53 protein-coding genes (2 of these 53 cut by a window edge) are annotated in these 54,486 nt (G+C 43.4%); 30 read left to right on the top strand and 23 right to left on the bottom strand.

Annotated features, from left to right (window positions below; genetic code table 11):
- Positions 1-93 carry the 5' portion of a DUF1488 family protein gene (locus AC2CZC_RS06540; protein ID WP_484584243.1) on the bottom strand. The gene continues 147 nt to the left of window position 1, outside the view, so 93 of the gene's 240 nt are visible here — the first part of the coding sequence; the start codon lies at positions 91-93; its stop codon lies off the left edge, out of view.
- Positions 94-95: 2 nt separating this feature from the next.
- Complete coding sequence (aroE, locus tag AC2CZC_RS06535; protein ID WP_484584242.1) at positions 96-905, bottom strand: shikimate dehydrogenase; 810 nt, start codon at positions 903-905, stop codon at positions 96-98.
- 26 nt (positions 906-931) lie between these two features.
- On the opposite strand from aroE, the gene AC2CZC_RS06530 reads away from it, so the two are divergent.
- Together AC2CZC_RS06530 and AC2CZC_RS06525 are read left to right on the top strand one after the other, a co-directional pair.
- A complete protein-coding gene (locus tag AC2CZC_RS06530) occupies positions 932-1,393 on the top strand; it encodes a group II truncated hemoglobin (RefSeq protein WP_484584241.1) in 462 nt (153 codons plus the stop codon).
- Between the two features lie 103 nt (positions 1,394-1,496).
- On the top strand, positions 1,497-3,104 hold the full coding sequence (locus AC2CZC_RS06525; protein ID WP_484584240.1) for a methyl-accepting chemotaxis protein: 1,608 nt from the start codon (positions 1,497-1,499) through the stop codon (positions 3,102-3,104).
- A 46-nt stretch (positions 3,105-3,150) separates the two neighbouring features.
- Here the strand turns inward: AC2CZC_RS06525 and hemF are convergent, their stop codons facing one another.
- The 6 genes from hemF to AC2CZC_RS06495 all read right to left on the bottom strand — a co-directional run bounded on the left by hemF (position 3,151) and on the right by AC2CZC_RS06495 (position 8,086).
- Complete coding sequence (gene hemF, locus AC2CZC_RS06520; protein ID WP_063360133.1) at positions 3,151-4,077, bottom strand: oxygen-dependent coproporphyrinogen oxidase; 927 nt, start codon at positions 4,075-4,077, stop codon at positions 3,151-3,153.
- Between the two features lie 4 nt (positions 4,078-4,081).
- Positions 4,082-4,657, bottom strand: a complete 576-nt coding sequence (gene tsaC, locus AC2CZC_RS06515) for an L-threonylcarbamoyladenylate synthase type 1 TsaC (protein WP_484584239.1) — start codon at positions 4,655-4,657, stop codon at positions 4,082-4,084.
- The gene (locus AC2CZC_RS06510; protein WP_063360170.1) at positions 4,644-5,222 is read right to left on the bottom strand and encodes a DNA topoisomerase family protein; all 579 of its coding nucleotides are present in this window, start codon (positions 5,220-5,222) and stop codon (positions 4,644-4,646) included. The genes tsaC and AC2CZC_RS06510 overlap by 14 nt, the downstream gene beginning before the upstream one ends.
- A gap of 170 nt (positions 5,223-5,392) precedes the next feature.
- Positions 5,393-5,866: a DUF494 family protein gene (locus AC2CZC_RS06505; RefSeq protein WP_063360135.1), complete on the bottom strand. Its 474-nt coding sequence runs from the start codon at positions 5,864-5,866 to the stop codon at positions 5,393-5,395.
- Between the two features lie 2 nt (positions 5,867-5,868).
- Positions 5,869-6,948 carry a DNA-processing protein DprA gene (gene dprA / locus AC2CZC_RS06500; protein ID WP_063360136.1) on the bottom strand — a complete coding sequence of 360 codons (1,080 nt, stop codon included), beginning with the start codon at positions 6,946-6,948 and terminating at the stop codon, positions 5,869-5,871.
- Positions 6,949-6,973: 25 nt separating this feature from the next.
- Positions 6,974-8,086, bottom strand: a complete 1,113-nt coding sequence (locus AC2CZC_RS06495; protein WP_063360137.1) for a LysM peptidoglycan-binding domain-containing protein — start codon at positions 8,084-8,086, stop codon at positions 6,974-6,976.
- Between the two features lie 116 nt (positions 8,087-8,202).
- Between AC2CZC_RS06495 and def the strand changes: the two genes are divergently transcribed.
- The 4 genes from def to trkA are packed head-to-tail and all read left to right on the top strand — an operon-like array spanning position 8,203 to position 12,366.
- Complete coding sequence (gene def / locus AC2CZC_RS06490; RefSeq protein WP_063360138.1) at positions 8,203-8,712, top strand: peptide deformylase; 510 nt, start codon at positions 8,203-8,205, stop codon at positions 8,710-8,712.
- Positions 8,713-8,743: 31 nt separating this feature from the next.
- Positions 8,744-9,688, top strand: coding sequence for a methionyl-tRNA formyltransferase (gene fmt, locus AC2CZC_RS06485; RefSeq protein ID WP_063360139.1), 945 nt, complete (start codon positions 8,744-8,746; stop codon positions 9,686-9,688).
- Positions 9,688-10,971, top strand: coding sequence for a 16S rRNA (cytosine(967)-C(5))-methyltransferase RsmB (gene rsmB, locus AC2CZC_RS06480; protein ID WP_063360140.1), 1,284 nt, complete (start codon positions 9,688-9,690; stop codon positions 10,969-10,971). The genes fmt and rsmB overlap by 1 nt, the downstream gene beginning before the upstream one ends.
- Positions 10,972-10,989: 18 nt before the next feature.
- The gene (gene trkA, locus AC2CZC_RS06475; protein ID WP_063360141.1) at positions 10,990-12,366 is read left to right on the top strand and encodes a Trk system potassium transporter TrkA; all 1,377 of its coding nucleotides are present in this window, start codon (positions 10,990-10,992) and stop codon (positions 12,364-12,366) included.
- A gap of 47 nt (positions 12,367-12,413) precedes the next feature.
- Here trkA and AC2CZC_RS06470 read toward each other — a convergent pair whose 3' ends face one another.
- The 5 genes from AC2CZC_RS06470 to AC2CZC_RS06450 form a co-directional block, all read right to left on the bottom strand.
- On the bottom strand, positions 12,414-13,091 hold the full coding sequence (locus AC2CZC_RS06470) for a flagellar brake domain-containing protein (RefSeq protein WP_063360171.1): 678 nt from the start codon (positions 13,089-13,091) through the stop codon (positions 12,414-12,416).
- A 244-nt stretch (positions 13,092-13,335) separates the two neighbouring features.
- Complete coding sequence (locus tag AC2CZC_RS06465) at positions 13,336-14,787, bottom strand: TrkH family potassium uptake protein (RefSeq protein ID WP_039611128.1); 1,452 nt, start codon at positions 14,785-14,787, stop codon at positions 13,336-13,338.
- Positions 14,788-14,870: 83 nt separating this feature from the next.
- Positions 14,871-15,485 carry a YigZ family protein gene (locus tag AC2CZC_RS06460; protein ID WP_063360142.1) on the bottom strand — a complete coding sequence of 205 codons (615 nt, stop codon included), beginning with the start codon at positions 15,483-15,485 and terminating at the stop codon, positions 14,871-14,873.
- Positions 15,486-15,572: 87 nt separating this feature from the next.
- On the bottom strand, positions 15,573-16,895 hold the full coding sequence (gene pepQ, locus AC2CZC_RS06455; protein WP_484584238.1) for a Xaa-Pro dipeptidase: 1,323 nt from the start codon (positions 16,893-16,895) through the stop codon (positions 15,573-15,575).
- A 105-nt stretch (positions 16,896-17,000) separates the two neighbouring features.
- Positions 17,001-18,869: a transglycosylase SLT domain-containing protein gene (locus AC2CZC_RS06450; RefSeq protein ID WP_484584854.1), complete on the bottom strand. Its 1,869-nt coding sequence runs from the start codon at positions 18,867-18,869 to the stop codon at positions 17,001-17,003.
- Between the two features lie 380 nt (positions 18,870-19,249).
- Here AC2CZC_RS06450 and fadB point away from each other — a divergent pair, with 380 nt between their 5' ends.
- The 4 genes from fadB (at position 19,250) to AC2CZC_RS06430 (ending at position 23,371) form a co-directional block, all read left to right on the top strand.
- A complete protein-coding gene (fadB, locus tag AC2CZC_RS06445) occupies positions 19,250-21,412 on the top strand; it encodes a fatty acid oxidation complex subunit alpha FadB (RefSeq protein ID WP_484584237.1) in 2,163 nt (720 codons plus the stop codon).
- Position 21,413: 1 nt separating this feature from the next.
- Positions 21,414-22,580 (top strand): acetyl-CoA C-acyltransferase FadA, encoded by a 1,167-nt coding sequence (fadA, locus tag AC2CZC_RS06440; protein WP_484584236.1) that lies wholly within the window; start codon positions 21,414-21,416, stop codon positions 22,578-22,580.
- A 182-nt stretch (positions 22,581-22,762) separates the two neighbouring features.
- A complete protein-coding gene (gene tusA / locus AC2CZC_RS06435; RefSeq protein WP_063360147.1) occupies positions 22,763-23,002 on the top strand; it encodes a sulfurtransferase TusA in 240 nt (79 codons plus the stop codon).
- A 225-nt stretch (positions 23,003-23,227) separates the two neighbouring features.
- On the top strand, positions 23,228-23,371 hold the full coding sequence (locus tag AC2CZC_RS06430) for a hypothetical protein (RefSeq protein ID WP_484584235.1): 144 nt from the start codon (positions 23,228-23,230) through the stop codon (positions 23,369-23,371).
- Positions 23,372-23,506: 135 nt separating this feature from the next.
- On the opposite strand, the gene AC2CZC_RS06425 is transcribed toward AC2CZC_RS06430, so the two are convergent.
- From AC2CZC_RS06425 to dnaA, 7 genes are all read right to left on the bottom strand, one after another.
- Positions 23,507-23,959 (bottom strand): early set domain-containing protein, encoded by a 453-nt coding sequence (locus tag AC2CZC_RS06425; protein ID WP_484584234.1) that lies wholly within the window; start codon positions 23,957-23,959, stop codon positions 23,507-23,509.
- A 65-nt stretch (positions 23,960-24,024) separates the two neighbouring features.
- Positions 24,025-26,094, bottom strand: coding sequence for a glycine--tRNA ligase subunit beta (gene glyS, locus AC2CZC_RS06420; RefSeq protein WP_484584233.1), 2,070 nt, complete (start codon positions 26,092-26,094; stop codon positions 24,025-24,027).
- Between the two features lie 2 nt (positions 26,095-26,096).
- A complete protein-coding gene (gene glyQ / locus AC2CZC_RS06415; RefSeq protein ID WP_039611136.1) occupies positions 26,097-26,996 on the bottom strand; it encodes a glycine--tRNA ligase subunit alpha in 900 nt (299 codons plus the stop codon).
- A 184-nt stretch (positions 26,997-27,180) separates the two neighbouring features.
- The gene (gene gyrB / locus AC2CZC_RS06410; RefSeq protein ID WP_063360150.1) at positions 27,181-29,598 is read right to left on the bottom strand and encodes a DNA topoisomerase (ATP-hydrolyzing) subunit B; all 2,418 of its coding nucleotides are present in this window, start codon (positions 29,596-29,598) and stop codon (positions 27,181-27,183) included.
- Between the two features lie 12 nt (positions 29,599-29,610).
- Positions 29,611-30,699 carry a DNA replication/repair protein RecF gene (gene recF / locus AC2CZC_RS06405; protein WP_063360151.1) on the bottom strand — a complete coding sequence of 363 codons (1,089 nt, stop codon included), beginning with the start codon at positions 30,697-30,699 and terminating at the stop codon, positions 29,611-29,613.
- 10 nt (positions 30,700-30,709) lie between these two features.
- Positions 30,710-31,813 carry a DNA polymerase III subunit beta gene (gene dnaN, locus AC2CZC_RS06400; RefSeq protein WP_063360152.1) on the bottom strand — a complete coding sequence of 368 codons (1,104 nt, stop codon included), beginning with the start codon at positions 31,811-31,813 and terminating at the stop codon, positions 30,710-30,712.
- Positions 31,814-31,823: 10 nt separating this feature from the next.
- Entirely contained in the window at positions 31,824-33,233 is a 1,410-nt protein-coding gene (gene dnaA / locus AC2CZC_RS06395; RefSeq protein ID WP_484584232.1) for a chromosomal replication initiator protein DnaA, read from the bottom strand.
- 695 nt (positions 33,234-33,928) lie between these two features.
- On the opposite strand from dnaA, the gene rpmH reads away from it, so the two are divergent.
- The 7 genes from rpmH to AC2CZC_RS06360 all read left to right on the top strand — a co-directional run bounded on the left by rpmH (position 33,929) and on the right by AC2CZC_RS06360 (position 39,009).
- Positions 33,929-34,063, top strand: coding sequence for a 50S ribosomal protein L34 (gene rpmH, locus AC2CZC_RS06390; protein WP_005492430.1), 135 nt, complete (start codon positions 33,929-33,931; stop codon positions 34,061-34,063).
- Positions 34,064-34,069: 6 nt separating this feature from the next.
- Positions 34,070-34,483, top strand: a complete 414-nt coding sequence (gene rnpA / locus AC2CZC_RS06385) for a ribonuclease P protein component (RefSeq protein WP_046357211.1) — start codon at positions 34,070-34,072, stop codon at positions 34,481-34,483.
- A 188-nt stretch (positions 34,484-34,671) separates the two neighbouring features.
- On the top strand, positions 34,672-34,896 hold the full coding sequence (gene yidD / locus AC2CZC_RS06380) for a membrane protein insertion efficiency factor YidD (RefSeq protein WP_284022792.1): 225 nt from the start codon (positions 34,672-34,674) through the stop codon (positions 34,894-34,896).
- Positions 34,897-34,904: 8 nt separating this feature from the next.
- Positions 34,905-36,536, top strand: a complete 1,632-nt coding sequence (gene yidC, locus AC2CZC_RS06375) for a membrane protein insertase YidC (RefSeq protein ID WP_484584231.1) — start codon at positions 34,905-34,907, stop codon at positions 36,534-36,536.
- Between the two features lie 595 nt (positions 36,537-37,131).
- Positions 37,132-37,800, top strand: coding sequence for a cytochrome c biogenesis protein CcdA (locus AC2CZC_RS06370; protein WP_484584230.1), 669 nt, complete (start codon positions 37,132-37,134; stop codon positions 37,798-37,800).
- Positions 37,801-37,819: 19 nt separating this feature from the next.
- Positions 37,820-38,278 (top strand): TlpA family protein disulfide reductase, encoded by a 459-nt coding sequence (locus AC2CZC_RS06365; protein WP_484584229.1) that lies wholly within the window; start codon positions 37,820-37,822, stop codon positions 38,276-38,278.
- Positions 38,278-39,009 (top strand): TlpA family protein disulfide reductase, encoded by a 732-nt coding sequence (locus tag AC2CZC_RS06360; protein ID WP_484584228.1) that lies wholly within the window; start codon positions 38,278-38,280, stop codon positions 39,007-39,009. The genes AC2CZC_RS06365 and AC2CZC_RS06360 overlap by 1 nt, the downstream gene beginning before the upstream one ends.
- Before the next feature lie 9 nt (positions 39,010-39,018).
- Here AC2CZC_RS06360 and AC2CZC_RS06355 read toward each other — a convergent pair whose 3' ends face one another.
- Positions 39,019-41,190 (bottom strand): winged helix-turn-helix domain-containing protein, encoded by a 2,172-nt coding sequence (locus AC2CZC_RS06355; RefSeq protein WP_484584227.1) that lies wholly within the window; start codon positions 41,188-41,190, stop codon positions 39,019-39,021.
- 125 nt (positions 41,191-41,315) lie between these two features.
- Between AC2CZC_RS06355 and mnmE the strand changes: the two genes are divergently transcribed.
- Positions 41,316-42,680: a tRNA uridine-5-carboxymethylaminomethyl(34) synthesis GTPase MnmE gene (mnmE, locus tag AC2CZC_RS06350; protein ID WP_484584226.1), complete on the top strand. Its 1,365-nt coding sequence runs from the start codon at positions 41,316-41,318 to the stop codon at positions 42,678-42,680.
- Between the two features lie 18 nt (positions 42,681-42,698).
- Here mnmE and AC2CZC_RS06345 read toward each other — a convergent pair whose 3' ends face one another.
- Positions 42,699-43,103, bottom strand: coding sequence for an EamA family transporter (locus AC2CZC_RS06345; protein ID WP_484584225.1), 405 nt, complete (start codon positions 43,101-43,103; stop codon positions 42,699-42,701).
- Entirely contained in the window at positions 43,104-43,619 is a 516-nt protein-coding gene (locus tag AC2CZC_RS06340) for an EamA family transporter (protein WP_484584224.1), read from the bottom strand.
- A gap of 833 nt (positions 43,620-44,452) precedes the next feature.
- Between AC2CZC_RS06340 and mioC the strand changes: the two genes are divergently transcribed.
- From mioC to atpG, 12 genes are all read left to right on the top strand, one after another.
- Positions 44,453-44,899 carry an FMN-binding protein MioC gene (gene mioC / locus AC2CZC_RS06335; protein WP_484584223.1) on the top strand — a complete coding sequence of 149 codons (447 nt, stop codon included), beginning with the start codon at positions 44,453-44,455 and terminating at the stop codon, positions 44,897-44,899.
- Positions 44,900-45,314: 415 nt separating this feature from the next.
- Entirely contained in the window at positions 45,315-47,204 is a 1,890-nt protein-coding gene (gene mnmG, locus AC2CZC_RS06330; protein ID WP_284022801.1) for a tRNA uridine-5-carboxymethylaminomethyl(34) synthesis enzyme MnmG, read from the top strand.
- Between the two features lie 15 nt (positions 47,205-47,219).
- Positions 47,220-47,840, top strand: coding sequence for a 16S rRNA (guanine(527)-N(7))-methyltransferase RsmG (gene rsmG / locus AC2CZC_RS06325; protein WP_237138894.1), 621 nt, complete (start codon positions 47,220-47,222; stop codon positions 47,838-47,840).
- Between the two features lie 13 nt (positions 47,841-47,853).
- Positions 47,854-48,639 (top strand): ParA family protein, encoded by a 786-nt coding sequence (locus tag AC2CZC_RS06320; RefSeq protein WP_484584222.1) that lies wholly within the window; start codon positions 47,854-47,856, stop codon positions 48,637-48,639.
- A 15-nt stretch (positions 48,640-48,654) separates the two neighbouring features.
- Positions 48,655-49,599: a ParB/RepB/Spo0J family partition protein gene (locus AC2CZC_RS06315; protein ID WP_484584221.1), complete on the top strand. Its 945-nt coding sequence runs from the start codon at positions 48,655-48,657 to the stop codon at positions 49,597-49,599.
- Positions 49,600-49,737: 138 nt separating this feature from the next.
- Positions 49,738-50,118, top strand: coding sequence for an ATP synthase subunit I (locus AC2CZC_RS06310; RefSeq protein ID WP_063360164.1), 381 nt, complete (start codon positions 49,738-49,740; stop codon positions 50,116-50,118).
- 15 nt (positions 50,119-50,133) lie between these two features.
- Positions 50,134-50,994 carry a F0F1 ATP synthase subunit A gene (gene atpB, locus AC2CZC_RS06305; RefSeq protein ID WP_063360165.1) on the top strand — a complete coding sequence of 287 codons (861 nt, stop codon included), beginning with the start codon at positions 50,134-50,136 and terminating at the stop codon, positions 50,992-50,994.
- 66 nt (positions 50,995-51,060) lie between these two features.
- Positions 51,061-51,294, top strand: a complete 234-nt coding sequence (gene atpE / locus AC2CZC_RS06300; RefSeq protein WP_023400939.1) for a F0F1 ATP synthase subunit C — start codon at positions 51,061-51,063, stop codon at positions 51,292-51,294.
- A gap of 51 nt (positions 51,295-51,345) precedes the next feature.
- Positions 51,346-51,816 carry a F0F1 ATP synthase subunit B gene (atpF, locus tag AC2CZC_RS06295; protein ID WP_046357200.1) on the top strand — a complete coding sequence of 157 codons (471 nt, stop codon included), beginning with the start codon at positions 51,346-51,348 and terminating at the stop codon, positions 51,814-51,816.
- A 16-nt stretch (positions 51,817-51,832) separates the two neighbouring features.
- Positions 51,833-52,366: a F0F1 ATP synthase subunit delta gene (gene atpH / locus AC2CZC_RS06290; RefSeq protein WP_063360166.1), complete on the top strand. Its 534-nt coding sequence runs from the start codon at positions 51,833-51,835 to the stop codon at positions 52,364-52,366.
- 14 nt (positions 52,367-52,380) lie between these two features.
- Complete coding sequence (gene atpA, locus AC2CZC_RS06285; protein ID WP_023400936.1) at positions 52,381-53,922, top strand: F0F1 ATP synthase subunit alpha; 1,542 nt, start codon at positions 52,381-52,383, stop codon at positions 53,920-53,922.
- A 49-nt stretch (positions 53,923-53,971) separates the two neighbouring features.
- Positions 53,972-54,486 carry the 5' portion of a F0F1 ATP synthase subunit gamma gene (gene atpG / locus AC2CZC_RS06280; RefSeq protein WP_039611157.1) on the top strand. Its footprint extends 346 nt past the window's final position, so 515 of the gene's 861 nt are visible here — the first part of the coding sequence; its start codon is at positions 53,972-53,974; its stop codon lies beyond the right edge, outside the window.

The following is a 54,486-nucleotide window of genomic DNA, read 5'->3' as shown; positions in this document are numbered from 1 at the left end:
CACTATCATGCCAGAAACCATGGCAGTAAAGACTAATCGACTATGCGCAACGTCATAGTGAATATCATCATTAAATAAGACTGCTTGATTCATGATTATTTTACCTTTTCCAATACCGCTTCAACATTTGGAGATTTACCTCGCCACACAGTATACGCTTCAGCAGCTTGCCCAACTAACATACCAATACCATCAATTAGCTGACAATTTGAATTATGCGTCGCAATCCAGTTTAAAAAGCTCGTCTGCGTATCACTATAAAACATATCGTAGCCCCAGCTTGTCTGCGCCACGACATTACTTGCAATATTCGGTATGTCACCAGTGACGCTCGAGGATGTCGAGTTTATCACACCTGTGTAAGGTAAATGTGGGATTTCATTGAGTGCCACAGCTGTGACTTCACCGTAAGGGGCAAATAACGTCGCTAATTGTTGCGCTTTTGACACCGTACGATTTGCTACTACGATGTGTTTAACACCAGCCTGCAATAATGGATATATACACCCTCTTGCTGCACCACCAGCGCCCAATAGCAAAATGACAGCATCTTGTAATTGCACATGATGTCTCAGTAAATCCGATACTAGGCCAGCACCATCCGTATTATCACCTAATACTGTTCCATCATCTTGTCGCTTTAATGTATTAACAGCGCCAGCCAGTTTTGCCCGCTCAGTGAGCAGATCAGCATAATTAAACGCTTCTTCCTTAAACGGTAAAGTGACATTCGCTCCAAGTCCGCCATCTGCAAAGAACGCATTGATACTACTAACAAAGCCATCTACCGGCGCCAATATAGCGGTATAGTCAATCTGCTCATTAAGTTCAGATGCAAATTGCGAATGAATCTCTGGCGATTTAGAATGCTTTATCGGGTTACCAAAAACCGCGTATTTATCCATTTTTAGCCTAACAATAGTGATAGTGAATGAAGCAGTTAATTAAACGTATCTTTAATAAAGATGCAAGTGAAGATCCTAAGACATCGCAAAATCATCATGCACCTAACCCCGAACGCACACCCTATGAATTAATTGGTGGTGAAAAAGGGGCGCTCGCTTTGGCAAATCGCTTTTATGATGTTATGGAAAGCGATCCCTATGCAAAACCACTTTACGACATGCACCCACTGCCACTTGATAGGATCCGTCAGGTATTTTTTGAATTCTTGTCAGGTTGGTTGGGTGGTCCTGACTTATTTGTAGAAAAGCATGGTCATCCGCGTCTGAGAATGCGCCACATGCCTTTTACTATCAACCAAGACCTGCGTGACCAATGGATGTATTGCATGGATAAAGCACTAGATGCTGAGATTGATAACCCACTACTGCGTGAAGGCTTAAGAAAGTCGTTGGCACAATTAGCGACACATATGATTAACCAAGGCTAGCGTGCTATTTGTAATTTTGCATTAGCGAAGTCACTTTTGCGCTGAGTCAAATGGTACGGGTTTATTCACACGCATAATGAATGCTTAATTTCTATTAGGTGCGATGCGTGTGAAGTCTATTCAACATAAAATATATGCCCTGCTCGCCATTACTGGTGTATTGGTACTCATAGCCAGTATCTTGAGCAATAGTAGTCAACAAAAAAACCTCGCCGAGCAAACTGTCGAAACCAATATTCGATTACTGGCCGATAATTACTTCGACTCTATCAATACCATGATGCTCACCGGCACTATGTCTAATCGCCATATTCTCGGGGAAAAGCTTCGTAACCATGACAATATTGAAGATGCTCACATCGTCCGTGGTGATAAAGTCAATAAGCTTTACGGCCAAGGAAATGCCAACGAATCCCCACAAACGGATGCTGAACATGCGGTACTCAGAGGTGAAGAACTATTAGTCATCGAGCAACGCGGTGATAAGCGAGTTATGACTTACCTAAAACCTATGGTTGCCAGTGCTGATTACAAGGGCACAAATTGCTTAGGCTGCCATCAAGCGCAAGAAGGTGATGTGTTAGGCGCAGTCAAAATCAGCTACTCTCTGAGCGATATCGATAATACTGTCGATACCAATACCGTATTTAGTACCGCACTACTAAGTACCATCTTTGCCACTGCGTTCATCATTTTAGGTATCTTGTTCCGCAAACTATTTATTGTTCGTTTAAAAAGGCTTGGTAAAACCATGCGTCTTGCTACGTCCAATCAAGATTTAAGCTTACGCATTGAAGATGATATAGATGATGAGCTAGGCCGCCTTGCTACTAACTTCAATAAAATGATGGCAGCCTTTAAAGATAGTATTGCCGAGGTGTCCCGTTCATCAAAAATCTTGATCCATTCTGCAGAGCATATATACACCGCTGCAGAAACCACAGAAGAAGCCATACAAGCGCAAAAGCAAGGGACAGATTCGGTCGCTGCCGCAATCAATGAACTAGAGAGCTCATCCAGTGAAGTTAAAAATACTACCCATTTTGCCTCTGAAAAGTCTGACAGTAGCAATCACCTTGCAGAGCAAAGTATGTCGATTGCCCACACCACCGAGCAAAGTATCAATCAATTAGCCGATGATATTCGAGATGCGGCTAATCAAGTCAGCCAATTGCAAACACAAACTCTGGCTGTTGGCAAAGTGCTAGAGGTGATAAGCAGTATCGCTGAGCAAACGAATTTGCTGGCGCTCAACGCTGCTATAGAAGCCGCACGCGCAGGCGAAGCAGGTAGAGGGTTTGCCGTAGTTGCTGATGAAGTGAGAACGCTGGCAACTCGTACTCATGACTCTACTGATGAGATACGCCGCACCATAGATAAATTACAACAAGAAGCACAGCAAACCGTTAACGCAATGACGGCTTCCTGTGCAGAGGCTGATGATCGCGCACAGCAAGTGCAACAGGTTGCTCAGGCGTTAAAGGATATTTCATCTCAAATGCATGAGATCAATGCGCTCAATGTGCAAATTGCCGATGCCACTGAGCAACAAAACCAAGCTGCTGAAGAGATCAACCAAAGTGTCGTCGCCATTCGGGATAATGCCGAGCAATCTTTGGAAGATGCCCACGGTAGTAAACGAGTCAGTGAAGAGCTACTCGAGCTAGCCCGATCTTTGGATGAGCAGGTGCGAGGGTTCAAATTAGACTAACCATTAAAAAAGGAGCATCACGCTCCTTTTTTAAAACTCAACCAATTTATGAGAGCGCGTCTATATTCAACCAATCTTGTGGTTTTAAGAAATGCTCATATAACTTTGCTTCATTAGAGCCAGACTCCGGGGTGAAGTCATACTCCCATCTAGCTAATGGCGGCATCGACATCAAAATGGACTCCGTACGACCACCGCTTTGCAAACCAAATAATGTGCCTCTGTCCCATACTAAATTGAATTCAACATATCGGCCTCGACGATAAAGCTGAAACTCGCGCTCTTGCTCAGTCACTTGGGAAGCCTTCCTGCGCTCAATGATGGGGACATAAGCAGGTAAAAAGCCTTCGCCAACAGCTTGCATAAAGGCAAAGCTCTTATCAAAGCCCCACTCATTCAGATCATCAAAAAATAATCCACCTACACCCCGGGTCTCATCACGGTGTTTTAAGTAAAAATAATCATCACACCACTTTTTATACCGCGGATACACGTCATCACCAAATGGGTCACATAGGTCTTTTGCGACTTGGTGCCAGTGCTTAACGTCTTCCAAATGCGGATAAAACGGCGTTAGATCAAAGCCACCGCCAAACCACCAAATCGGCGCCTCGCCTTCTTTTTCAGCAATGAAAAAACGCACATTGGCGTGACTGGTTGGTATATGAGGGTTTTTTGGGTGAATAACCAAAGAGACGCCGCAGGCATGAAAACTTCGCCCCGCTAATTCTGGTCGATGCGCTGTTGCTGATGCAGGCATTGACGCGCCAAAAACATGAGAGTAATTGACTCCACCCTGCTCAATGACATCTCCGCCTCTAAGCACCCGTGTTCGACCGCCGCCGCCTTCTGCACGCTCCCACTTATCTTCCACAAATTTACCCCTGCCGTCAGCTTGCTCTAAGCCCGCACAGATAGCATCTTGCAACTGCAATAAGAATGCCTTGACCGTCTCTAAATTCACTTTGCTCACGCACTTAGCTCCTAAATACTTTGCCTGTCATGGCATCACGGATTTGGCTTGGTGCAGTGCGACCACCTAACTCACCCTCTTGATAAAAACCAACGCGTTCATTAAACATGGCTTTGGCTTCATCAATGGTCATTGCAGGCTCTTCACCACTGAAGTTAGCACTGGTCGATACGAGTGGCTTACCAAATGTCTTACAGAGTTGTTTCACAACAGGATGATCGGTCACTCGAACAGCGACGCTCGAATGCTCACCCGTCAGCCATTTTGGTGTCGTCGATTTGGCAGGTAGAACCCAGGTGACCGGTCCTGGCCATGCTGAAAAGATCTCTGCACGTCTATCCATTGGGATTTTTGCGTCATCGACATAGTCTAAACACTGGGCAAAATTGTCAGCAATCAGGATTAGGCCTTTTTCAATTGGGCGCTCTTTTAACGCCAAAAGTTTATGTACCGCACTTTCGCTATCCGGATCGCACCCCAAACCAAAAATGGCTTCAGTGGGGTAACAGATCAACTCACCTTGCTGCAATGCATCAATCGCAGATTGCGGCTTAGCTGTTTGATTTTCATTGTGACTCATAGGGATCCTCAATCATATGCTGACAAGCTTTTTGCGGACATTGTAACATAGCTTTTCCAGCCCGCTTTTTTTGCACCATCACAGGCCAATCGCACTGCTCACACTGATGTGCTACGGGATACTGATTCAAACTATATTTGCATTTAGGATAAGCATCGCACGCATAAAAAAACTTGCCGTACTTGTTCTGTCTTTTCTGTAGATGCCCTTTATGACATTTAGGGCACTGAGGAAGTGTATCTGCTTGCTCCTCTTCTTCATGCACAATGAAGTCACACTCTGGGTAACCGGTACACCCTATAAACATGCCATATCGACCATTTCTGATCACCAATGCTCGACCACATTCTGGGCAAGGTGCATCATCTAATACTTTGATTTCGTTGCTCTCATGATGAGCAAAGGCGCGCATATAATCGCATGTTGGGTAATTGGCACAGCCGAGAAATGCCCCATTTTTAGAGTGCTTGACCACCAGCTCTGAACCACATTTTGGGCAGATCTCATATTCTTTTTCTAATGCATGTTTATCTGCATTAAAAAGAGAGTGATCAATTTTACTCATTTGTTTACCTTCAGTGTGCATGCTTTGCGCTATTTTACTGCGTGTATCAATATAAGGACAATAGAATTACACATAAATTAGTCGAGATAAGCATATTCGAAAGAGTTAGAAAAACTGATGACATGAATTTGCTACGGCACTTTGATAGTTCAAATATGCCGCAGGCATTGTTAGTGTAGTAACCCTGATGGTTGCTCGAAGATTAAATCTTCCATTTGTGCATAGGCATGCTCTTTTCCAGGTACATTAAATAGCACCATTAAAATCACCCATTTCAAATCATCCAAACAAATAGATGATTTTTCGAGTGCCAGCATACGGTCAACGACCATTTCTCTGGTCGTGCTATCAATCACGCCTATTTGCTCAACAAACATTAAAAAACCTCGGCATTCTACATCAAGTACTCGACACTCTTCAGCCGTATAAATGCGTATCGCTGAGTCTGGTTTTGCGTTTAAGTAAGGAAATTCGTCACTGTGTTGAAGATCTGCTAGTTGCTCTAACCAATCCAAGGCTTTATATATTTCTGATTGATCAAAGCCTGCGCCAACTAACTCATCTGTTAACTGATTTTGCTCTACGAAGATATCCGCTTCGCTGTGAATATAGTTCTCAAATAAATACATCAGGATATCAAACATATTTAACCCCTCGCTAATTTGATGTAGCCGTTTAATACACGTTCTACTTTGTCTTCAAGCTCTAAGTCCAATAGTCTGGCAAGTACCTGCTCTACTGGCCACTGGGTCCTCTGTGCTAAGGTATCAACGTCAGTTACCTCATAACCGAGATTTTGCAAAACGAGGCAAGCCTCCTGTTTTTTCTCACTTTCTATAATATATAGACTGTTTTCGGGTAAAAAGCTCACCTCTTCAATAATATCACTGACATTTTCAGTCAGCTTTGCGCCCTGCTTTATTAAAAAGTGGCACCCCTCAGATAAACTGTGGCGAATGGAACCTGGAATAGCAAATACCTCTTTATTTTGCTCAATGGCATAACGCGCAGTGACCAGTGAACCACTTTTAATCTCAGCTTCAACCAATAACACGCCCAAAGAGAGTCCTGATATAATTCGATTGCGTCTTGGAAAATTAGTTCCATGAGGTTTAGTACCGGGCAAAAACTCACTGACTATCAAGCCTTGTTCAACAATGCGCCAATACAGCTCGTCGTGACGCTTTGGATAAATCACATCGGCACCTGTCCCCAACACCGCAATCGTCCCCCGCATACTTTGCAGAGCACCGCGATGTGCAGCGCCATCAATACCTCTTGCCATGCCTGAGGTGATAACAAAATTAGCGTCTCCCAGCTGTTTGGCAAAATCATAAGCGTTGTCCATCCCTAACCGAGATGCACTGCGACTGCCCACAATGGCAATTTGAGGTTGATGCAACAGCTCATTGTTGCCACGGCAAAATAACAACCAAGGTGGACTACAAATTTGTTTTAGCGACTCAGGATAATGGGTGTCAAAATAATGGATTATTTGAATTTTTGAAGATAAGCACTGTGCAAGGATACTATCCACTTTAGGCCAATCTATGGTGACCAGTTGCTGTGCTATGTGGTCACCCAGCCCTAACTGACAAAGTGCAGGTTTAGAAAAAGTAAAAAGCTCAGATAATTCAGCTTTTTGTTTTAACGCCAAGATGGTGCTCACACCGATGCCACGACATAGATATAAAGCCACAGCTTCTCTTAATGATAAATGTGTCATGCTCCCTCCTTGAGCAATGTTTAATTTAATTCGTTACGCTGTCTCCTATCTGAGCTGGTTGAGACGTTTTCATGACCATCGCGTAACTAATATTGTCATAGACTTTGAATAGCATCAGCTCACCCACTTTTTCACTGGGCATGTGCCATACAGTGCTATTCTCACTGTTTTCTTCACCAAACCAAGAGCCAACTTCCCCAATAAGCTTATCAAGACTGCTAGAGTCTTCTATGTATTTTGGCGTCCCATTACGCTCTACAACTGTCGGGGACTGGCGTAATATGTCCAATACGCTGCCTTCAACTAATTGCTGCTTACTCCCTACATTCAACACCACAACAGACATAGGGCCAAATTCACTGTGTTGATTGCTACTGGCGATAATGGTGCCATCAACCGCTTCTGTTGGCCTGCTCATTTTAAAAGTCGCTTTTAAATCTTGACCTTGCGGCAGTGGCATTAAAAAATCACCCGCCTTAACTTCCCTTTTAACCGCTTCAATTTTTACAGTGCTCGGCACCCCTTCAGAAATATTTCCCGCTTTTAAAGCACGTGCAGTCCCCACCAAGATGGTTTCATATGCCAGTGTTGCTAGACCATCCTTATAAGCACTGCCACGACGGTAAATACCATAATTTCCACCTCGAACGAGATTGCCTTTTACATACAGCAAATGACCTGTAATGCTCATTTTAAAATTTTTGCTGGCACCCAGTACAATGGGATACGTATCAATGTCAGCTTGATCAAGTGCTTGATCGTAACTTAAGTAAGGCTCTAATACCGAGAGAGGTAACGTCGGTATTGCGGTGCCTTTTTCTGCTATGATACGCACGTGTGGCGATAATTTTCTTACCCCTTTGTCAATTACTAATATCGGATTACCATGTTCATCCTTTCCAAGCGATAAAATATTACCGGGGTAAATCAAATGCGGATTATCAATTTGCGGGTTTTGCTGCCAAAGCTTTCGCCACTTCCAAGGGCTATTTAAATACAAACTCGAAATATCCCATAGTGTGTCACCCTTCTTAACCACATACCGTTTGGGCGCGTCAGATTTAACCGTCAAAGTATCGGCCATCGTAGGGAATACAGCTGAAGCTGCCAGTAATAAGGCTGCAATTTGAGATTTCATTCCGAATTCCTTGAGTTATTTTTAGATATTATCCACCAAAACCTGTTAAAGGGGAACGTGAATGGCTAAAATAAGAGCATACATTACCCCATTTATACAGACTGTAAAAGGTATCCATGGCAAAGTTAGAAGTGCTTACATTTCCAGACGAGCGTTTGCGTACAGTGGCAAAACCGGTGGAAGAAGTAAATGATGAAATCCGTAAAATCGTCAAAGACATGTTAGAAACCATGTATGAAGAAAACGGCGTTGGTTTAGCAGCAACACAAGTTGATATTCATCAACGTATTGTGGTGATCGACGTATCAGAAGAACGCAATGAACCATATGTTTTGATCAACCCTGAAATCATCGCCACAGAAGGGACTATGGTCTGCGAAGAAGGCTGTCTATCTGTACCCTACTCATATGCAAAAGTAGACCGAGCTGAGAAAGTGACCGTCAAGGCCCTCAATGAAAACGGTGAAGAGTACCAATTTGATGCGCAAGAACTGCTCTCAAACTGTATACAGCATGAGCTAGACCACCTTGCAGGCAAGCTTTTCATTGATTACCTGTCGCCACTTAAGCGCCAACGTATCAAGAAGAAAATTGAAAAAGAAGCGCGCCTAGCGGCTAAAGCGTAATCATACACATTTTTTATTGGACAGATTATTCGTGAATACCCCTTTACGTATCGTGTTTGCGGGCACGCCAGATTTTGCTGCACGCCATCTTCAAGCATTGCTCAACTCCCATCATGAAGTTGTTGCAGTGTACAGTACACCAGATAAACCAGCTGGTCGCGGAAAAAAACTAAAAGCCAGTGAAGTAAAAACACTCGCTCTAGAGAATAACCTGCCAGTTATCCAGCCCGCTTCTCTAAAAAACGACGAAGCAACGCAACAACTTGCTGAGTTAAATGCTGATGTCATGGTCGTGGTTGCCTATGGACTACTATTGCCAAAGGCCATATTAAATACGCCTAAACTTGGCTGTCTTAACGTACACGGCTCTATTTTGCCAAGATGGCGTGGTGCTGCCCCTATTCAACGCGCAATTTGGGCTGGGGATCAAGAAACCGGTGTGACCATCATGCAAATGGATGAAGGCTTAGATACCGGTGATATGCTACATATCGCCACGTGTCCAATCGATACGCAAGAAACCAGTGCAAGCCTATATGCAAAACTTGCAGAATTAGGTCCGTCCGCATTGGTAGAAACGCTAGATAAGCTCGCGGCGGGTAACATCACCCCAGAAGTTCAGGATGACGCCCTATCAAACTATGCACAAAAGCTCTCTAAGCAAGAGGCTGACATTGATTGGACCATGGAAGCTGCACAAATTGAGCGTAATATCCGCGCGTTTAACCCATGGCCGATGTGCTTTACGCAAATGCAGTCACAAACAGTGAAAATTTGGCAGGCCAATGTCGTCGAACAACAAGGTGAAGCCGGAACAGTTTTAAGCGCAGACAAGCAAGGTATTGTCGTTGCGTGTGGCACCCATGCCTTACAAATCACCCAACTTCAACCGCAGGGTAAAAAGCCAATGTCAGCGCAAGACTTTTTAAATGGTCGTGCTGAATGGGTAACACCTGGCAATAAGGTAGGTGCCTAATGGCAAATGTACGCGCACTCGCGGCACAAACACTATTTCAAGTCGTCGATAAAGGGCAGTCACTCACAGCGCAATTGCCTTATGCCAGCCAAAAGCTACCAGTCAAAGATCGCGCTTTACTGCAGCAAATGTGTTACGGCGTGCTGCGCTATTTGCCGAGCCTTGAAAACTATTGTCAGCAGTTACTTGATCAACCATTACGAGGCAAGCGTCGCGTTTTTCAGTTTTTGCTTTATGTCGGTATTTATCAACTTCAGCATATGCGCGTCCCCGCTCATGCAGCAGTAGCAGAAACCGTTAATGCACTTAAGTCATTAGGTGCGCCAGGCATGAAAGGCCTAGTCAACGCAGTACTGCGCAACTTTCAACGTCAGCAGGCAACTCTTGAGCAAAGTGCGAATGAGATCATGGTCTGTCAGTACAATCACCCAAGTTGGTTTATTAAAAAGATTCAGGCTGCTTACCCAGAGACTTGGTCTGACATTCTAGAAGCCAATCAGCTACAAGCCCCTATGTGGCTGCGTGTAAATCAGCGTCAAGCCGACACGGATACCTACGCTCAGCAACTAGATAAAGCAGACATTGACTATACTCTGGATGAATCGCACCCTGATGGTATTTTACTTGACCACCCAGTAGATGTGACAAAATTACCGGGCTTCTCAACGGGTGCAAGCTCTGTGCAAGATGCCGCGGCACAAATGGCAGCCCGCTTATTATCACCACAAGATGGAGATAATATCTTAGATGCATGCGCAGCACCGGGTGGAAAAACCTGTCATATATTAGAACTTGCAGATGCCCAAGTCACCGCATTAGATGCTGATGAGAAACGTTTAGAGCGCGTCACCGATAATCTTAATCGCTTGTCATTAACAGCACAGTGCGTGCATGGGCTTGCCGATGAACCTGATAACTGGTGGCAAGGCGAGCAATTTGATCGTATTCTGTTAGACGTACCTTGTTCTGCAACTGGCGTGATCCGCCGTCACCCTGATATCAAATGGTTAAGACGCGCAGCTGACATTGATGAACTGGCAGCGTTACAAGCCAAAATACTGGATAATATCTGGCCATTACTCAAGTCAGGCGGTACTTTAGTCTATGCGACCTGCTCTGTTTTGCCGGAAGAAAACCACCAGCAGATCAGTGCTTTCTTATCACGCACAGACGATGCACAGCACATTGCTTTGCATGCACAAGACAAGGTTGAACAGCCTGGCTTGCAATTATTGCCTGGCATCACGGATGGCTTCTATTACGCCAAGTTGCAAAAACTCTAAACGTTGTAAGTTTAAGCTATGAAAATCATTATTTTAGGCGCTGGACAAGTTGGCGGTACACTGGCAGAAAACCTCGTTGGTGAGCAAAACGAAATCACGGTCGTTGATATCGATGGTGAGCGTTTACGCGAACTGCAGGATAAATACGATCTGCAAGGCGTCAATGGACATAGTGCGCACCCTGAAGTGCTCAGGCAAGCGGGTGCCGAAGATGCCGATATGATCATTGCCGTGACCAGTTCCGATGAAGTAAACATGGTTGCATGCCAAGTCGCCTATAGTATTTTCAATACGCCTACGAAAATTGCTCGGATCCGTTCCGAGCAATATCTAGACTATCGCGAAAAACTATTTCACAACGATGATCTCCCCGTAGATCATTACATTGCACCGGAGCAATTGGTCACTAAGTATATTCGTCGATTAATTGATTACCCCGGCGCACTGCAAGTACTGCAATTTGCCGATGGCATGCTGTCACTGGTCGCGGTCAAAGCCTATTATGGTGGCTTGCTGGTTGGTTATGCACTGTCAGCATTGAAAGAGCATATTCCTAATGTTGATACTCGAGTCGCTGCAATTTACCGTCAAGGTAAAGCAATCAAACCACTGGGCACAACCGTGATAGAAGCGGATGATGAAGTCTTCTTTATCGCCGCCACTAAACACATCCGCGCAGTCATGAATGAGCTGCAAAAGCTGGAGCAATCGTATAAAAAAATCATGATCGCCGGTGGTGGTAATATCGGTGCAGGCCTTGCCCGCTCGTTAGAGAAAAATCACAGTGTTAAACTGATTGAACGCAATCACAGTCGCGCATCTCAACTTTCTGAAATGCTCGATAACACAGTTGTATTCTGTGGTGACGCCTCTGATCAAGAGCTACTATCTGAAGAACATATCGAACAAGTGGATGTGTTTATTGCCGTCACCAATGATGATGAAGCCAATATCATGGCTGCCATGTTGGCCAAGCGTATGGGCGCGCAAAAAACCATGGTACTTATCCAACGCAGTGCCTATGTTGATCTTGTACAGGGTGGTGAAATTGATATCGCAATATCACCTCAGCAAGCTACGATTTCAGCACTCCTCACGCATGTTCGTCGTGGTGATATCGTCAATGTTTACTCGCTTCGTAAGGGGGCTGCAGAAGCCATTGAAGCCGTCGCACACGGCGATGAAAACACCTCTAAAGTTGTAGGTCGAGCGATCCGTGATATTAGGTTGCCACACGGCACTACCATTGGTGCGATAGTGAGAGATTCAGAAGTACTCATTGCCCATGATCACACGGTGATTGAGTCAGGTGATCACGTGATCATGTTCTTAATCGATAAAAAACAAATTGGTGTCGTTGAAAAGTTATTCCAAGTCAGTGCGCTATTTGTATAACACACATCCGAGATGGCCAATGTGCGCCATCTCGTCATCACACAGAGCTATTCGTTACCCAGTACAGAAATATCAATTAAATAGTCTTTAAGTATCGCCTGCACTTGCTTATCTTGGCTTTCTAAGTGAATCCCCAATGATACAATCTCTTCTTGGTTTTCTTTCACCCGGCACACCTTACCAACAAGCGTCAGTTTTTTTGCATCTTTGCCTTCAATTAAAATTTCACAAGACAGTTCTTTTAACTCTTCTGGCAAATGCGTTTTCTGAACATCAAACATCAAACCCGCCAAAGAAATATCCTTGATGACACCCACTTCACTTTTACCTTCTACATTTAGCACCGCTGGTATCAAGGTAGGAATGCGCGTCTGAGCGCGTAATTTATAGGTTTGCACTTCGTTAGGATAATACAGGTAGATGAGCCTGGCTGGGTGTGTGGTCACTGATTTAATGGTTTCTTTAAATGCGATAATTTGTCCATCACCTTCCTCTGGTAAAGCACGTACAATCACCTCAGTGCCCTCTTTGACATAATCCATTGCCGCCCCCAAGCGCTGATGGCTAGGGTGGTTTAAAATAATAAATTGATTCTCAAGCGCACCAACAAACTCTGTTTTGATCCGCTTGCGATTGGCTGGCAGTACAATCTCCATATCGACAATACTTCCCGCTCGCATTTGTAAGACCTGCAAACGATTTTCTGCCAACTCTTGTATAGTCATGCTAAATACCTCTAACGCTTCCATTGTTTATTTTAGCAGTATGACGCCCCTATATGACGCCATCGCATAATTACTATGAATTATCGTCTAGATATAAAAAAACTTTAACTTTTACACGGGATTTCACACTTGATGATGGGTTTAAGCGCCCATCATCAGACTTTTGGAGGGAGTAAAAAGCGCAGTCCAAAAGCGCGTTGCCAAGGCATCCTTGCCTTGGGATAAATTCAATCTTCAGGAAAAACTAGCCTCGCCAGAACGTTGGCGTAAATAACACTAATAAAGTAAATATTTCTAAGCGGCCAAATACCATCGCTAGCGTTAAAATCCACTTAGCGGTATCGGTGATATCACCATAGTGCGCCGCCACATCTCCCAAGCCTGGACCTAGGTTATTGAGGCAAGCGGCAGTTGCAGAAAACGCCGTGATATTATCAAGCCCCGTGCCCAGTAGCGCGATCATGATGATCACAAACACCAAAGCATAGGCAGAGAAAAACCCCCATACCGCTTCAACTACCTTGTCTGGTAAAGCTTTTCTACCCAATTTAATCGAATAGATGGCTCTTGGGTGTACCAAGCGATTTAACTCTCGGATCCCCTGCAAGTACAATAAAAACACCCGAACTACCTTCATCCCACCACCAGTAGAGCCGGCACAACCGCCAATAAAGCTGGAAAAAATCAGTAAAATAGGCAAAAACAGTGGCCAAGCAGAAAAGCTATCGGTTGCAAAGCCCGCTGTCGTACTGATTGAAACGGCTTGGAATAAAGCATGGTCTAACGTCTCATCACCATCGCTATAAACTTGATTTGAAGACAATACCGCAAAACAGATCACCACCAGCGCCAGTTGAATAAACAAGAAGACTTTAAACTCCGGGTCGCGTAAATATGCTCGCACACTGCGACTTGCCACCGCCGCATAATGCAGCGAGAAATTAATCGCCGCAATAAGCAAGAACACCACACAGATAAAGTTAATCATCGGGCTATCAAAGTGACCAATCGACGCGTCATACGTAGAAAAACCGCCTATCGCAATGGTCGCAAACGCATGACAAATGGCATCAAACCAGCCCATCCCAGCAAACTTATACGCCAATGTACACGCTGCGGTCAGAGCCACATAAATGTACCAAAGGTGTTTTGCCGTATCGGCAATACGCGGCGTCATTTTCGAGTCTTTCACCGGCCCCGGTGTTTCTGCACGATATAACTGCATCCCACCAACGCCAAGCATAGGCAGCACCGCGACCGCAAGTACAATGATCCCCATGCCACCGAGCCACTGTAGCTGTTGACGATAAAACAGTACTGACTTTGGTAAATACTCTATTCCGGTTAAGACCGTGGCACCTGTGGTTGTTAATCCAGAAAACGCTTCAAATACCGCGTCGGCAAAAGAGAGGTTAGGTTCATCGAGAAATATAAGAGGTACGGATGCAAACGATCCCAGTACCAACCAAAATAACACCACAATCAAAAAGCCTTCTCGGGCTTTGAGTTCACCGCGTTCTTTTCGGTTTGGGTAATAGGCCATCAGACCAATTAAGACACTAAAGATAAAAGCCAAAACGAAAGGCACACCACCACCATCTTTGTAGATCAAAGATACCAGTGCTGGCGGCACCATAGTCAAACTAAACAGTGCGACGAGTTGGCCAAGAATTTTTATAATGGTACGAAATTGCATAACGCAGATCGCTTGTTGTTATGATTAAACTTGATTGTCTAATACACTCGGGCGTTAGTAAACCTCATAACCCGACAAAGCAATTACTTTTGTAGTTTCATTGTCACACTACCGTGGGTCAGATCAAATATTGACTGAATGGCCAGCTTGGCTTCTCGGGCATCAATCTCTATTTGCCAGCCAATATTTGCTGTAAACGTATGCTGGATATTCAGTACCTGATACTGGCTAGCTAAATGCTGTTCAATGACCCCTTGCAGCGCATAGTCGGACTCACCAATGAGTATTGCTGCAGGTACTTTCACTGCTGTCGTCAACACATTCAAGGCATTATTCAAAGTGCCGCCATAAGCTCGAACTAGACCACCTGTTCCGAGCTTAATCCCCCCGAAATAACGCGTCGTCACCGCGGTGATTTCACCAATACCAGAGCCCATTAAGACATTCAACATAGGTTTTCCAGCCGTACCATTAGGCTCACCATCATCAGAAAAACCTAAAACATGACTGCCTCCTGGAGCCCCAGCCACATGCGCCCAACAATTGTGACGCGCATCTGGGTATGCGTCATTAATACTGCGAATAAATGCTTTTGCATCGTCCACTGTAGGGGTATGCGCAACATGCACCAAAAACGTACTTTTTTTGATTTCTTCGTGATGTGAAATGGTTTCAGTTGGGATTTTATATTCTGACATAAAGTATTTTCTAGCAAAAAGGAGCCTTTCGACTCCTTTTATTAAACAAGCTGAGCCGTACTTACACCAGTACGACACACCAAAATATTAATCTAAGTTAAGATCGCGCGTCATATTCTCAAGACGGTCTTCGTGAACAATAATATTGTCTTCAATACGGATCCCGCCATATGGCTTAAACTCTTCCACCTTATCCCAATTGATATACTGTGCGTGTTCGCCTTTTGCTAAATCGCTAAGTAATGAATCAATGAAATATAAACCAGGCTCAATGGTAAATACTTGCCCAGCTTCAATGCGCCTTGTACAACGTAAGAACGGGTGTCCTTCAGGTGGTGCCTGATGTGTACCTTGCTCATCAGCCATAAAGCCACCCATGTCATGTACCTGCAAACCAATGTGGTGGCCCAATCCATGTGGGAAGAACGTCGATGAAATGCCCTTCTCGACAATCTCATCTGCACCTAAGTTCACCACTTTAAAGTCAGACAAAATTTGCGCCATACGACGATGGCAATCAATGTGTAGCTCACCGTACAATTTACCTGGCTCAAGCGCATTGCCAAGGGCTATTTGATGTTGGTTTAACGCATCTACCATCTCTGCAAATTGCCCTTGCTTAGCAAAGTCATAGGTACGCGTGATGTCTGAAGCATAGCCATTGAAGTTGGCGCCTGCATCAATTAAGAATGAGAGATGCTTGCTCGGAGCCTGACGTTCAAAATGCGTGTAGTGCAAAATCGCACAGTGCTGGTTAAGCGCCACGATATTGCCATACGGCGTATCATTTTCCATATGTGCAGTCGCATTCAAATACGCCTGCTGAATAGAAAACTCAGATCCACCCGCATAAAATTCATCTCTGGCAGCTTGGTGGCCAAGTACCGCAATGCGGTTAGCTTCGCGCAGACAGGTCAGCTCATATTGTGTCTTGTAGGCACGATGATAATGCAGATAGTTCATCACTGGCTCTGGATTCATTTGACCAAAACCAAGCGCTTGCGCGACCTCGAGGTATTCGCCGATATAAGCAAACTTCTCTTTGTCGTAAGGCAGTAGTTTTTCAACCTGCTCAGGGTGAACGAGCAACGTAATATCAAAATGCTCAGTCCAAAAATCACTTGGCTCATCAGGAACTTTATGCCAAAAATCTACAGGACGATAAAAAATCAATTTAGGCTTATCTACGCCATTGACCACTAACCAACAGTGTGGATTATCGATGACCGGTAACCAAGCTTTAAACTGCGGATTAACTTTAAATGGATAATACATATCATCCAAAAACTGGCGTTTAGCTTGACCGGAATGAATAACTAAGCCATCAAGGCCTTCGCGCTCAACGATGGTTTTAGTACGCGCCTGAAGCGTGGTGATATGCTCTGCATACAAATTTGCTAATGTGTCCACAGTGTACCCATATTAATTCTGTTCAATTATGTTTGAGTCTAACATAGCACCGTCTCAAAAACGATGCCATGCCAACTCCTTGAAATGACGTCACAGCACGACGCTTTAACGTTTGCCGCCTATACTCATATCCAAGATCCCTGCCAACACATTCCCCTCTCGACCAAGCTTGGTATGATAGACCTGTCGATACGCCATCACATTTTTCACATAGTCCCGAGTTTCTCGATATGGAATAAGCTCAATCCATAATTCAGCAGGCATGGCTTCATCCGGTACCCAGCGCTTCACTCTGTGATAGCCAGCGTTATAGGAAGCGGTCGCTAATATCTCATTGCCCTTAGTTTTACGCTTTAAGTACTCCAAATAGTCCGTCCCAAGACGAATATTAATAGACGGTGTCATCAACTGCTTCTTAGAGACACGCTTTTTCGCCACGTAACGGGCTGTGCTCGGCAGCATCTGCATCAAGCCATAAGCATCAGCAGAGGATCTCGCATCTGGTGCAAAGCTGCTTTCACGACGTGCCACCGCATAGCTCCAAGCAAGATCAACCCGATTTCGCTCACTATAACGCTCAAATAAACTGTCAAACGCCATCGGGAAGCGTAAATCGACATAGTTCCATGCTTTAATCTGCGCTAGGGTGTAAATGGTGCTGTCATACCAATCTAATTCTGCAGCCAATATCGATGCAGCAAGCTTTTCTTCAGTACTGGATGTGTTAGTTAAATAGTTCCATTCTCTACGAGCGTGGGTAAAACGCTCCAGCTCATACAGTGCTTTTGCCCTTTTAAAGCCGGGCGCTTGTGACACACTCGCTAACGTTTGCTCATTGACATCCAGTGACTGCGCATTCATTGACGGTGGTAAGTTCAGTCGCGCCGCTGCCAGAAAACCATAATAATCTCGCTTACTGGCCAGTGACTGCCACAGTGATGTCGCTTTGGCAGAATCTCCGCGCTTAAAGTAGCTGTAACCGAGCCAATAAGTTTGCCCATTACTCAAGTTATCCATACCTGTGAACAGTGCTGCGATCCCTTCCCAATCTTGTTCTTTGAGCATATTACTCATCAGCCATTGACGGAGCTTCACATCTTGTAATTCAGTAGGCACTTTATTTAACCAAAAACGCGCTTGCTCATGCCCTTTTGATGCCAAAGCCAATGCAAAGCGATAAGCCACGCTGTCTTTCTGCGCTTGGCTAAATTCAAACATGTCTTGCAGTTTATCCCATGCTCTAAGCGCCAACTTTGGGTCTCGCCAAATAAGTCTTCTAACGCCATACACCGCGATTTCACTTTCTTTTTGACTGCGTTGTTTATAACGATACAACCCTGCTGACGCGCTTGGGTTTCTGCGCACCGCCACATATAAATCTGCAAGATACGCTTCATTACTTGGCAACAAGGTTTTTAAGTACTTAATTAGCGAGGTTTGACCGCCCTGTGCTGCCTTGGTAGTGCGTTGCCAAATTAACGCTTGTGAGCGGTAACCTGCTTTTTGCCACTGTGAAAATAACTTATCGCAGGCTTTCGGTTGTGACTTGCCCACCACCCACAAAGGTTCAACTTGATCTAAAATGGCTTTTTTGGGCGCGCCTAAGTCCAATTGAAACTGCAAATATGTGCATTTTAACTCTGCATTATTTGTTGCCTGATAATGTTCAATGAATAACGCTTTCTTACCGCGCTTTTTTAAATAGTTCAGCCAGCTTTTGCGCACAGGCCAATCCAAGGGCGTGTGGTCATAGACAGATAAAAACTGACTAATTTCTGCTTGATATTTTAATCTGGGATGACGTTTATAAAATGTCATCTCGACGTAAGGCTTCAATGGATGATCAAGCTCATCCAGTGCGTGTTTAAATTTAGTGTAATTTCCTGACCAAGCGATTCGCTCAGCTTGTATAAAATCTTGATGGGGCTTTTGCGCATACCCTTGGGTACTTAACAAAGTGAAAAAAGCGCACATACCCGTACTAAAAAACCGAGAGATCCGTAATTTCATGGCGACCTATACTTTACATAAATGCGTTGTATATCCAGACCCAGCTAATTTAAAAACCGTGTTTAAAGACAAAAGCTGAGTACTTCCTTAATTAAACTGCGTCACGCAGTCTTGAGCAGCACCTATGCCCTACTCATAATCAAGTTATGCATGATTGAAGGTTTAAATAAACTGAATGCGTAAACCTTAAAACACCTTAGTCCAATCTATGCACTTAGCCACCTTAACATTCCAATTTATGCTTTACAGTAAATCTGCGGTAAATTTTTCATTGCAATTTTCATTTAAAGGCGCCACACTGAATGAAATGACAACTCATCGTACCAGTGTCACGGAGAACAAGTATGTTAATCAAAAGCGAGTCCTTTGTAGTTGATTTTTGCAAAGGCAATATTGCTGAGTTTAAGTTTTGTCTGCCCGGTTCGGTAAACAAACTTTCTCAACGAACCCTGCAAGACTGTGCCAAAGCACTAGCTGAACTCAGCGCACGTGATGATGTAAAAGGCCTAGTTTTTACCAGTGATAAAGACCACTTTATTGTTGGTGCCGATATCTTCGAATTCTTACCGACCTTTAATCGCCCTGAACAAGAACTCGTAAGTTGGATAAAAGATGCCACTGACGTATTCGATGCGATTGAAGATTTACCTTTCCCAACCTTATCAGCCATCAATGGCCTAGCACTGGGTGGCGGATGTGAGTGGGTACTTGCTACCGATTATCGTATTGCAACTCCTAATGCCAAAATCGGTTTACCTGAAGTCAAACTTGGGATCATGCCTGGTTTTGGTGGTACCGTGAGACTGCCTCGCGTGATTGGTGCAGATAATGCCATGACTTGGATCTCAACCGGTCAGGAAAATCGTGCGCCCGATGCCTTTAAAGTCGGCGCATTAGATGCCGTTGTTGCAGCGGATAAATTAATGGACGCCGCGATAAAAACACTAGAGCAAGCCATTGATGGTAAGCTCGATTGGCAAGCAAAGCGCCAACTTAAACTTGAGCCTCTAAAGATGAATCGTGTTGAGCAAGGCATGAGCTTTGCGATGGCAGAAGGCATGGTTATGGCAAAAACCAAAGGCCATTACCCTGCACCTGTGATGGCAGTCAAAACCATCAAAGCGGCAGCTAACCAGACTCGCACAGAGGCTATGGCAATCGAAAATGCCAACTTTGCAAAACTAGCCAAAACGGCTGAAGCAGCAGCGCAAACAGGTATTTTCCTAGCGGACCAGTACATTAAAGGCGTTGCCAAAAAACAAGCTAAGGCAAGCCAACTTGATATTAAGCAAGCGGCTGTACTCGGTGCTGGCATTATGGGTGGTGGCATTGCCTACCAGTCAGCCTATAAAGGCACGCCGATTGTCATGAAAGACATCAACCAAGCTGCGCTTGATTTAGGCATGGGCGAAGCGGCTGGCTTACTGGGTAAAAAAGTAAAACGCGGCCACATGAAAACAGAAAAAATGGTTGCCACGCTTGGGAAAATAAAACCAACACTTAACGAACGTGATTTAGAAAACTCAGACATCATTGTTGAAGCCGTTGTCGAAAACCCACAAATTAAAAAAGCGGTGCTAGCTGATTTAGAAAAGCAATTACCAAAAGGCACTGTGCTGACGTCAAACACCTCTACTATCCGTATTGACGAGTTAGCAACTGCGCTTGAAAACCCAGAGCATTTTTGTGGTATGCACTTCTTTAACCCAGTGCCTAAGATGCCACTTGTTGAAATCATTCGTGGTGAAAAAACCTCAGATGATACAGTTGCAGCTGTTGTTGACTACGCATTGAAACTCGGTAAATCGCCAATTGTCGTTAATGACTGCCCTGGCTTTTTCGTAAACCGCGTCTTATTCCCTTATTTTGCAGGCTTCAGCAAGCTCGTTGTTGAAGGGGCTGACTTTAGTCAAATAGACAAAGTCATGGAAAATGTATTTGGTTGGCCTATGGGTCCAGCTTACCTGCTTGATGTTGTCGGTATCGACACGGCCAATCATTGTACAGGCGTGATGGCAGAGGGTTTCCCAACCCGCATGGCTCGTCAAGACAAAGACCCAGTTGCCTTACTAGCCAATGCAGAACGTTTTGGTCAAAAAAATCAAAAAGGGTTTTACCAATATGCGCCGGATAGAAAAGGCCGCTTGAAAAAGAGCAAAGATCCTGAATCATTGACGCTTTTGAGTCAGATTTGTGATGACGCGCAGCAGTTCGACAAGCAAACTATTATTGAGCGCTGTATGGTCCCTATGATCAACGAAGTACTGCTTTGTTTGCAAGAAGGCATTGTCGCTTCACCGCAAGAAGCAGATATGGCACTCATTTACGGTATTGGCTTCCCGCCATTTAGAGGAGGCGCTTTCCGTTACTTAGATCAAATTGGTTTGAGTGAGTTTGTTGCTATGGCAGATAAATATGCTGACTTAGGTGAAATATACCAAGTTTCTGAGCAAACACGTGCTTGGGCAGCAGAAGGTAAAGTGTTCTATCAAGTGGAGGGCCAGTAATATGGAACATGCAGTTATCGTAGATTGTCTTCGTACCCCAATGGGTCGCTCCAAAGGCGGTGTGTTTAAGCATCGTCGTGCAGAAGATCTCAGTGCACACCTAATGAAAGGCCTACTTGAGCGCAACCCACAAGTTGCCCCAGAGTCCATTGATGATATTTATTGGGGCTGTGTACAACAAACACTTGAACAAGGTTTTAATGTTGCACGTAACGCGGCACTTCTAGCTGGTATCCCCCATTCAGTCCCCGCAGTTACCGTGAACAGATTATGTGGTTCATCCATGCAAGCACTGCATGATGCAGCGCGCGCTATCATGACAGGTGCAGGCGATACTTATCTTATTGGTGGTGTTGAGCATATGGGTCATGTCCCTATGACCCATGGCGTGGACTTTCACCCAGGCCTTTCAACTTCAGTTGCACAAGCAGCTGGCGTTATGGGCTTAACCGCAGAGTACCTTGCTACGCTTCATGGTATTAATCGCGAACAGCAAGATGCGTTTGCAGTACGCTCACACCAACGCGCTCACGCAGCCAGCGTTGAAGGCCGCTTTGCAAAAGAAATTTTACCGACCGAAGGACATGACGAACACGGCATTCCTGTATTGGTTGAACATGATGAAGTTATCCGTCCAGAAACTAATCTTGAAGGACTAAGTCAATTACGTCCTGTGTTTAATCCAACCAGTGGTACTGTAACTGCTGGAACTTCCTCTGCATTGTCTGATGGCGCGTCAGCCATGCTCGTCATGAGCGAAAGCAAAGCCAAAGAACTTGGACTGCCGATCAGAGCGCGCGTTAAGTCAATGGCTGTTGCTGGCTGCGATCCATCTATCATGGGATATGGCCCTGTTCCAGCGAGCCAAAAAGCGCTTAAACAAGCAGGAATTCAAGTAGAAGACCTAGACGTAGTAGAACTCAATGAAGCATTCGCTGCGCAGTCTTTACCAGTAATGAAAGACTTAGGGTTACTGGAAGTTGCCGACGAAAAAGTAAACCTGAATGGCGGCGCCATTGCACTTGGTCACCCGCTGGGTTGCTCAGGTTCAAGGATCAGCACATCACTTATTCATATTATGGAAGAAAAAGATGCCAAATATGGCCTCGCTACTATGTGTATTGGTTTAGGCCAAGGCATCGCAACCGTATTTGAGCGCGTGAATTAACACGCTTGTTGTCATCACCCATTTCAACTTGGTAACCAAGGTAAAGTCATAAATTGTGGCTTTGCCTTTTTTATCGCCTCTTTGAATTTCAGGATATTGTAACAATTTACCTCAGCCCTCTTTAAATCTTCATACATGCCAAGTTAAAATGTCTTTTTTAAATAAAAGCTAAGTGCAATTTTATGAGTTTTGATAATGCTGACCATACATTAGATGCCGTTGGGCTACGTTGCCCTGAACCGGTTATGATGATCCGTGGCATGGTGCGAAAAATGAATCATGGTGAAACATTATTAATCGTGGCTGATGACCCATCGACCACCCGAGATATACCGAACTTTTGTGAGTTTATGGATCACACATTAGTTGCTCAAGAAACCGCACAAGCACCTTATCAGTATTTAATAAAAAAGGGCCAATAAGCCCTTTCAAGCCACCCTCTTCCACAAATCACCTTTTACATAAATAGTGTTCTCGGTGATCCATATCTCATAGCACGATTGCACATCTACCCTAATTAAACTTAAGGTTTACCCACACAGTAGTGCATAAATGTGTAAGCTCACACCGAACATTCAATGAATTATTTTATAAAACAATACGGTAGTTTAAAAAATAGGTAAACAACAAAGTAAAAGGAAAAAGATATGAAATTACAGCTAAAAACAAAAAAAATTAAAAACCTAGACCTTCAAGCTATCAAACCAGTCCAAACGAATGCAGTAGCTGGCGGCGGTATAGCCAGTCTCAACGTTTGTGCGTCTCGAGACTATGATTGCAAACCTGAGTAATAGTAAATGTTAACAACACGGCAAGTACTAAAACTTGCCGTTTAACTTGTAATTACGCTGCGATTCACACCTACAAATACCTTCAAATTTTTGCATTACGCGCTCGACCTTTTGTATAGCAACGCTGTATTATTTTTAATCTCTTTGAATTAAAACGACAGGCTTATGCGGCGCTCTATAATCAAGTGTGATGCGGTACCACCCTTTTTTATCTGGCGCAAAACTAAAGTAATTATAAATAGTATTGCAATCGGCCGGCTGCGGTTGTCCAAGTGTTACTAAACTTTGGTAGCGATAACCACAGTTATATCCTTGGCTCCATGCTTCATCCGCGATTTTAAATTCATATACTTTGCCAGGGCTCATAAACCGAGCGCGCACCGTATATGTGCCATTCCCTTTCGGCTTAAGCTGGTATATATCTTCAGCATCCCATAAGCTAAAATCACCGCGCAGATACAAAGCTCGATCAATGACTTTTGCTTCCGCTTGGCTCACATCATTACTCGTTATCTCTCCCACTTGTGGAGAGGCACAACCAGCAAGCCCTAATAATATTAAGATGGATAACGCGATTTTGTTTTGCACTTGTCTCACCTTTTTTATCAATAAAAAAGCCAGCATCATAGCTGGCTTCACAGATTATTTTTATCTTAGTTTTGTAAAACTGAGATATCCGCTGTATTTAAGAATAAGCGACTGAGCTGGCTCAATAATGCCAGACGGTTATTCTTAACCGCTTCATCATCTGCCATAACCATCACATTGTCGAAAAAATTATCAACCGCTTCACGTAGGCTTGCCAAACGCGTCAACGCTTGTTGATAGTCGCCTTGTGCATATACAGGTGCAAGCTCTTCAGTCAATACCGCAACTTGCTCTGCCAGTTGTTTCTCGGCATCTTCAATCAATAACTCAGTCGACACTGCTGCATCACTGGTTACATTATTCTTCGCCAAGATGTTGTTCACACGCTTGTTAGCAGCAGCGAGTGCTTCAGCTTCATCCAATGTACGGAAGTGGCTAACTGCTTTCACACGACGATCGAAATCAACAGGTTGTGCTGGACGACGTGCCAATACAGCTTGGATCACATCAACACTAATCCCTTCATCTTGATACCAAGCGCGGAAACGACCTAGCATAAACTCAAAGACATCATCTGCAACTTTGTCATTTGTTAGCTTGTCGCCAAACAGGGTTTGTGCCTTAGCAACAATGTCTAAAATGTCTAACTGAAGCTCTTTCTCAACCATGATACGTAATGCACCAATAGCAGCACGACGCAATGCAAATGGGTCTTTATCGCCTTTTGGAATTTGGCCAATACCAAAAATACCCACTAGCGTGTCAAACTTATCAGCCAATGCTACTGCAAAACTAATTGGGTTTGACGGTAATGCATCACCTGCAAAACGCGGCATATATTGCTCGTTTTGTGCAACTGCTACTTCTTCTGCTTCACCGTCAATGCGCGCATAATGCATACCCATGACACCCTGAACATCTGTAAACTCCATGACCATTTCAGTCATTAAGTCTGTTTTACTCAGAAGGCCAGCGCGCTCTGCCAATGCTTTATCCGCACCAAGTTGCTCAGCGATATACCCTGCCAATGCAGCAATACGCTCAGATTTGTCTTTCAGTGTGCCCAGCTGTTTTTGGAATAAAACGCTGCCAAGCGACTCTAAACGACTCTCCAGAGTTTTCTTCTTATCTGTTTCAAAGAAGAACTGTGCATCTGCTAAACGTGGACGAACCACTTTTTCATTACCTGAGATAACCACACTTGGATCTTTGCTTTCAATGTTTGATACAAATAAGAACTTGTTGATCAGCTCGCCTTTGTCATTCAATAACGGAAAGTACTTCTGGTCATCTTTCATCGTATAGATGAGGGCTTCATCTGGTACAGACAAGAACGCTTCATCAAATGATGCGGTCAAGGTTACCGGCCATTCAACTAACGACGTTACTTCTTCAAGTAAGTCTTCATCCATTGCAACAACCGCACCCAGTTCTGCAGCTTCCGCTTCAATCTGCGCACGGATCTGTGCTTTACGCACATCATAATCAGCAATGACATATGCCTTCTTTAAGGTATCAAAAATTTCATCAGCATGCGCTAAAGTCGTGCGTGCCGGGTGATGGAAACGGTGACCTTGCAGTTCATTACTGATCTGTTTGCCCAGTACTTCACCTTTAATGATCTCATTTCCTAGCAGTGCTGCAACCGTGTGCACAGGGCGGATAAATTGTGTTTTATTCGCCCCCCAACGCATTGGCTTAGGGATCGGTAATTTTGCTAAGGCTTTTGCAATGACATCGCTCAGTAGTTCCGTTGCCTGTTGGCCTTTGACAGTCGCCTTATGAAGTAACCAAGCGCCCTTTTCAGTTTCTAACTTGTCAGCTTCGCTAACATCAATACCACAACCGCGTGCCCAACCCTGTGCAGCTTTTGTCGGGTTACCCTCGGCATCAAATGCGGCTTTAATCGCTGGGCCACGTTTTTCAACGACTTTGTCTTGCTGCTGAGTCTCTAGTTGCTTTACCTGAATACCTAAACGGCGAGGCGATGCATACCAACTCACACCTTGATGGGCAAGCTCTAGCGCTTCTAATTCCGCCGCAGTGTTTTGAGCAAATGCTTCAGCTAACTTGCGCAGTGCTTTTGGTGGTAATTCTTCAGTACCAATTTCTACTAATAAATTTTCAGTTGTCATGATCAGTCCTTACAAAGCGGGAATCCAAGTGCTTCACGCGCTTCAAAATAAGCTTGTGCACACGCTTTTGATAATGCTCTTACTCGCAAGATATAACGCTGACGCTCTGTCACAGAAATTGCGTGACGCGCATCTAATAAATTGAATGCATGAGATGCTTTCATTACTTGCTCATAAGCTGGTAATGGTAAGCCCGCTTCGATTAACTTTTGGCTTTCTTTTTCGCACTGATCGAACTGGTTAAATAACGCATCGACGTCAGCATGCTCAAAGTTGTAAGTCGATTGCTCGATTTCATTTTGCATGAATACGTCGCCATAAGTCACACGACCCATAGGGCCATCTGTCCATACTAGGTCATAGATGCTATCCACACCTTGTATATACATGGCTAAACGCTCTAAACCATAAGTGATCTCACCCGTTACCGGAGAGCACTCAATACCACCGACTTGCTGGAAGTAAGTGAACTGGGTTACTTCCATACCGTTTAGCCATACTTCCCAACCTAGACCCCAAGCACCTAATGTAGGTGACTCCCAGTTATCTTCAACAAAACGAACTTCGTGCGTTAATGTGTCTATACCCAGAGCTTCTAATGAGCCAAGGTATAACTCTTGAATATTATCGGGTGATGGCTTGAGTACAACTTGGAATTGATAATAGTGTTGTAAACGGTTCGGGTTTTCGCCATAGCGACCATCAGTTGGTCTACGACATGGCTGAACATACGCGCTCGACATTGGTTCTGGACCAATTGATTTCAGGAAAGTCATCGGGTGGAATGTGCCCGCACCAACTTCCATATCTAGTGGTTGTGCAATTACACAGCCTTGCTGTGCCCAATAGTCCTGTAAAGCCAGGATCAACCCTTGAAAGGTTTTGATATCATATTTTTGCATAGTTGGCTTTTATATTTATTTGGTACATGGGACTCAAATTAGCGGCAAATCAAATAGCGCAAAATTGAGTTTTAATGATTGAAAATTATGCTCAGTATACCGTGTGCAGTGCACAGAATTAAGCGTTAAAACGAAAAAAAGGAGGGTTTCCCCTCCTTTTTTATGGATTTGCTATGAGGCAGAGTTATACGTCTAAGTTAACTACTCTTAGTGCATTCTGCTCAATGAAGTCACGACGCGGTTCAACTTGGTCACCCATCAATGTAGCGAATAGCTGATCTGCTGCAATGGCGTCTTCGATAGTCACTCGTAGCATACGACGTGCATCAGGGTCCATGGTTGTTTCCCACAGTTGGTCTGGGTTCATCTCACCCAACCCTTTATAACGTTGTGTATACAAGCCACGCTTAGATTCATTGATAAGCCAATCAAGGGCTTCAACGAAGCTGCTAACAGGTTGAGTCTTCTCACCGCGTTGGATATAGCCACCTTCCTCAATGATATGTGCAATTTGCTTACCTGTGTTTGCAATGCGCGCATAATCTTTTGAAGTAATGAAGTCATAGCTTAGAGTGTGTGCTTTATCAACACCGTGCTGACGAATATTCACCACTGGATAATACATGTGACGTTCATCATCATAACTGACTGCTGCTGAGAAAATTGTCGCGTCATCGTCATGTTTAATCAGGTCAGCAACAAGCGCTTCGCTCCAAGCTGATACTTTTGCTTCATCACTTAAATCTGCTTCAGTCAGCTCAGGCTGGTAAACAAGACGATTCATGATGGAAGCTGGGTATTTACGCTGCAGGCGCCCAATTACATCAACAGTCTTTTGATAATCATGTACCAAGTTCTCTAAACGATTACCTTCAATAGCAGCAGCCCCTTCGTTTGAATAAAGTGCTGCGCCATCAAGCGCTAATGTTGTTAGATATTCAGTCAATGCATGATCATCTTTAATGTAGCGCTCTTGCTTACCTTTTTTCACTTTATAAAGTGGTGGCTGAGCAATATACACATAACCACGTTCGATGATTTCTGGCATTTGACGATAGAAGAAGGTCAATAGCAGCGTACGAATGTGTGAACCATCCACGTCCGCATCGGTCATGATAATGATGCTATGATAACGTAACTTTTCAGGGTCATATTCATCACGGCCAATGCCACAGCCAAGCGCGGTGATCAGTGTTGCAACTTCTTGTGAAGACAACATTTTATCAAAACGTGCTTTTTCAACGTTTAAGATCTTACCTTTCAAAGGCAGTATCGCTTGGTTCTTACGGTTACGGCCTTGCTTAGCAGAACCACCTGCCGAGTCACCCTCCACTATATATAGTTCAGATAACCCTGGGTCTTTTTCTTGGCAGTCTGCCAGTTTACCTGGTAAGCCAGCTAAGTCCATGACGCCTTTACGACGTGTCATCTCTCTTGCTTTACGCGCAGCTTCACGTGCTCTTGCTGCATCAACAATCTTATTCACGACTGTTTTAGCATCCTGCGGGTTTTCAAGTAAGAACTCATTCAGCTTCTCAGCCATGGCTTGCTCAACAGCGCCTTTTACTTCACTTGAAACGAGCTTGTCTTTTGTCTGAGATGAGAACTTTGGATCAGGTACTTTGACACTGACAACCGCAGTTAGACCTTCACGCGCATCATCACCAGTTGCACTGGTCTTGTTCTTCTTATTAAAGCCCTCTTTTTCCATGTAAGTGTTAAGTGTTCTTGTTAACGCCGCACGGAATCCAGCTAGGTGCGTACCACCATCTCGCTGTGGAATATTGTTCGTGAAACAATAGATGTTCTCTTGGAAACCATCATTCCACTGCATAGAAACTTCAACACTGATGCCATCTTCACGTTCAGTGGTAAAGTGGAAAACATGCTGATGTACTGGTGTTTTTTTACGGTTAAGGTATTCAACAAACGCTTGGATACCACCTTCATATTTGAAGTGGTCACTTTTATTTTCTTCACGCTCGTCGGTAAGAATAATACTTACACCAGAGTTTAGGAAAGACAGTTCACGAAGACGCTTCGCAAGAATATCATAGTGGAAGTTTATATCAGAGAAGGTTTCTGGGCTTGGCCAAAATCTCAGTTCAGTACCTGTTGATTCAGCTTCACCGATAATTGCTAGAGGTGCATCTGGCACACCCATAGTGTACTTTTGTTGATGCACTTCGCCATCTCGGCGGATAGTTAATTGTAGTTTTTCAGAAAGTGCATTAACAACAGAAACACCTACACCGTGTAGACCACCAGATACTTTATATGAGTTATCATCAAACTTACCACCAGCGTGTAGTACAGTCATGATTACTTCAGCAGCTGAAACGCCTTCTTCTGGGTGAATCGAGGTTGGTATACCACGACCATTGTCGCGTACAGAAACAGAACCATCAGTATGAATTGTCACGAATATATCGTCACAGTATCCAGCTAATGCTTCATCAATTGAGTTATCAACAACTTCGAAGACCATGTGATGTAATCCAGTTCCATCATCAGTGTCGCCGATATACATTCCTGGACGCTTTCTTACTGCGTCCAATCCCTTCAGTACTTTAATACTGGATGAATCATAATTATCAGACATGGTTAATTCCAATTAATTTGTTATTAAACGACCATGTTCCACGTGGAACATCTCAATATTTTTATCAAGCAGTTCCACAACAGGCGTTAAACTGTCCAAACTGATAGCTGAGATAAATAATTGGGAATCACAAATAGCAAGTAACTTTGCTACACACCCTAAAGTCTCAGAGCTCAGTTCAGATGGTAAATCATCGATTAGCAATATCGACTGCTTTTCAGTCTCTTTTTCAATTAAGTTATTTTGCGTAATCTTAAGCGCGTAGAGCAACAATTTAAGCTGTCCTCTAGACATGATCCCTTCAACACTATGACCATGAACTTTAAAATTAAAGTCCGCTTTATGTGGACCTCGACTCGTATAACCGAGTTTTAGATCACGCTCAAGCTGTGATTGAAGAACGTCACTTAGTTCCCCTTTCCAACCCGCGTCATAGCGAGCTTCAAGGCCTTCAAAAACAGGGCTAATCCCCCCTATCTTATCAAAAAAATAGCCTTCAAACCTACTTATATACGCTTTTCGATAGATATTTATTTGTTCAGCTAACTCAATAAATTGCTTGTCCCAAAACTTGATCTGCTCAATACAGTTAGCAGGCTTAGTTTTCAGTAACGCGTTACGTTGTTTAAGGACTTTATTGAAACTTTTCCAAACGTCGAAAAACAAATGTTCCACGTGGAACACACCTAGATCAAGAAACTTTCTTCTCTCTTTCGGGCCACCAAAAAACAACTCATAACTTTCAGGTGTAATAACTTGCACAGGTAAAACTTGTGCTAATTCTGCAATGCGACGACTTGCTTGGCCTTGAATACGAAGCTCTGTATCTCCGCTTTGATCTTTACTGATTCCGATTGGTATAGACAAGTTATGTAATTGTTTTTTCCCATGAACAATGCATTTTGCCTGGCTACTGCGGATCATCAATTTATGTTTATTTGTGCGAAAAGAGCGGCCACTAGATAAGAAATAAATGGCTTCAAGCAGGCTGGTTTTGCCGCTACCATTTTGGCCTAAAATTAAATTAAGATCTTTTGAAGGGGAAAGAGAGAGTGCCTCAATGTTGCGAAAGTCATTGAGGCTAATATGTGTCAAACTCATTGAGCGCCCTCTACAGGCGCATTGGCATTACAACATACATAGCATCATCTTCGCCACTGCCTTCTATCAAAGCACTGCTATTTGAATCAGCTAATGTAAATTGAACATCTTCTGTTTTTAAGGTGTTTAACACATCCAGTAAATATGAAACATTAAAGCCTACTTCAAGGTCATCACCTTGATAGTTTACTTCTACCGTTTCCTCAGCTTGTTCTTGTTCAGGGTTGTTGGCGCTGATCTTCAGTACACCACTGCTTAGGTTAAGCCTAACACCGCGAAACTTTTCATTTGATAGAATAGATACGCGTTGGAATGCACTACGTAACCACTCACGATTAGCCGTCACAAGCTTATCGCCACCTCGAGGTAGGACGCGACGATAATCAGGAAAGCGACCATCAACGAGCTTACTGGTGAAGATAACTTCTTGATCAATAATACGGAAGTGATTCGCACCAAATTGTATAGTCAACTCTTCATCATCCGCAGGTAGTAGACGCATAATTTCTAACACGCCTTTACGAGGAATGATCAGCTGGCGTTGTGCACCAAGTGATTGCTCAAGTTGTTTTTGTGCAATGGCGAGTCGGTGGCCATCTGTTGCAACCGTTTTAATCTCGTTACCATCCACTTCAAAAGACATACCATTTAAGTAATAACGTACATCTTGGTTGGCCATGGAAAAATGCGTTGCTTCAAGTAACTTACGTAACTCTAGACGCGTGAGCTTAAATTCAACCTCACCTTGCCACTCTTCCAAGTTAGGAAAATCTTCTGCAGCCAATGTCGTCAATGAAAAACGACTTTTACCGCTGGTCAACAAAACTTGATGTTCTTGCGTACTGAAGTGTAAATCTGAATTATCAGGCAGACTCTTACAGATATCTAGTAGCTTTTTAGCAGGCAGTGTGAGCTTGGTGTCTGCAGTATCATTGTCTAGTGTTACAGATGCAACCAACTCAATTTCTAAGTCAGTGCCAGTCATAGACAGCACACCATTTTTTACTTCTAAATGCACATTCGACAAAATAGGAAGGGTGTGTTTGCGCTCAATGGCACCAGACACCTGCATTAACGGCTTTAAAAATTGTTCTCTTACTATCGTTATTTGCATCACTCAACCCTTAAGATGACAATGTTCTGATCAAGTTTTGATAATCTTCTTTTACTTCATGACTTTCTTCACGAAGTTCTTTTACTTTACGACATGCGTGCAATACGGTGGTGTGATCTCTACCACCAAAAGCGTCGCCTATTTCAGGTAAACTATGGTTAGTCAGTTCTTTTGACAATGCCATAGCAACTTGTCTAGGACGTGCAACAGATCGACTGCGTCGCTTAGACAATAAATCAGACACACGAATACGATAATACTCGGCGACTGTACGTTGAATATTGTCAATCGTTACCAACTTATCTTGTAATGCTAACAAGTCACGTAACGCCTCTTTGACAAACTCAATGGAGATAGGACGCCCTGTAAAGTTCGCATTTGCGATAACACGATTCAATGCACCTTCTAACTCACGTACATTCGAGCGCAATTTTTTCGCGATAAAAAATGCAACTTCATGCGGTAAGTTAATGTTACTTTGCTGCGCCTTTTTCATCAAAATCGCAACGCGCGTCTCAAGCTCTGGTGGCTCAATCGCAATGGTTAGACCCCAACCAAAACGCGATTTCAATCTATCCTCCACTCCTTCAATTTCTTTCGGGTAGCGATCGGATGTCAAAATGATCTGTTGATTGCCCTCTAGCAGCGCATTAAAGGTATGAAAGAACTCCTCTTGAGAGCGCTCTTTATTGGCAAAAAATTGAATGTCATCAATCATCAATGCATCAACACTGCGATAGTAACGTTTGAACTCTTCAATCGCGTTGTTTTGCAATGCTTTTACCATATCTTGCACAAAACGCTCTGAGTGCATATATACGATTTTTGCATCGGGCTTTTTATCAATAATGCCATTACCGACAGCGTGCAAGAGGTGTGTTTTACCTAAGCCAGTACCACCGTATATAAATACAGGGTTAAAAGCAGAGCCTGGGTTATCAGCAACTTGAGTTGCCGCAGCTTTTGCTAACTGGTTAGATTTACCTTCAACAAAATTATCAAAGGTATAGTTTTCTTTGATATTAGATTTAACGCTAGATTTCGGAGCGGGCTCAACTTTTACATCGTTAACAGGTGCCTGCACAACACTTTTAGACGACACATGCGATGTTGTTGGCGCATGCGTATCACTAATAGATGATTCTGCAGATACTTGCGGCTGAACTTGCGCCATCGGTTTACTACCGACATCAAAACGTAACTCAGGTGCTTCATCACCACAGATTTCAATCAGTAGTTCATTAATTCGATTTAAGTACTTTTCTCGAACCCAATCCAACACAAAACGATTAGGTGCATAGATGGTTAAAGTATCTTCGGTACTTTCTGCTTGTAGTGGCCTAACCCACATATTGAATTGCTGCGACGGCAATTCATCTTGCAAAACATATAAACAACTTTGCCAAACCGACAGATACACATTGCACTCCGAAATAGTTATTATTCCCGTACATCAATAGGGTTGGTTTTTAATGTGCATTCACAAAATAACCAACAGAGTTATTCACAGCTAACTCAGAGATCTACGGAAATGTTTGTATATTATCAATTATTCACAGGTGGAAGCCGGGTATTATGAAGGGATCTTATCCACAACATCAATATTGACTTTTAAAAAAATTAAGATCTCACCAAACAAAAAAGATAAGCATTTGTTTTTAATGAGCTTTTAATTTCGCTTATTTGAAAAGATCTTATCAAAAAAAGAGCAAGATCTCACCATAAAATTACGATCAATTTAAGTTTTCCAAAGGTTGTTTGCAATTTGCACCCAAGCTCTGTGGAAAACCCGCCCAAGATCAAACAACTTGATCCACAGCTAAGATCTCGATCTTATATAGATAGATCAGAAAAGTTGATCCTTCTTATATAAGCAAAGACCATAGCATTTCCTTCTCTATATATAGAAAGCATAAAATCAATTACCTTATTTGGGTAAATTACACGCGTTTCTATCAATTTTGCACCAGATTGCCTATAAATTAAGCCTACTCTCACAATTATGATTGACTTTCATGCGCGTCGGCTTTAATATCTCGCGCTCGCAATGGCACCTGTGCCAGGATCGCGACCTGCATAGGATGTTTTAACTTTAACCGATCGGATGGATTAGTTATGAAAAGAACTTTTCAACCAAGCGTACTTAAACGCAAGCGTACTCACGGTTTCCGTGCTCGCATGGCTACTAAAAATGGCCGTAAAGTACTAGCACGTCGTCGTGCTAAAGGCCGTAAAGAGCTTTCTGCTTAATATTAAGTGGAAGGTTTAGGCTTCAGCAGGGAGTTACGTCTGTTAACTCCCTCGCATTACTCCCGCATATTTCAAGAGCCAGCTCGTGCAGCTACCCCTGTTTTTACACTATTAGCAAAACCTAATGATGTAGGTCACCCACGTCTTGGATTAACCGTTGCTAAAAAACGTTGTAAAAAAGCCTGTCAACGTAATCGCATTAAGCGTCTTGCCAGAGAAAGCTTTCGCCTCAATAGACATAAGCTAGATAACATCGATATCGTTTTGATGGTCAAAACAGGTGTGGATGAGCAAAGCAATGAAGAGCTTACAAAGCAATTAAATAAACTTTGGCGCAAAATTAACGAACGTTGTAAACCAGGTGCACCAAAACCTAAACACCATAAAAAACGCCCTACCAATAAAAAGCCGAAAAAATAACGGCGCTTTTATACTTCTATATCCGTCCTAACATGGCTATTTTAAGTGAATTAAGGTAAGGTTAGCTCACCTTTTAATCACTCAATTATCGAGTCTACCTCGCGACTATGAAACACGCCTCGAAGACCAAAAGCGAGTGTAAACGATTGGTGGATTATCCGCTTTCGGTAATACGTCTATTTTTGATCATGCTTATTAAAGCCTATCAAAAATTTATCAGTCCCATGCTTGGACCACATTGCCGATTTAATCCAACATGCTCAAGTTATGCAATTCAGGCAATTAATTTACACGGAATTGCAAAAGGGAGTTGGTTAGCGGTTAAACGCATATTAAAATGTCACCCTTTAAGCGCAGGTGGGGATGACCCCGTCCCTGAAAAATCGAATCAAGATAAACAACACGAGAAATAAGAGCTGTTATGGAATCGCAACGCACGTTTTTATTGATCGGATTGCTTTTAGTCTCTTTTTTGCTATTCAGTGAATGGCAAGAGGAACAAGCTCAAAGCAAAGCCGAGACCAGTGCTGTCACACAAGTGGCCACTTCACCTTCAAATAACGACCAAGCGGATATTCCGACTTCTAGCGAAGCGGACGTACCGGTTGCACAAACTCAAGCTGTTCGTTCTGTTATCACAGTAACGACAGATGTGTTTGCAGTTAAAATCGATACAAAAGGTGGTGACATTGTTGAAGCCAAACTACTTCAACATGCAGAAACGCATGGTAGCGATATACCTTACTTACTACTTGGTGAATTTGAAGGGAAGCAATACATTTCACAAAGTGGTCTGATCGGCCTAAATGGTCCAGATGCATCAAGTGAAGGTCGCCCTGTTTACTCGAGCGAGCAAAAGGCATATACCCTATCAGGTGATGAGCTTCGTGTGCCGCTGACATTTGTTGACAAAAAAGGCGTTCAATTTACAAAAACATTTGTATTCAAAGCAGGTCAATATGACGTTGCGCTAGAATATGATGTGGTCAACGCGACAGAAAACCCTGTTCAAGTTCAACTGTACACACAAATCAAGCGTACAGCACAAGACAAAGACAGCATCATGACTCAAACGTATTTAGGAACAGCGTATGGTACACAAGATGAGCCATATGAAAAGTACGCATTTGACGATATGGCCAAAGCGAACCTGAACGAAAATACACAGGGTGGCTATGTGTCATTTATCCAGCATTACTTCGTGAGTGCTTGGGTTCCGCAGCAAGACGTCAACAATACTATTTACAGCTCACTGAGAAACAACCAAGGTATCATTGGTGCTAAAGGCGAACCAGTTAACATTCAAGCTAACTCTGACGCAAAGTTATCGGCCATTTATTATATGGGTCCAAAAGATACCGATGCACTTGAAGCGATCCACGAAGACTTAGATCTGACGGTGGATTATGGTTGGTTATTCTTTATTTCTCAGCCTCTGCTAGTACTACTGAAATTCTTATACGGCATTTTAGGCAACTGGGGTCTAGCTATCATCGGTATTACCGTGATCGTGAAAACTATCCTTTACCCGCTGACAAAAGCACAGTACACATCAATGGCAAAAATGCGTGCATTACAGCCGAAGATGCAGCAATTAAAAGAGCGCTACGGTGACGACCGTCAGAAGTTCGGTCAAGCCATGATGGAAATGTACCGCAAAGAAAAAGTGAACCCTATGGGTGGCTGTTTCCCACTATTACTGCAAATGCCTATCTTCTTAGCGCTATTCTATGTATTCCTAGAGTCCACAGAATTACGTCACGCGGAGTTTGGCTTGTGGCTAACTGACTTATCAGCGATGGACCCATACTACGTGCTACCAATTCTATTTGGTGCAAGTATGTTCTTAACGCAAAAACTTCAACCAATGACCATCACAGATCCAATGCAGCAAAAAGTGATGACTTACATGCCAGTGGTCTTCTCTATCTTCTTTATTTGGTTCCCATCTGGTCTGGTACTTTACTGGTTAGTATCGAACTTAATCTCTATCGCACAGATGCTTATCATTTATCGTGGCATGGAGAAAAAAGGCATCAAAGTACGCGACTAACGCGTAACCGCCTTAAAAACGCCCGCTTCTGCGGGCGTTTTTGATCTTGTACATACAACTAATTCGCTCATCTAAACTCCCTCCACTTATACACTCAATGCACACCATGCCCAGCCAAATCAAAATCGCATCAAGCGCTAGAGCCAAGAGTCAGTCACGCTCAGCAACGGCGCAAAGCAGCTATCAAATACATCTGCACAGCGTTACAACCCCTATACAATGTCGACAAGCCATGTCTCAGTAACTTTTATCAGAAGGCAAAATAACGTCCCATGAATCCGCACAAATGCGCTTTGATATTAAGCATACGCAGCTGTTTGCTGGAATAGAGAGACGATACTTCAATACACCCATTGACCAGATCCAAGTTTGGTCAGATAAATAATCCGTTGCGCACCAGCATGGTTTGCCAACCGAGAAAATTCAGCAAACCAAGCATATACGCGGTGTATTAAGAGGACTTAATTAAACTATTAAAATCAAATAAAACATAGACTTGATAAATTTTGATATCGATTTGATGCCCCTTTGATAGGTATTACAAACGCGCCAGTGCACTCTAACTGCTCATTAACGACATCATAAGAGCACGCATATGGAGCAAACGATTTTAGGGGCATTGACCACGTCAGACATCAATGGCTGGCAAATTCCCGCCGTATTTTTTATCGGCCTACTAACCAGTTTAACCCCCTGTGTATACCCTATTTTACCCATTACCGTTGCCACCTTTGCACCGCAAAAGCACCCTCGCATTGCCCCCCTACTGTACTGTATTGGTTTTGCATTCATTTATGCTGGGCTGGGCTTCATTGCAGCCACAACCGGCAGCCTATTTGGTCAAATAGCAAGTGATCCACTCGTTCTATTAGGGTTTGCCAATGTGTTATTGCTTTTTGCTGCCATAAATAAAGGCTTAGTCACATTACCGACTCAGCGCTTTGCGCTAAAAAATACCAGTGCCGTACCCTTGATCATGGGCATGATCAGCGCATTAGTTGCCGCGCCATGTACCTCGCCTATTCTAGGCGCATTATTGATATTTGTTGCTTCCGCACAGCAACCTCTACTCGGTGCCAGTCTGTTATTTAGTTTTGCGCTGGGCATGAGCACATTGCTGCTACTGGCTGGCACCAGTGCAAGACTACTCGCAGCTCTGCCTAAATCAGGGAAGTGGCTGGCTCACATTAATAACCTCACCGCACTCATGCTCTTAATCATGGCGCAATATTTTCTTATTCAGGCTGGTAAAAGCTGGCTATAGTAACCACAAGGAACCCATTATGAAGTCTTTAGCACCTCTATTCATCTTACTCGGTGTACATACCAACATTTACGCCAACACCTACCCGCCTTTGTTAGCTAATACGCTAGATGGACAAGCGATTTCAAGCCAAGGTCAGGTGACTTATTTGAAGTTTTGGGCCACTTGGTGCGCCTACTGTATAGAAGAAATGCCATTACTTGAACAGAGCTATCAACAAGCCAATACGGGGTATCAAGTCATTTCCGTCAATATTGGGTTCAATCAAAACAAACGCAGCATCACGAATTACCTGAAAAAACATGGCTACCGCTTTCCTACTGTCTTTGACAGCGACGGTAGTATCACACGCCAATATGCGGTATTGGGCACGCCGCAACATATTTTATTAGATGGATCAGGCTATGAGCTTTATCGCAGTGCGCTATTTACCGATGAATTAGCAAGTAAACTGACTGAATTACAAGGAAGAAAATAATGTATATACAAGTAAAACTTGGCCTAGTATTCGCCTTATTTATGGTAACTTGCAAAGTACATGCAACAGCCACCGAATATGTATTTATCAACATCTGGGATGAATATTACCAATCCACCAAATTGCCACAACCATTAGGAAAGCGCATCTTTATCCAGCCAGATATCAATATTGATAAGCCCAGCTTAACGCAGTTTGTCACAGCCAATCCCAGATTTAAGGGGATCCGCATCGATCACAACAATCAGCTCATGTTTAAATTTCAAGTCCGCAAGACCCCGACAAGGGTTGTTGTAAGCGAGGGACGTGTGGTCTTAAAAGAAGCACTTATTAGTAGTGAACCATCAGAAGCCACTTCAAATACCAAGGTACCGTTACAGACATTATCGGGAAAAAGTCTTTCCAAGACATTGATACATCAACAGTATCAGGTACTATTTTTCAGTGACAGCCTCTGTCCATTTCAGCATATTCCCGATTGTGAAAAACGCATTGAGCAAAATAATCAACTCGCTCAACACAATAAGAATGTACTTACGGTGATAAAGCCATTTTATGTAGACAAGCAAAGTGCACTCAATTACCAACAGCGCTTTGGGGTGAAGCACGATATTGTATTTGATACCCATAATCAGTTATTTGAACAGTATCAAATCACTGAGCTTCCCTATTGGGTTTTGTTAGATAATAAGGGGGAAGTCCTCTATCGAGGCACCAACGTACCGCGATAAGTCATCTAATTACTCTAAAATCCATTTACTTTGACAATAAACACTGTAGGGCGCATCCAACAAGTCCAAAATATTTTTATCTGTGTGCCCTACTAAACGTGTAAACTCATCCAATTGCTGCAATAAACCATCACTGTTTCTGAGTGCACTCAACTTCGCTTTTGAATGTGCAGCAAGAGACTCGTTATTTATCATCTGAGCTGCCGCTGAGGTATAAAACAACATGAGATGCGCATCGGTATTATCGCTATCTGCGAGCGCTAATGCCTGCTCTGGTTGACCTTGTTTAAGATGTATATACATCTTTGTGTACTCAGCATAAATCGCCACATCAGCCAATTCAAAACGTTGATATTCCAGTAAAGCCTGTTCAGTCAACGTTTGAGCCGTTTCTAACTCCCCCTGCTTTAACCCAATCCAAGCCAGCATAAGTTGCATGTTTGCACGCGTCAGTGGTGAGATATAGTCAGTCTCAAGTAGTTGGTGATATTGCTGCTTTGCATTATCTAATGCGTTTTGATCGTTTTTCACCAAGCCGATATCCATCCACGCCATCGCCTTGAGTAACTGAAGTTGCTCAGTGGCCGGTAAAAAAGACTCATGTATTTGCACTTGATCTAGATAATATAAGGCTTTTTCACCCTGATGAAGCTGAATATAATAAAACCCCAAGTAAGTGAGTACTTGCACTTTAAAATATTCATTGCCACTATCAGCAACAATATCCAACGCCTCTAATAAACTCTGCTCCCCTTCACTCACGGGCACTAAATAATTTTGCCCATACGCAAATAAGCTGGTTGCCAATTCTAAGTTTGCAGAGATCTGTCGATAGTAGTCTATGGCCTGACTCAGTACTTTTTTACTTTGTACTAGGTTAAGGTGATTTTTTTCCTGTGGGCCGGCAGCTGGTGGGTTTGCAAGATAAAATGAGCGTTGTGCTTCACTGTAAGCAAAAGAGCGACTACCTATGAGTGCATAAGCAGCGTTCATCGCCAAGGTGTAATCTTGCCATTGCAAAGTATGCCAATAAATATCAGCTTGCAGTTGGTAAGCACTGGCGATCAGTTCTATTTGTTGGCTTTGTTGTGCCGCTCTCAGTCCAAGATCTGCACTATTGAGCGCCGCTTCAAACTCCCCCAATGCCTTTTCAAATTTCCCTTTATACAGATGATAACGAGCTTGTAGCCCATCCGGTGCGTCACCCAATGTGATCTTATCAAAGCGAACTTTCGCCTGCGTTACATCCCCTTGCTGCCAAGCTATCTGCGCCAACTCCAATTGTGAAGGTAAATGCTCAGGTACACGCACTAAAGCCGCCTCAAAATACGACCTCGCAAGCTCAGGGCCATACTCGTTCAGCGCTTGTAAACCACGATAGTAATCACTGAGATCTTCTACAGGTTCAGCTGTTTTATTTTCATGATCGGACGTCACTTCTAAAGCCAGTAGCATACGTGTGGCAATTTCACTGAAGTTATGCCCTAACTGCTCGACAATAACATCTGTTGTTCGCCCATCTAGGCTGGCTTGCAGGACAAGTCGTTGCTGTCTCGGTTTCAGAGTGAGCGTTAATGTATGTGGCTGTTTCTCTGTTGGTAGCTTAAGCAGCTCAGGGGCTTGGTTTTTTGGTTTTAATTGATAGTGGTGTTGTAGCTGTGCTTTTAATTCGCTTTCGATGGCGTAGCCCCACCACGCGTTGGCCTCGACTCCCGTTTCATTTTGCAAAGGTAAAATCAATAAGGCCGGTTTTTGCTGAATTTGCTCATTGGATGATAGTGGCCAGATAGCGTGCATTTTGTCCACCGCAAATAGCAAGACAGCAGCGAGGCTCAGTGCCACGCCTATTTGCTTGGCACGTTTTTTTGCGCATTTTTCGGCGTGCACCTCACAGATCCACTGATAGCCTTGTTGTGGTAGCGTTCGAATATAAATAGGACTTTGCGCGTTATCGCCCAATGCTTGGCGTAATTCATTGATACTCTGTGTCAGTGCGGCTTCTCGATATTCACCGTGCTGCCACAGTGCGCTCAATAATGTTTCGCGCTTAATGACTTGGTTGGGATGTGCGAGAAAGTAAGCCAGTAACTGTAAGACTTTAGGACGAAGAAGCTGCTGCGATTGCCCAGTGTATAAAACCAAGCGCTCAGCATCAAAACGAAATGGACCAAATAACAACACGGCTCAGAGTTTCCTTATCTCTACATCTTGCGTAATTGACTCTATTGATTAACTTCCACTATACCTGAGAAATGCCATTTGCTGTACAATTAAGCTCAGAATACACTCATTTAGCAAGAGCCATCATGATTGCACAAGATACAATAGCAGCTCAGGCAACCGCCCCAGGTCGTGGTGGTGTCGGCATCATCCGAATTTCAGGCACAGGTGCCAAACAAGTTGCTGAAAAAATATTAGGTAAATGCCCAAAAACGCGATATGCCGAGTACTTACCTTTTAATACCTTAGCTGGTGAACAGCTTGATCAAGGTATTGCGCTATTTTTCCAAGGCCCAAACTCTTTTACCGGCGAAGATGTGTTAGAACTACAAGGCCATGGTGGGCCAGTTGTCATTGACATGCTGCTCAAAGAAATCAGCCAAATTGACGGAGTAAGATTGGCAAAACCAGGTGAGTTTTCAGAACGTGCATTTATGAATGATAAGCTCGATCTCACCCAAGCTGAGGCCATTGCAGATCTCATCAATGCAACCAGTGAGCAAGCAGCGAAAAGCGCCCTGCACTCTTTACAAGGCGACTTTTCAAAGCACATCAATGTGCTGGTGGAACAAGTGATCCACTTACGTATGTATGTTGAAGCAGCCATTGATTTCCCAGACGAAGAAATCGACTTTTTATCTGATGGCAAAGTGTCTGGTGACTTACAAGCGATCATAGATCAGCTTGCTGAAGTCAGACAACAAGCCAAGCAAGGCAGCATTATGCGTGAAGGTATGCGTGTTGTTATCGCGGGTCGCCCAAACGCAGGGAAATCTTCACTACTCAATGCCTTAGCTGGTCGAGAAGCCGCGATTGTCACTGATATTGCAGGCACTACACGCGATGTTCTGCGAGAACATATTCATATTGATGGCATGCCACTGCATATTATTGATACCGCTGGACTGCGTGAGAGCCCAGATAAAGTCGAGCAAATTGGTATTGAGCGCGCATGGGAAGAGATCAGTGGTGCCGATCACGTGTTATTTATGGTCGATGGCACGGAGACGCTAGAGACAGATCCGCTCAAGATCTGGCCTGAGTTTATGGAGAAACTGCCAAAAGGCATGGATATCACCGTCATTCGCAACAAAATCGATCTATGCGGAGAACAACAAGGACTATGTCAGCAGGGCAACCACCCTGTTTTAAGACTCAGTGCACAGGCCAATGCCGGCGTTGATATACTCAGAGAGCACTTAAAAGCGTGTATCGGATTTACCGGTGCGAACGAAGGTGGCTTTATGGCTCGCCGCCGCCATTTAGATGCATTAGAGCGTGCTGCTGAACATTTAGAAATCGGTCAGACACAACTAGAAATGCATATCGCAGGCGAGATCTTAGCTGAAGAGCTGCGCTTAACGCAGCAATACCTTAATGAAATTACCGGTGAGTTCACCTCAGACGATCTACTCGGTAAGATATTCAGCTCATTCTGTATTGGTAAGTAACCAATCTCACATGTGCTCTTAGCGATGGCGTTTAAACACCGCAGACCAAGGGGCTGGCAATTTTGCCACCCACTTGGTGTATGCCTTGCTAAAAGTGGTTTTACCCAGCACCGAAATAGACAATCCCACTAAGATAATCCCTCCCCCAATTAGCTCGACTTTATTTAGTTTTTCACCCAGCAACAAATTCGCACCAATAACCCCAACCACAGGGAGAAGTAATGCAAAAGGTGCAACGCTCGCACTCGGGTAATTCACCATCAACCATCCCCAAAATGCAAATACCACTAGTGTAGAGATATAACCCACATACATGAGAGAGAACCAAGTTTGATCTGTCATAGCTAACAATAAGGTAATTGGATCATTGCTTTCATATAAATAAGACAGTGCGAAAAGAGGAACTGGCGGAATAAGACTCACCTATACCATAAAATGCAACAAGTTAACCTTACCTGCATACTTTATAGCAATATTGGCCATCGACCAGAAAACGGCAGCCCCCAACAACAGCACAACGCCAAACAAGGTCGCACTACCGCCTGATGCAACAAAAAAGAGAGAAAAGCCACTGCAAGCGATAATAATGCCTAACAATTGAAAGCCATTTAAACGCTCACGAAACAAAAGAACACTCAGGATCACTGTAAAGATAACTTGAGCTTGAAGTAACAGTGAAGATATTCCAGCCGATGCATCGGACTGCATAGCAATAAACAGCAGACTAAATTTCATCACGCCTAAAAATAAACCAACAAGTATGACATGATAGACAGGTGTCTTTGGGAAAGGCACAAAGAAAACAGCAGGTGCAGCACAAATAAGAAAGCGCATACCGGAAAATAAAAAAGGCGGTAACTGCTCTAAGCCTAATTTAATGGCAGAAAAATTAACTCCCCAAATAAAGACAACCAATAAAGCGATTACAACACTTTTCATATCCACCAATACCACCACATCCGTTGCACAGCAAACTGATTCAAATTGTACCGCTAGTGTTTTAACGAAATCACACAGTGAGCAAAATAGCAATTGGTTAATAGGCCAAATCTATACGGAGCTACACAGATTTGTAATGACATTCGATCATCGTAAACTCGAAAATTATCTAAAAAGCCTGCTTTTACTGGTTATAACTCAACCAACATCCAATTTGATAGACAAAAGATGATCATTCTCTACTCACACACCAAAAAGCAGCTTAGGTGCACCAGTGTCGTTATAACATGCCCACCTTATCACTGAAATAGACTGTCAGCATGCAAAATAGTATCGGACATAATGAAAATGATTATATGCTGATACACACCATAAATGACGGAAAAGATAGAAATCTATCACTTCAATACATGAATACCCTGTCAAAATAAGGGGATCTCACCGACAAATAAAACTTTTTTAGAATATTTACTTATATTGATCTAATTTTATAGATCTAAAAAAGTAGATCACCGAAGGCGATAAGATCGTTATCCATGGGATAATTATCCACACCCGCTAAAATGAGACTGTTTTTTGTGCATCAGCCTATTAACCAAGCATACCAACACCTCATTGCCACACTGATTACCCCCTGTTTATCCACAAAAATTAAGCCACAAAGCACCAAGGAATAATTTATTAAGTCATTATTAATCAATGGTATATATAAAACAACTCACAATAGGACACAAATCACACTGAAAAATTTTATCCCAAGACTTAAGTAACACTTTACTTCTGATCAATCCACATTAATATGGCCAGCATACAAGATTAAAAAACGAATCATAATGCGCAATATTGAGATCATTATCGGTAGCCAAATGGGCTCTGCTGAATACGTCGCAGAACAATTAGCTGAAGATCTAAGTACACGATCTTTCAACTGTAATTTACATGAACAGCCTGATTTATCAGAGTGTAATAGCCATACATGGTTGCTTGTCACCTCTACATATGGCGCAGGTGATTACCCAGAGAATCTATTGCCCTTTATCTCACAGCTGACTGAAGCGTCAGATCTAAGCCATATCAGCTTTGCAATTATAGGTATTGGTGACTCCAGTTATGACACTTATAACTATGCGGCAACAAACAGTGAAAAGCTGCTGGTGGAGAAAGGTGCGCAAATACTGATCCCCACACTGAAAATTGATGTGTTAGATGAAGCATTGCCTGAAGATACGGCACTGGCATGGCTGCCTCAATTAAGTGAGGTGATAGAGAAGAATATATAAAGATCAGTTCTACATAACTTATCCACAAATTTTGTTATTTTAAACACCATATGTGGATAACCTTTGATCTAACTGCTGATCTAGTATTACTTATCCATTGGATAAATTTAATCGGATTTGTGCCTGTGTATAAATAGCCTTTTTGATCAAAGCTTATACGCCCTTAGATCCGATCTAATTCACACTATATGATCCGACCTAAGCTTATGGATCATAATAGGAATATAACCTTATACACAGATCTGGCTCTGCTTAAATATAAGATCAATAAAGATCTTTAAAAAGATCCTTATATATATTTAAGTGATCCATTTTGAGTTCAGGTTAAAATTTAATCGTTTCACTTCTGCGTTTTTCTAGGTAGAATACGCACCCTTTCGAAATTTGCTGGTTGTTTTTAAGTAGGATCCCGTAAATGATTTATCATGAACATTTTGACGTAATCGTGGTTGGTGGCGGTCATGCTGGTACTGAAGCTGCATTAGCTGCAGCTCGTATGGGTATGAATACCTTATTGTTAACTCACAATATGGACACTTTAGGCCAAATGTCTTGTAACCCAGCGATCGGCGGGATCGGTAAAGGGCATCTTGTTAAAGAAATTGATGCACTAGGTGGTGCGATGGCTCAAGCCATTGATAAGGGCGGGATCCAATTTAGAACTCTGAATTCATCTAAAGGTCCTGCGGTAAGAGCAACTAGAGCACAGGCCGATCGCGCATTGTATAAAGCGGCGATCCAAGATACTTTACAAAATCAGGAAAACTTGAAAATTTTCCAGCAAAGCTGTGATGATCTCATTGTTGAACAAGATCAAGTAAAAGGCGTAGTTACCCAAATGGGGCTACGTTTTAGTGCCCAATCAGTTGTTTTAACTGTAGGCACATTCTTAGGTGGGCAAATTCACATTGGCCTTGAAAATTACAAAGGCGGAAGAGCAGGGGATCCACCTTCAATCGCGTTAGCGCATCGATTACGTGAATTACCATTTCGTGTAGATCGACTAAAAACCGGCACTCCTCCACGAATTGATGCAAGAACGGTTGATTTTTCAGTGATGCAAGAGCAACCGGGTGATACACCAACCCCGGTGTTTTCATTTTTAGGTAAGCAATCTGATCACCCACAGCAGATCCCGTGTTATATCACTTACACAAATGAAAAAACACATGATGTGATCCGTGAAAATCTGCACAGATCACCAATGTATGCAGGTGTGATCGAAGGGATTGGACCGAGATATTGTCCGTCTATTGAAGATAAAATAGTACGTTTTGCAGACAAAGAAAAACATCAGATTTTTGTTGAACCTGAAGGGCTAACGTCCTATGAGTTATACCCGAATGGTATTTCCACCAGCTTACCTTTTGATATCCAATTAGATATCGTGAGATCAATTAAAGGATTCGAAAACGCACATATTTGCCGTCCAGGTTATGCGATTGAATATGATTTCTTCGATCCAAGAGACTTAAAACAGTCTTTAGAGACCAAATTTATTAATGGTTTATTTTTCGCAGGTCAAATTAACGGCACTACGGGTTACGAAGAAGCCGGTGCACAAGGCTTGATTGCGGGTATGAATGCCGCATTACAAGTGAAAGGTGAAGATGCTTGGACGCCGCGCCGAGATGAAGCATACACAGGCGTTTTAATTGATGACCTTGCTACTTTAGGTACAAAAGAACCGTATCGTATGTTTACTAGCCGTGCAGAATACCGTTTGTTATTACGTGAAGACAATGCTGATTTGCGCTTGACTGAAAAAGGCCGTGAACTAGGCTTGGTCAATGATGAACGTTGGGCCGCTTACAATGATAAGTTGGAAGTCATGGAGCAAGAGTCACAACGTTTACGTTCGACTTGGATCCACAAAGATCACGAAGCATTAGATCAAGTCAATGCGTTGCTTAAATCGCCACTAACCAGAGAGGCAAGTTTAGAGGATCTGATCCGTCGACCTGAGGTCAGCTATCGCGAACTGATGACGATCGATGGCTTGGCCAGTGAGCACGAAAATTGGCAAGCATTAGAACAGGTTGAAATTCAAACCAAGTATGCAGGTTACATTGCGCGTCAACAAGATGAGATAAATAAACAGCTTCGCCATGAGGAAACTTTACTGCCAGCTGAGTTTGATTATAGCCAAGTAAGTGGCTTGTCAAATGAAGTTGTGGCTAAGCTCACTGATGCGCGTCCGCAAACGATTGGTCAAGCTTCACGTATTTCTGGTATCACCCCAGCGGCTATTTCGCTATTATTAGTGTATCTGAAAAAGCAAGGGCTGTTGCGCAAGTCGGCGTAACAGCGATGGAAAACTGTGTTACTAGAACAACTCAATGCTTTGTTAGCTGAAACGGAGATTTCGCTGACCGAAAATCAAAAACAGCAGCTTGTCGATTATGTCGGGCTGCTCGACAAATGGAATAAAGCTTACAACCTAACTTCAGTACGTGATCCAAAAGAGATGATGGTAAAACACATCTTGGACTCGCTTGTGGTTGCCCCGCATCTTAATGGCAAACACTATATCGATGTTGGTACAGGCCCTGGATTACCGGGTATCGTCTTAGCGATAGCCTTGCCGGACACCGAATTTGTACTGTTGGATAGCCTCGGAAAAAGAGTACGTTTTTTAACCCAAGTAAAACATGCGCTTGGATTAAAAAATGTCACCCCAGTCCAGTCACGTGTTGAAGAATATCAGCCAAGTGTTAAATTAGACGGTGTGTTGAGTCGTGCGTTTGCATCACTGCAGGATATGGTCCAATGGTGTACGCATTTAATTGACTCTTCGGGACGATTCGTTGCACTGAAAGGAATGTATCCGCAAGAAGAATTGGACAGTCTGCCTGAAGGTATTTCTTTGGAGCAAAATGTCACCTTGCAGGTACCCAATCTTGAAGGTGAGCGCCATTTAATTATTCTTACTAAAGACTAAACTCGAGGATACTGTGGCTAAAGTCATTGCAATTGCAAACCAAAAGGGTGGTGTTGGCAAAACAACCACTGCGGTGAACCTTGCTGCCTCGATGGCGGCAACCAAAAGAAAAGTACTGCTGATAGATTTAGACCCGCAGGGCAATGCGACAATGGGCAGTGGTGTTGATAAATATGGTGAAGTAGCTACCATCTACGATTTACTCATTGAAGAAACGCCGATTAAAGAGGTTATCTGCACAGACACATCTGGTGAATATCATTTAATTGCAGCCAATGGCGATGTGACGGCTGCAGAAGTCAAATTGATGGAACTGTTTGCCCGCGAAGTACGCCTGCGTAATGCCATTGAATCAGTGCAAGATGAGTACGAATTTATTTTCATTGATTGCCCGCCGTCTTTGAATATGTTGACCGTTAATGCGATGGCTGCGGCTGACTCCGTCATGGTACCGATGCAGTGCGAATACTACGCGCTTGAAGGTTTGACTGCATTAATGGATACAATCACGCAATTATCAAAACTGGTAAACCCTGAACTGCAAATTGAAGGGATCTTGCGTACTATGTATGATCCTCGTAACCGATTGGCAAACGATGTTTCTGAGCAGCTTAAACAGCACTTTGGCGAGAAAGTATACCGAACGGTGATCCCGCGCAATGTACGTTTGGCTGAAGCGCCAAGTTTTGGCGCACCTGCAATGTATTATGATCGCGCATCAAGTGGTGCAAAAGCGTATCTTGCATTAGCGGGAGAAATGTTGCGTCGTCAAGAAAAACAAGCCGCTGCTGTAGCATAAGAGGATAATAACAAGATGTCGGTGAAAAAAAGAGGATTAGGGCGTGGTTTAGATGCATTGTTAAGCTCTGCAAAACCACCTGCGGGGGCAACACAATCAGAGGCACCTAAAGCCCCTGACGTTGAGGCTTCATCAGCACCTGTTAGCCAACCATCTGAAACATCTGAGCAAGAATTACAGCGATTACCGATTGAGTTTCTAAAGCGTGGCAAATATCAACCACGTAAAGATATGTCAGAAGAGGCACTGGAAGAATTAGCGAATTCTATTCGTGCACAGGGCGTATTACAGCCAATCGTTGTGCGGCAATTGGCAGCTGAGCAATATGAAATCATTGCGGGTGAGCGCCGTTGGCGTGCATCACAACTTGCGGGTTTAGATGTGGTGCCCTGTATCATTAAAGATGTTGAAGATGATGCGGCGGTTGCCATTGCACTGATTGAAAACATTCAGCGTGAAGATCTCAATGCCATGGAAGAAGCGGTTGCCTTAGATCGTTTGCTCAATGAATTTGATTTAACCCACCAGCAAGTCGCGGACGCTGTCGGCAAATCGCGTACAACCGTGACTAATTTGTTACGTTTAATCAATCTCAATGATGATGTGAAAATCTTGTTAGAACATGGTGATATTGAAATGGGCCATGCTAGGTGTCTATTGTCGCTACAAGGTGAAGCACAATCAGAAGCTGCTCGTACTGCTGTAGCAAAAGGCCTGACAGTACGTGAAACTGAGAAATTGGTTCGCGCTATGCAAGAACCGGTGGTTAAAAAAGAAACTAAAGAAAAAGACCCAGATGTCAAACTGTTAGAACAGCAGCTCGCAGAAAATTTGGGCGCAAAAGTCGAGATAAACTACAATCAAAAAGGCAAAGGGAAATTGGTTATTTCTTACGCTGATCTTGATGAATTAGACGGTATTCTTGGGCGGATCCACCCAGATTTACAACAACCCTCCTAAAGGTCAAAATTGCGACGAAATGAGCGCTTAAATTATGCTGCATTTCGTCGCGTCAAGTTGCAAATTGAGCAGAAATCAGTATAATTTCGCCAGTTTTTATACCCTGATAAATTTTAGCGTCATTAAGGTTAATATAAAGTGACTCATTCGTTAGCTGGCCCGTATAGACGCGCCGCATTAAAAGGTGTCTTGCTTCAGGGTATCGTAGCATTAGTAGCTGCAGTAATAGTTTTAGTAGGTTGGGGAGCCCATGCAAGCCTGTCAGCATTGGTTGGCGGACTCGCAATTGTGTTTCCGAACCTAGTATTTGCCTTGTATTCATTTCGATTTGTCGGAGCGAGCAAAGCAAATCAAGTGTATGACTCGTTAAAACGAGGCAAAGGATTAAAATTTTTGCTAACCATTTGCATATTTGCACTGGCGTTTAAACATTTGAGTGTCATGGCGTTGCCATTTTTCTGTTGTTACATACTAGTGATGTTTTCGCAGTGGCTAGCACCGATTTTTTTTAATCATTAACTTTTGGGATAAAACATGGCTGCAGAAGAAGTTACTCTATCAAGCCATATTCAGCACCACTTGACCAATGCCAAGATGTGCTCGACCGATGCCGGTCTTGCCTTCAATAAAGCATGTGCGGATAGTGGATTCTGGACATGGCACATAGATACCCTCGCATGGTCAATCGGTTTAGGTCTGGTTTTTTTATGGATCTTCCGAAGCGCCGCTAAAAAATCCACTACTGGTGTACCTGGCAAATTTCAGTGCTTTATTGAGATGATTGTTGAGTTCGTTGGCGACAACGTACGCGATACTTATCACGGTAACAGCAAGTTAATTGCTCCACTGGCCCTAACAATCTTTGTTTGGGTGTTCTTAATGAACTTAATGGACTTGATTCCTGTTGATTTCCTACCTGCATTTGCTGGCTTTGTTGGCGAAACTGCATTTGGTATGGACTCACACGATGTATACATGAAAATTGTACCGACAACTGACTTAAATATGACGGCTGCATTAGCAATCGGTGTATTCCTTCTGATGATCGGTTATTCAATTAAAATCAAAGGCATCGGTGGTTTTATTGCTGAGCTAACGCTTCACCCGTTCAGCACTAAAAACAAGCTTGGTATGGTTTTCCTTATCCCTTGTAACTTGTTACTTGAAACTATCGCGTTGTTTGCTAAGCCTTTCTCGCTAGCACTACGTTTGTTCGGTAACTTGTACGCGGGTGAGATGATCTTCATCTTGATCGGTGCAATCGGCTTGATGCAGTTACCACTGCACTTTATCTGGGCGGCTTTCCACATCTTAGTTATCGTTCTACAGGCATTCGTATTTATGATGCTTACGATCGTATACCTGAGCATGGCAAGTGCTAAAGATAGCCACTAAGAATATAATTTTTAAAAGATTTTTTAACTTTAACTTTAATTTACAAATGAAACTTTGGAGAAAAAAATGGAACTAGTATTAGGTCTTAAGCTTATCGCTGTTGCTTTACTTATCGGCTTCGGTGCAATCGGTACTGCTATCGGCTTCGGTAACATGGGTGGTAAATTCCTAGAAGCATGTGCTCGTCAGCCTGAGCTTGCGCCTTCACTACAAGTTAAAATGTTCATCCTAGCTGGTCTAATCGATGCGGTAGCGATGATCGGTGTTGGTATCGCTATGTACATGTTGTTCGCGCTTTAATTTTTAAGACAATAGCTGAATCGAACAACTGTCAAGTAAGGAGGAGCGGTCGTGAACTTAAACGCCACTCTAATAGGTGAATTAATTGCATTTACGGTGTTCGTACTTTTCTGTATGAAGTACGTATGGCCACCGCTAAATGGTGCAATTGAAGCTCGCCAGAAGAAAATTGAAGATGGTTTAGCTGCCTCTGATAAAGCTGAAAAAGATCTTGAGCAAGCGCGTGAACAAGCTGCTGAGCAGCTTAAAGAAGCAAAGACTCAAGCGGCTGAAATCATTGAGCAAGCTAAAAAGCGTGCTGCGCTTATCGTTGACGAAGAGACAACTCGTGGTCAACAAGAGCGTGAGAAGATTATTGCTCAAGGACACTCTGATATCGAAACAGAGCGTAACCGCGTAAAAGAAGAGCTACGTACTCAAGTAGCAACTCTTGCCGTGGTTGGCGCTGAAAAGATTTTAGAGCGTGAAATCAATCAAGACGCACATAGCGATATCGTTGATAAGCTAGTTGCTGAGCTTTAATTAGGAGGGTATGAGCATGTCTGAATTGACTACTATCGCTCGCCCATACGCTAAAGCGGCTTTTGAACTTGCTGTTGAAAAAGGCACAGTTGAAGCTTGGAATGAAATGCTGTTCTTCGCCGGTCAAGTGACCAGCGATGAACAGGTTCAGACACTACTAGGTAGCCTTGCTACTCAAGCAGAGCAGTCTGAAATCATCATCAAGCTATGTGCTGAACAACTCGACGAGCAAGGTCAAAATCTTATCAAGCTGATGGCCGAAAATGAGCGTTTATCTGCAGTCCCTGCAGTTGCTGATTTATTCGCTGAATTTAAAGCGGATTATGACAAAGAGATCGACGTTACTGTGGTTTCTGCAACTGAACTTGCTCAAGAGCAGCAAGATAAATTGGGCGCTGCGTTAGAAAAACGTTTCGCACGCAAAGTTAAGCTGAATTGTAGCATCGATGAAACCGTAGTAAGCGGTTTGGTTATTAAGGCTGGCGATACCGTAATTGACGGTAGCGTACGCGGTAAATTAGACCGCTTAGCAGTGTCGCTACAATCGTAATTGGGAAAAAGAGCATGCAACTTAATTCCACAGAAATTTCTGCACTGATCAAGCAGCGTATTGAGCAGTTTGAAGTTGTAAGTGAAGCACGTAACGAAGGTACTATCGTATCTGTTACTGATGGTATCATCCGCATCCACGGTCTAGCTGACTGTATGCAAGGTGAGATGATCGAGCTTCCTGGCAACCGTTATGCTATCGCACTAAACCTTGAGCGCGACTCAGTAGGTGCAGTAGTAATGGGTCCTTACGCAGACCTTAAAGAAGGCGTAAAAGTACAATCTACAGGTCGTATCCTTGAAGTACCAGTAGGCCGTGGTCTACTAGGTCGTGTTGTTAACACACTAGGTGCACCAATCGATGGTAAAGGTGCACTAGACAACGATGGTTTCGAACCTGTTGAAAAAATTGCACCAGGTGTAATCGAGCGTCAATCAGTAGATGAGCCAGTACAAACTGGTTATAAGTCTATCGATGCGATGATCCCAGTTGGTCGTGGTCAGCGTGAGCTAGTTATCGGTGACCGTCAGACTGGTAAAACTGCACTTGCAATCGATGCAATCATCAACCAAAAAGACACAGGCGTTAAGTGTGTGTACGTAGCGGTTGGTCAAAAAGCATCTACTATCGCAAACGTAGTACGTAAATTAGAAGAGCACGGTGCACTTGAAAACACTATCGTTGTTGTTGCATCTGCTTCTGAATCAGCAGCGCTACAATACCTAGCGCCATTTGCTGGTTGTACTATGGGTGAATACTTCCGTGACCGCGGTGAAGACGCACTAATCGTATATGATGATCTTTCTAAGCAAGCTGTTGCTTACCGTCAGATCTCACTACTACTTAAGCGTCCACCAGGCCGTGAAGCATACCCAGGTGACGTATTCTACCTTCACTCACGTCTTCTAGAGCGTGCATCACGTGTAAACGCTGATTACGTTGAGAAGTTCACTAACGGTGAAGTGAAAGGTAAAACAGGTTCATTGACGGCATTGCCAATCATTGAAACTCAAGGTGGTGACGTTTCTGCATTCGTACCTACTAACGTTATCTCAATCACCGATGGTCAGATCTTCCTAGAAACTGACTTATTCAACGCAGGTATCCGTCCAGCTGTTAACGCTGGTATCTCGGTATCTCGTGTAGGTGGTGCAGCGCAAACTAAAATCGTTAAGAAACTAGGTGGTGGTATCCGTCTAGCGCTAGCTCAGTACCGTGAACTAGCGGCGTTCTCTCAGTTCGCTTCTGACCTTGACGATGCAACGCGTGCACAGCTTGAGCACGGTGAGCGTGTAACAGAGCTAATGAAGCAGAAGCAATATGCACCTATGTCTGTTGCTGAAATGTCTCTGTCTCTATTTGCTGCTGAGAAAGGCTTCCTACAAGACATCGAAATCAACAAGATTGGTGATTTCGAAGAAGGCCTAATTGGTTTCGCAAACAGCACATACGCAGCGCTGATGACTCAAATCAACGAAACTGGTAACTACAATGCTGAGATTGAAGCGCAACTTAAAGAACTTCTAGAGAAGTTCAAGTCGACGCAAACTTGGTAATTTAGTTATTCATGGTGACTTCGGTCACCACTGATTCGGAGAGAGAGTCATGGCCAGCGGAAAAGAGATAAAAAGCAAGATCGGGAGTATTAAGAATACTCAGAAGATCACCAGCGCGATGGAAATGGTTGCCGCTTCTAAAATGAAGAAGGCACAAGACCGTGTGGCATCAAGCCGTCCATACGCTGAGAACTTACGCAAAGTGATCGGTCGTATTGCTCAAGCAAATCTTGACTTCAACCATCCGTTCCTAGAGGAACGTGATGTGAAGCGAGTTGGTTACATTGTTATCTCAACTGACCGTGGTCTGTGTGGTGGTTTGAACTCAAATGAGTTTAAGAAGATCACATTAGACGTTAAGGCGTGGAAAGAAAAAGGCGTTGATGCCGAATTTGCTACTTTAGGTAGCAAGGCAGCTGGTTTCTTCCAACGTTTTGGCGGTGAGTTACTCGCTAAAAAAGCGGGTCTTGGAGATGCTCCTTCAGTACAGGACGTAGTAGGTCCAGTTAAAGTAATGTTAGATGCATTTACTGAAGGCAAAATTGACCGCTTGTTCGTTGTGTA

The organism is Pseudoalteromonas sp. MMG033 (assembly GCF_057197785.1).
The sequence above is the reverse complement of the archived record's forward strand: the minus strand, read 5'-3'. Positions and strand labels throughout refer to the sequence as shown.

Excerpts from the sequence above, each read along its gene's own strand:
- AC2CZC_RS06460 (WP_063360142.1), bottom strand. The coding sequence starts at position 15,485 with ATGTCAGAATATAAAATCCCAACTGAAACCATTTCACATCACGAAGAA.
- AC2CZC_RS06315 (WP_484584221.1), top strand. The coding sequence starts at position 48,655 with ATGTCGGTGAAAAAAAGAGGATTAGGGCGTGGTTTAGATGCATTGTTA.
- glyQ (WP_039611136.1), bottom strand. The coding sequence starts at position 26,996 with ATGCAAAAATATGATATCAAAACCTTTCAAGGGTTGATCCTGGCTTTA.
- atpE (WP_023400939.1), top strand. The coding sequence starts at position 51,061 with ATGGAACTAGTATTAGGTCTTAAGCTTATCGCTGTTGCTTTACTTATC.
- trkA (WP_063360141.1), top strand. The coding sequence starts at position 10,990 with ATGAAAATCATTATTTTAGGCGCTGGACAAGTTGGCGGTACACTGGCA.
- AC2CZC_RS06365 (WP_484584229.1), top strand. The coding sequence starts at position 37,820 with ATGAAGTCTTTAGCACCTCTATTCATCTTACTCGGTGTACATACCAAC.
- glyS (WP_484584233.1), bottom strand. The coding sequence starts at position 26,094 with ATGACAACTGAAAATTTATTAGTAGAAATTGGTACTGAAGAATTACCA.
- aroE (WP_484584242.1), bottom strand. The coding sequence starts at position 905 with ATGGATAAATACGCGGTTTTTGGTAACCCGATAAAGCATTCTAAATCG.
- tusA (WP_063360147.1), top strand. The coding sequence starts at position 22,763 with ATGAGTTTTGATAATGCTGACCATACATTAGATGCCGTTGGGCTACGT.
- fadA (WP_484584236.1), top strand. The coding sequence starts at position 21,414 with ATGGAACATGCAGTTATCGTAGATTGTCTTCGTACCCCAATGGGTCGC.
- rsmB (WP_063360140.1), top strand. The coding sequence starts at position 9,688 with ATGGCAAATGTACGCGCACTCGCGGCACAAACACTATTTCAAGTCGTC.
- AC2CZC_RS06430 (WP_484584235.1), top strand. The coding sequence starts at position 23,228 with ATGAAATTACAGCTAAAAACAAAAAAAATTAAAAACCTAGACCTTCAA.
- fadB (WP_484584237.1), top strand. The coding sequence starts at position 19,250 with ATGTTAATCAAAAGCGAGTCCTTTGTAGTTGATTTTTGCAAAGGCAAT.
- atpH (WP_063360166.1), top strand. The coding sequence starts at position 51,833 with ATGTCTGAATTGACTACTATCGCTCGCCCATACGCTAAAGCGGCTTTT.
- AC2CZC_RS06470 (WP_063360171.1), bottom strand. The coding sequence starts at position 13,091 with ATGACTATACAAGAGTTGGCAGAAAATCGTTTGCAGGTCTTACAAATG.
- AC2CZC_RS06510 (WP_063360170.1), bottom strand. The coding sequence starts at position 5,222 with ATGAGTAAAATTGATCACTCTCTTTTTAATGCAGATAAACATGCATTA.
- atpB (WP_063360165.1), top strand. The coding sequence starts at position 50,134 with ATGGCTGCAGAAGAAGTTACTCTATCAAGCCATATTCAGCACCACTTG.
- gyrB (WP_063360150.1), bottom strand. The coding sequence starts at position 29,598 with ATGTCTGATAATTATGATTCATCCAGTATTAAAGTACTGAAGGGATTG.
- AC2CZC_RS06495 (WP_063360137.1), bottom strand. The coding sequence starts at position 8,086 with ATGAAATCTCAAATTGCAGCCTTATTACTGGCAGCTTCAGCTGTATTC.
- mioC (WP_484584223.1), top strand. The coding sequence starts at position 44,453 with ATGCGCAATATTGAGATCATTATCGGTAGCCAAATGGGCTCTGCTGAA.
- def (WP_063360138.1), top strand. The coding sequence starts at position 8,203 with ATGGCAAAGTTAGAAGTGCTTACATTTCCAGACGAGCGTTTGCGTACA.
- AC2CZC_RS06530 (WP_484584241.1), top strand. The coding sequence starts at position 932 with ATGAAGCAGTTAATTAAACGTATCTTTAATAAAGATGCAAGTGAAGAT.
- dprA (WP_063360136.1), bottom strand. The coding sequence starts at position 6,948 with ATGACACATTTATCATTAAGAGAAGCTGTGGCTTTATATCTATGTCGT.
- AC2CZC_RS06525 (WP_484584240.1), top strand. The coding sequence starts at position 1,497 with ATGCGTGTGAAGTCTATTCAACATAAAATATATGCCCTGCTCGCCATT.
- AC2CZC_RS06465 (WP_039611128.1), bottom strand. The coding sequence starts at position 14,787 with ATGCAATTTCGTACCATTATAAAAATTCTTGGCCAACTCGTCGCACTG.
- yidC (WP_484584231.1), top strand. The coding sequence starts at position 34,905 with ATGGAATCGCAACGCACGTTTTTATTGATCGGATTGCTTTTAGTCTCT.
- tsaC (WP_484584239.1), bottom strand. The coding sequence starts at position 4,657 with ATGAGTCACAATGAAAATCAAACAGCTAAGCCGCAATCTGCGATTGAT.
- AC2CZC_RS06340 (WP_484584224.1), bottom strand. The coding sequence starts at position 43,619 with ATGAAAAGTGTTGTAATCGCTTTATTGGTTGTCTTTATTTGGGGAGTT.
- recF (WP_063360151.1), bottom strand. The coding sequence starts at position 30,699 with ATGAGTTTGACACATATTAGCCTCAATGACTTTCGCAACATTGAGGCA.
- yidD (WP_284022792.1), top strand. The coding sequence starts at position 34,672 with ATGCTTATTAAAGCCTATCAAAAATTTATCAGTCCCATGCTTGGACCA.
- mnmE (WP_484584226.1), top strand. The coding sequence starts at position 41,316 with ATGATTGCACAAGATACAATAGCAGCTCAGGCAACCGCCCCAGGTCGT.
- atpA (WP_023400936.1), top strand. The coding sequence starts at position 52,381 with ATGCAACTTAATTCCACAGAAATTTCTGCACTGATCAAGCAGCGTATT.
- rpmH (WP_005492430.1), top strand. The coding sequence starts at position 33,929 with ATGAAAAGAACTTTTCAACCAAGCGTACTTAAACGCAAGCGTACTCAC.
- AC2CZC_RS06370 (WP_484584230.1), top strand. The coding sequence starts at position 37,132 with ATGGAGCAAACGATTTTAGGGGCATTGACCACGTCAGACATCAATGGC.
- mnmG (WP_284022801.1), top strand. The coding sequence starts at position 45,315 with ATGATTTATCATGAACATTTTGACGTAATCGTGGTTGGTGGCGGTCAT.
- AC2CZC_RS06360 (WP_484584228.1), top strand. The coding sequence starts at position 38,278 with ATGTATATACAAGTAAAACTTGGCCTAGTATTCGCCTTATTTATGGTA.
- AC2CZC_RS06505 (WP_063360135.1), bottom strand. The coding sequence starts at position 5,866 with ATGTTTGATATCCTGATGTATTTATTTGAGAACTATATTCACAGCGAA.
- dnaN (WP_063360152.1), bottom strand. The coding sequence starts at position 31,813 with ATGCAAATAACGATAGTAAGAGAACAATTTTTAAAGCCGTTAATGCAG.
- AC2CZC_RS06450 (WP_484584854.1), bottom strand. The coding sequence starts at position 18,869 with ATGTGCGCTTTTTTCACTTTGTTAAGTACCCAAGGGTATGCGCAAAAG.